Raw genomic sequence first — 57,430 nt, 5'->3', positions numbered from 1 at the left:
TGGCCAAGCACAAGCGGTTCATCGCCGATGCCGCGCACGAACTGCGCACCCCCGTGGCGATTCTGACCACGCGCCTGTCCGCGCTGCCGGCCAGCCCCTTGCGGACGCGGCTGATGGAAGATGCCGTCCGCCTCGGCGCGCTGACCGGGCAGCTGCTGGACATCCAGCGGCTCGACTCCGACACCATCGTGTTTTCGCGTCTGAATCTGGCCACGATCGCAGAACGCGTGGTACTCGATCTGGCGCCGCTGGCATTCGCCGCAGGCTACCAAGTGGCGTTCGAGACCGATGCTGCGGTGGTGCCTGTCGATGGCGATGAAGTGTCCATCGAGCGCGCACTCACCAACCTGATCCAGAATGCGATCAGCTATGGCGGGCGTCAGGGAACGATCACGATCCGGGTCTCGGCAGCAGGCACCGTGGATGTCGCCGACGAAGGACGTGGGGTCAAGGATTCCGAGCGCGAACGCATCTTCGAGGCGTTTCATCGCGACAGCAAGGACGGCCGTGGCGCCGGCCTGGGACTGGACCTGGTGCAAACCATCATGCGGCACCATGGCGGCAGCGTCCTGCTGGTCCCGGACACCGCAGCGGGTGCCTGCTTCCGGCTGGTGTTTCCTGCGGCGGTGTAGTGCCGGCATCACTACGCTGTCTTGCCTGGACATGACCGCAGCGGGGCTTGTTCATCCACGTCACCGCACCGCACCGCACATCAGCTGCGCGCAAGCGCCTTGATCGGATCCAGGCGTGCCGCACGCCGTGCCGGCAGAAAACCGAATACCACGCCGATCGCTGTGGACACGGTGAACGCGCCGATGATCGACCACTGCGAGAACACCATTCCGAAACTCGGGCTCACCCAACCGACGAGGACGCCCGCACCCAGTGCCAGCGCCACGCCCAAGGTGCCGCCGACCAGACAGACCAGGGTCGCTTCGATCAGGAACTGGCGCAGGATGTCGGACTGACGCGCACCCACCGCCATCCGCACGCCAATCTCCTGAATCCTCTCGGTCACCGACACCAGCATGATGTTCATCACCCCGATGCCGCCGACCAGCAACGAAATCAGCGCGATGGAGGAAATCAGCAGCGTGATGGTGCGTGTGGTCTGTTCGACGGTCTTGCGCACGCTGTCGGAATTGGACAGAAAAAAATCCCGGCGCCCATGCCGTTGCAGCAGCAGCGTGTCGATGCCACGCTCAGCCACCGCGCTTGGCACCTGCGTCGAGACACGCACCGTCAGGCTGCGCACGCGTGCATCGCCGGAGACGCGCGCCATCACCGTGGTGTAGGGCAGCCACACGTTGAGCGAGGTGTCGCCGGCAAACCCCGAGGTCGGCCTGGCAGTGACGCCAACGACCCGCAGCGGCACCGATCCCACCAGAATCACCTTGCCCAGCGCCGATGCGCTGCCTGGAAACAGCGCACGTTGGGTCGCCTGGTCGATGACCGCCTCCGGCGCCCTGGCCTGGATCGCATGCGCGTCGAACCCGCGCCCCTGCGCGAATGCGTAGCCACGCACCCGGAAAAACTGATCGCCGACGCCGGTGATGCTGGCGGCGACATCGTGGCGCCCATAGCGCAGGCCGGCGCTGGTGGAGATCGAGGGCGTGGCGCTGTCCACGTACTCCAGCTCGGCGATGGCGACCGCATCGTCGGCACTCAACGTACGCACCGTATCGGCCGCACGATCGCCGATGCTCGCCCCCGGCATCACTTCGATCGTATTTGTGCCCAGCGCATCGATGTCGGACAGGATCGACCGCCGCGACCCTTCGCCGAGCGCAACCACCGATACCACCGACGAGATGCCGATGATGATGCCCAGCATGGTCAACAAGGTCCGCAGGCGATGGTTGAACATCGAGCGCAGCGCCATCTGGCCGGCTTCGGCAAAGCGCCCCAGCAGGTCTGCCAGGCGCCCCGCTCTATCGGCGACCACGGCGTCCTTGATCGCGGTGCGAGGGGTCGCCGGACGCAGCTGGCGGTCGGCCACGATCTGGCCGTCGCGGATCTCGATGATGCGTTGCGCATGCGCCGCCACCTCGGGGTCATGCGTGACCAGGATGATGGTGTGACCTGCCGCGTGCAGCTCCTGCAGTACCGTCATGACCTCCTTGCCGCTGGCTTGATCCAATGCGCCGGTCGGCTCGTCGGCCAGAATGACCTCGCCGCCATTCATCAGCGCGCGGGCGATCGACACGCGTTGTTGCTGCCCGCCAGACAGCTGCCCAGGCCGGTGGTGCAGCCGTGTGCCCAGACCCAAACGCTCCAGCAAGGCCTGCGCGCGCGCGCGGCGCGCACTGGCCGCGGTCCCGTTATAGATCGCAGGGATTTCGACATTGCCGATCGCATCCAGCTCCCCCAGCAGCTGATAGCGCTGGAAAATGAAGCCGAAGTGGGCACGCCGCAGACGCGCCAGGCTGTCCGGATCCAGTTGACCAATGTCCTGCCCGGCGACCTGGTAGCTCCCGCGCGTCGGGCGATCCAGGCAACCCAGGATGTTCATCAAGGTGGATTTGCCCGAGCCCGATGGCCCCATGATGGCGACCATTTCCCCGGCGTGGATGCGCAGCGTGACATCACGCAGGATCGCAACGCTGCCGTCGGCAGACGGAAACTCTTTGCAAAGCGCGCTCACTTGCAACAGTGCGGGCATGACGCAGGCTCCAATGATGGATGTGGGCAGGCGGTGCATGAGCGCCTGCCCGTGACAACGCGACGACGCATCAAGGCGTCTGCGCAGGCATATCGAGATCGCTGGTGATCACCCTCTCGCCCAGCTCAAGGCCTGCGATCACCTGTGCGTTGATGCGGTTATTGAGCCCCACACGGATGCGGCGCATCTGCCGCCCGCCATCGGCGGTCAGCACGTGGACCACATAGCTTCCGTCGGCGGTGCGCTCGCCCAGCGCACCACTCGGGATGAGGCGTGCAGCGCGTGCGCGTGCCAACACGATCGTGGTCTGCGCGGTCATGTCGATGCGCAAGGTGCGATGCGGATTGGGCACATCGAAGATGCCATTGAAGTACACCGCATTGGACGCGGCACTGCTCGCCTGACCCGCCACGACGCCGGAGGCATCGCTGGCGATGGTGGTCGGACCCGGCTCCAACGCAGACAGCACCGCGCGATAGCGGGTGTCGGGCTCGCCCAGCAAGGTGAAATAGACGCCCATCCCGGCCGATACCCGGGTGACATCGGCTTCGGAGATCTGCGCCTTGACGGTCATGGTGTCCAGACGGGCGAGCTTGATGATGGTCGGTGCGCTCTGGTTGGCATTCACCGTTTGTCCCTGCTCGGTGACGATGGCCACCACTTCGCCATCCATTGGCGCCACCACGCGTGTGTAGCTCAGATTGAGCTCGGCGGTGCTTGCCGCGATCGTGGCTTGCTCCCGCTCCGCGCGTAAGGCCTGGATGTCTGCCCGCACCGTCGCCAGTGTGGCCTCTGCCGCCTCGGCATCGACCCTAGCCACCGCATCATCTGCCATCAAGGCGCGCTGGCGACGGTCCGCCAGGGTGGCCTGACGCAGGCTGGCCAACCGTGCCGTCAACCTGGCGTCGGCGCTGCGCACTTGCGCCTGTGCGGTGCGCAGCGCGTTCTGCTGCGGCAACGCGTCGATCTCGGCGATCGGCTGCCCTTTCTTGACCGAGTCTCCAAGTTTGACGTGCAGGGCCACTACCTGGCCGGTGACCTGCGCGCCAACGCTCACCAACTGCGAGGCGTTGATCCTGCCGGTCGCCAGCACGGTCTCTTCGATATCCCCCAGCACCACCGCCGAGCTAGCCACCTGCGGTGCAACCGGTGCAGGAAAAACCTGCGCCTTCACCAGCCAGCCGACGAACAGCGACAGCACCACAATCGACCACCAACGGTAGCGCCCTAGGCGCTGCAACCACAGCATCGAGCGGCTCATGGCGCGTTGCCTCCCCGCGTGGGTGCCTGCATCCATTCGCCACCCAGCACGCGATAGGCGGTCACCAGGTTGCTGTCGCGTAACAGGGTGGTGTCCAGCAAGGCCTGCTGCGCCGCATACAACGCACGCTCGGCATTCAGCAGGTCCACCAATCCGGTCTGCCCGCGCTCGTATCTGGCGGCGGCAATGCGCGCCTGCTTGCTTGCGGCGTCGATCAGTTGTGTCTGCGCCTGCAGTCGCACAGCGATGCTCCCGCCGATGGCCAACGCATCGGCTACATCGCGGAACGCGATCTGCAGCGTCTTCTGATACTGCGCCTGGGCGATTTGGGTATCGAGCTCGGTCACCTTCAGGTTGGCGCGGTTGGCGCCGTGATCGAACAGTGGCACCGCTGCGGAGGCGGCGATGTTCCAGCCACCTCCGCCAAGCAGCGTAGATAACGCCGTGCTGGTGTTGCCGTAGCTGCCGGTCAAGGCAATGCGGGGGAAGAATCGTGCGCGCGCAACCCCGATATCGGCATTGGCGCCGATCAGCGCATGCTCTGCGGCCATGACATCGGGGCGACGCAGCAGCAGTGACGACGGAACCCCTGCCGGCAACGGTCCGTTGAGCGACAGTGCTGCATGACCACGCGCGTCGGCATCGGGCAACAGCGTCTCGGGTACCTCGGCACCGACCAGCAGGGTCAGCGCATTGCGATCTTGCTGCAGCTGCGCTTCCAGGCCAGCCTGCTCGGTGCCGATCTGCGCCAACGCGGTGTCCGCCTGCGCCAACTCCAGCCCGCTGATGGCACCCTGGTTGTAACGGGCCAGTGTCAACTCGTACACCCGTTGCAGATTCCCCGCGGTCTTGTTCACCAACGCAAAGCGTTGCTGATCTGCATCCAGTCTCAGCCATGCAGTAGCCACTTCGGCGATCAAGCTGAGCGAGGCACTGCGTCGATTCTCATCGCTCTGAAGAACATCCTGCAAGGCCGCTTCTTTGAGATTTTTCACGCGTCCAAAGAAGTCCAGCTCATAGCTGGCAAACCCGAGCGATACCGAAAGTTGACCTTGCTGACGACTGGCATCGACGCCGTTACCGTCCAGTGTCACTGTCGGCAGCGTCTCGGCGTCACGTAACCGGTAGCTCGCCCTGGCGCGTTGCACATTGAGCATCGCAAGCGCCAGGTCCTGATTGCGCTCCAGTGCAAGCGCGACGGTATCGCGCAGGCGTGGGCTGGCGAACACCTCGCTCAGCGCCGTGGGTGCGAAACCATGTTCGGAGGTCGTTTGCTGTTGCGGGATCCGTGGCGGCGGCCGCACGTACTGCGGCGCCAGGTTGGCGCAGCCACCCAGCGCCAGCAACGCCATCGCATAGGCGATGTTGGCTGAAAGTCTCATCGTGTTCTCAAACGTCGTTATGCAGCGGTAACGTGCATCGCATGTGGCGCGTATCGAGGCGGCAGTGCGACAGCACAGGCAGGAGTCGGTTGCAGCGCATGCTGGCAGCGCTCTCTGTCGATAGCCTGTCTGCTGCCGTGTTTAGTCCACCGTTACCCAGTGCATTCAGCCAACGGCAGCCATCGTCGGTCGCGCGAGGTGTTCGTTACCGCGCAAGGTTGCGACGATGCATCGCTGCCGAGCTGTAGTCGATGCTGATGCGTGGCTGAACTTTCAATCACGGTTCGGCATCAACGACAGACTGCGGACAGATTGATGCCCTAGCCTTGTGATGCCGACTGCGTGTCATCCATCGATCGGATGACTGTTGCGTTTCGCAGATTGGCCTAACTCTTTCAACGCTGTGAGGATAGATGGCACGTTCGTATATGGCTTCGTTTCTTCGCGAATGGATCACGGCCCCCTGTTCCGTTGCGGCAATCCTTCCTTCCGGACGTGCACTGTCCTCCGTCATCACCTCCGAACTCTCGGAGCGTACCGGGCGGGTCCTGGAACTTGGTCCGGGTACCGGTGCGTTTACCCGGGCGATGATCGACAAGGGCGTGCGCGAAAAGAACCTCATCCTGCTCGAATACAACCAGACGTTTGCATCGCTGCTCACGCAGCGCTTCCCGCACGCGTCAGTGCTGCAGATGGATGTCACCGATCTTGAATCGGTACCTCGCTTCGATGGAGCCTGCGTCGATGCAGTGGTCTGCGGCCTTGGCTTCTTGAACATGCCAGCACATCAGGTGGCCGCCATCGTGCGTGGCGCCTTCCTGCATCTCAAACCGGGCGGCCGCATGTATCTGTTTACCTACGGCTTCAAATGCTCGGTGCCAGCGCACATTCTCGATGCGCTCGATCTGGAAGCCGTCAAGGTCGGGCGCACGTATTGGAACGTCCCGCCAGCGACGACCTATCGTCTGCAGCGCCGTGCGTACACAGGCTAGGCCACCATGCAGACCAACGACGTATTAACGCTGGTGTTGAGCTTCGGCCTGCCAGGCGTGCTGGCGATGTCCTACCTCGAAAAATTCATCCCGGTGATCCCCTCCTATCTGATGCTGATGGTTGTCGGCATGACTGCCGAAAGCATGCCGGCGCTGCTGGCGGTGTGGGCTATCAGCGTGGCCGGATCGGTACTGGCGACGGTCAGTTGGTACGAGATCGGCCGTGCGCTCGGTAACGATCGCGTGCGCGCCCTGGTACGCAACTACGGCCGTTTCGTGTTTCTGCGCATCGCTACTTACGACCGCCTTGCGCTGTCGTACCGCCGCAACGATTTCCGGGTCACGCTGGCCGGTCAGGCGATCCCGGTGGCACGGATCTATCTGGCCTTGCCGGCAGGCGTGATCCGGGTGCGCTTCTGGACCTTCCTGCTCGCTGCAGCGCTTGGAATTGCAGGCTACAACCTGTGCTTTCTGCTGGTCGGCTTCTGCCTGCGCGGAACCGGACATGATCCGCTGATCACCGGCATGGTCATCGCCGCAGCGCTGGTCGCATTGGAATGCGTGGTGTTCTTTTCGATACGCAAGAAATCGCGCGCCAAGTCGGTGAACGTCTAGTCGGCTGGCGTGTTCCGCCGCGGTGATGACATCGGCCCGCTTCGCTGGTTGCGCGCGGTGTCCTTGCATGCTCCGACATTGATGGCCATGCGTACTTAGGGTGCGATTTAGCGCTGCACAGCGCTCACGAGCACTGACGTGGATGAGCAAAGCGCATTGCAATGTATCGGCAGCACGCCGGACGAAGCGTATGACACGCATGCCGTGCAGTGATGCATGTCGTCCACCCGCATCGCTGCATGTCCAGCATGTGCTATCCGGGAAATCGAGGCGTATGCGCGATACCACGCCACGCGTTACCTGCCGCGTCTGTGCGGGAGCCGATCGAGTCGTCCGGTACACGCTCACAGATGGGATTCGTGAACGCATGCCTACCAATGGCAAGCGATCAAAAAACTCTTAAAACGTGATCCGCAGCGAATCCATAGGATCACTTCCAGCAACCTCGCTGCAGCACCGCCACCTCGCCATCGCATCCATCTGGCCGCTCGTCAGAGGCCGATGCGGTGTCGAGCGACTGCAGCCTCATCTCTTCGGAGCGCAGCATGATTTCCCAACGCCCCTCCACCGTTTCACGGCGGCCGTCGCCTACCAGCAATCGGCAGGCATGGCAGGACCTGCCAGATCTGCAGCATCACCACGCCAGGCGTCAGCGGCTGACGCAGCTGCGCTGGATGGCCGGCATTGCCGGCGGCGCAGTCGCCGTGTTGTGGGCCGGCCCGGTGCTGTGGTCATGCATGTGCCGCCTGCTGACCTAGGGCGATCACGCAGCTGGTCGCGGTTGTGTCGTGCCCTTCTCCCTTGCATCACTTACCCCCCAAGGACCCTGCAATGACGATTCCCCGTTACCTGGTGGCTGCCGGCACGCTGCTGTTGCTATCGGCCTGCGCGAGCCGCCCCGCCGCGCCGCAGACATCGATGCGGACCTCGATCGGCCCGGCGTCGACGGCAACATTGGTGATGCCGCCCGCTGCGCAGCCGCTGCCTGGCCCGTCCGATCAACAGCTGGTGGCGAGCGATCGCCCCATCGATAGCGATGCTGGCGACGCAGCGCCGGCATCACCGGATGCAGCACTTGCAGCTCCCGCCGTGTCTGCAGCGGCCGCTCCCATCACCGCCGCCGAGCAGGATGCACAAGCGCTCTACAGTGCCGCACCGGTGCGCGACCCGTGGGAGGGCTACAACCGCAAGATCCACGCATTCAACAACGGCGCCGACAAGGTGCTGTTCCGTCCCGTCGCAGTCGCCTACGACAAGGTCACACCCAAGCCGGTCAAGACCGGGATCCGCAACATGTTTTCCAATTTCGGTCAGCCGGGCACTGCGGTCAGTCAGGTGTTGCAGGGCCGCCCGGTCAAGGCGACGCAGTCGCTGGGTCGGTTCGTGGTCAACAGCACGCTTGGCTTGGCGGGGCTGTTCGATCCGGCCACCCGCTTCGGCATGCCCCGGTATAACGAGGATGTCGGGCAGGTCTTCGCCACCTGGGGCTGGCGCAATTCGCGCTACCTGGTCATGCCGATCCTGGGGCCCGGCAGCGTACGCGACACGTTCGGCCGCTTCGGCGACCAACAGCTGACGCCGATCAACTATCTGGACAATGCGCGCGTAGCCAATTCACTGATGGGCCTGCAATTAGCCGACGGCCGCGCACGGATGCTGCCGATGGACGCGCTGCGACGCGATACCGTGGACGATTACAGCTTCGTGCGCGATGCCTGGGCGCAGCGCCGTCAACAGCAGATTGCAGACGACTGATCGCCGCCAACACGATGCGCGCGCGGTAACTCAGCGTACGCATCTACGCGCTGGATCAGCAGCTTGCCAGTCACAGCGAGCAGGCTGTGGCTCCCAACTACCTCACCAGCGCTCTCGCAAAGCTCCGCAGCATCACGCAGCACGCTTACGGCGGCTGGGCTTGGGATTGGGCTTCGGCGTGGCCGCATTGCCTGTCTTATTGGCCTTGCGTTGCTTGCTGCGCGAGTCGGTCAAAAAGCGCAGCGTGGCCGCTTCCCACTGGCGCTCGCCGCGCACGCCGCTGGCCATCGCCTGCAGTTGCCCGGCGCGCCAGCCTTCGAACACGCAGGGGTCGATGTAGGCCTTGCGACAGACCGATGGCGTGTTGCCCAGCGCATCGGCTACCTCGCGGATGACATCGTTCTGCACCTGCATGAGCGCGCGTTCGCTGCTGCGCTCGGGCAGCGGCAAACGCGCCAGGCGCTGCAAGGCGGCCAGCGTGCCACCCCAGGTGCGGAAATCCTTCGCGGTGAAATCCTCGCCCATCGCTTCGCGCAGATAGTCGTTGACCTCGCCCGAATCCACCGGCTGCAGGGTGCCGTCGTCGTCGCGGTATTGAAACAGCGATTGCCCCGGCAGCTGCTGACATTGCCGGATCAGTTTGACCAGGTGCTTGTCGTCCACTTCGATGTCGTGGTCCTGGCCGCTCTTGCCGCGGAATTTGAGCCGTGCGCGCCCGCCTTTCAAAAATTCCATGTGGCGGTTGCGTAGCGTGGTCAGCCCGTACGAGCGATTGCTGCGCGCGTATTCGGCATTGCCCACGCGCACCAAGGTGTCGGCCAGCAGCGCGACCACAATGGCCAGCACTTTCTCACGCGGAAAGCCGGGCAGCGCCAGATCGCGTCGCAAACGCCGCCGCAGTTTGGGCAGTGCCGTGCCGAAGGCGATCACGCGCTCGAACTTGCCTGCGCCACGCACCTGCGCCCAATCGGCGTGATAGCGGTACTGCTTGCGCCGCCGCGCGTCGCGCCCGGTGGCCTGCAGGTGACCGTTGGGTTTGGCGCAGATCCAGACTTCGGTATAGGCCGGCGGAATGGCCAACGCGCGGATGCGCTGCAAGGTATCGGCATCGGCGATGCGCTGCCCGTCGGCACTGCGGTAGCTGAAGCTCTTGCCCGACTTGCGCCGGCTGATGCCTGGCTGCTGATCGTTGACATAGGTCAGCCCCGCCGCCCGCGCGGTGGCCTTGGCCTGTGCCACCGCGGCCACGGTGGCGACGGCGGCCGTGGCGACGACCGCACCGGTGGCGGCGGTGGCGAGCGTGCCGGCGGCACTGGCCGTGGTGGCGACATTGCGAAGAACACGTTTGGCTTTCATTGCGCACGGATCGAAGGACTGGCACCGATTGTTGGGCCGCGCAGCGCTAGGCCGCGTCAACGCAACGACAACGCCGTGTGGGCAAGCGATGCCCGCGGCGCAACTTTGTGCTTATGCTTGGGCATCCCCCCTTTGCTGGAGTCATCGATGCGCGCTGTCCTGCCTATTGCCCGTCTGGCTTGCACCTTGGTCGTGCTGACTGCATTGACTGCCTGCAACAAACCGCAACCCGATGAGCAGGAAGCCGTCGCGGCCAACGCACAACAGGCGGCAGAACAAGCCTCCGCGCCGGTGCCGGATGCAGCGCCGGAAGCGCCGCCGATCGGCAGTTGCGACGCCACCCAGGTGCAGTCGCTGGTTGGCCAGCCCATCACCGATGCAGTGGGCGAGCAGGCTCGCAGCGACGCCGGCGCCAAGTCGGTGCGGGTGCTCAAGCCCGGCCAGATGGTGACGATGGAATTCAACGGCGAACGGCTCAATGTCGAAGTGGACGCCAAGAACATCATCACTGCGGTGCGTTGCGGCTAAGAGCAGCTAACAAGCCTACTGTGCTCACCGCCAGGCGGGCGCGGCCGGTGCTCGGTGCGGCATGTACCACGCGTACACTCCGGTTCTAAGCGCGCCGTCCACACCCACCTGACGACTGCTCGCTACGTTTTGTTAGTCACTCCAGGGCTGCGCTGGCGCCTGTCGCCCGACAGGCGCTAAGCCAGCTGGCACAAGGGATTGCGACAGGCCTCGTTGCAGCTGTAACGGTGTATTGCGGCACCGCATCAACTGTGGTCTAGTCGATCATCCGGTGACCTCTTCGAAACGCTCCACGGATCGAGCGGTGCAACGTCGTCGCCGCTCTCCCAAGATCGCAAAGAGGCAGACATGGCCCCCCGCACTCGCCAAGGGCTCAACGACTACGGTCTCTACAACAGCGCGCGCGACGAACGCGACGCCTGTGGTTTTGGCATGGTCGCCCAGCTGGACGACCAACCTTCCCGTTCGCTGGTAGACACCGCGATTGCGGCGCTCTCGCGCATGACCCACCGCGGCGGTGTGGCGGCCGACGGGCTCACCGGCGATGGCTGCGGCCTGCTGATCCGCAAACCCGATGCATTCCTGCGTGGACTGGCCCGCGATGCCGGCATCCCGCTGGGCACGCGCTATGCGGCCGGTGTGGTGTTCCTGCCGCTGGACGAGGCCGAGGCAGCGCGCTGTCGCACCGAACTGGAAGCGCAACTGCACACTGCCGGCGTGCAGTTCCGCGGATGGCGCGTGGTGCCCACCGACGACAGCGTGTGCGGCCAGCTGGCGCGCGACACGCTGCCACGCATCGAGCAGGTGTTTGTCGATGCCGGTGCCGAACAGACCGAAGACGGCTTCACCCTTGCGCTGTTCCTGGCGCGCCGCCGCGCCGAGCAGGCGCTGCGCGAGGTGGAGAACTTCTACGTCACCACGCTCTCGCCCAATGGCATCAGCTACAAGGGCATGGTGCTGCCGGACAAGCTGAGCACGTTCTACCCGGACCTGCAGCGCAGCGATCTGTCGTCCAGCGCGATCGTGTTTCACCAGCGCTTTTCCACCAACACGCTGCCGCGCTGGCCGCTGGCGCATCCGTTCCGCCTGCTCGCGCACAACGGCGAAATCAACACCATCGAGGGCAACCGCCGCTGGGCGCAAGCGCGCAGCAAGGTGTGGCAGACCCCGCGCTTCGATATCGCCGAGTTCGATCCGGTGATCTCCATGCACGGTTCGGACTCGCAGAGCCTGGACAACATGCTGGAGCTGCTGATCGCCGGTGGCATGGACCTGCTGCAGGCGCTGCGCATCCTGGTGCCGCCAGCGACCCAGTCGCTGGAGTTCAAGGACGCCGATCTGGCTGCGTTCTACGAGTTCTACGGCCTCAACACCGAGCCGTGGGACGGCCCGGCCGGCATCGTGGCCTGCGACAGCCGCTATGCCGCCTGCATGCTTGACCGCAACGGGCTGCGCCCCGCGCGCTGGATGCTGACCTCCGACCGCCACTTCCTGGTGGCCTCCGAGGCCGGCGTGTGGGAGCTGCCGGCTGAGCGCATCACCCGCAAGGGCAAGCTGGGCCCGGGCGAGATGATGGCGATCGATCTCAAGCGCGGCGACCTGCTCGATTCCGATGCCATCGACCGCATCAACCGTGCGCGTGCGCCGTACAAGCAGTGGCTGCAGCAGGGCGTGACCTATCTGCAGACCGAGCTGATCGACCCCTCGCTGGTGGAAGAACCCTTCAGCGAGCAGACCCTGCGCAGCTACCACAAGCTGTTCCAGCTCAGCACCGAGGAAGTGGAGCAGATCCTGCGCCCGCTGGCCGAGACCGAGCAGGAAGCCACCGGCTCGATGGGCGACGACACCCCGATGGCGGTGCTCAGCCGCCAGACCCGGCCGCTGTACGACTACTTCCGCCAGGCGTTCGCGCAGGTCACCAACCCGCCGATCGACCCGCTGCGCGAAGGCATCGCGATGTCGCTCACCACCCAGCTCGGCAAGGAGACCAACATCTTCCATGCCGGTGCGGAGACGGTGAACCACGTCATCCTCAATTCGCCGGTGCTCAGCCAGCGCAAGCTGCGCCAGCTGCTGAAGATGGAGCAGTACGTTGCCCGCAATCGGCTGATCGACCTGTCCTACAGCGTCGAAGAAGGCCTGAAGGCCGGCCTGGAACGCATCTGCCAGGAAGTGGAAGCCGCCGCCCGCGACGGCGCGGTGATGCTGCTGCTGTCCGACCGCTACCCGGTGCCGGACCGGCCGATGGCGCATGCGCTGCTGGCCACCGGCGCGGTGCATCACCACCTGTGCAAGGTGGGCCTGCGCTGCGACGTCAACCTGATCATCGAAACCGGCACCGCGCGCGATGCGCACCACATGGCCTGCCTGCTCGGCTTCGGCGCCACCGCGGTGTACCCGTATCTGGCCTACCAGACCCTGTTCGATCTGGGCCGGCGCGGCATCCTGCAGCTGAGCAAGGGTGGCGAGCAGTCGCAGATCGGCCGCCGCTACCGCAAGGGCATCTACAAGGGCCTGTCCAAGATCATCTCCAAGATGGGCATCTGCACCATCGCCAGCTACCGTGGCGCGCAGTTGTTCGAGATCGTCGGGCTGGACCCGGACGTGGTGGAGCTGTGCTTTGCCGACACCCCCGCACGCATCGGTGGCGTCAATCTGGCGCGGCTGGACACCGAGGCGCGCGAGCTCACCGCACGCGCCTGGAACGACCAGCTCAAGCCGGAAGTGGGCGGCCTGCTCAAGTACGTGCACGGCGGCGAGTACCACATGTACAACCCGGACGTGGTCATGACGCTGCAGCGCGCCACCCGCACCGGCGATGCCGACGACTGGCAAAAATACGTGGACGCAGTGCATTCGCGCCCGGCCTCCACGCTGCGCGATCTGGTCCAGCTCAAGCGTGCCGACACCCCCACCCCGCTGGACGAGGTGGCCCCGGCCGAAGATGTGTTGCGTCGCTTCGACACCGCCGCGATCAGCCTGGGCGCGTTGTCGCCCGAGGCGCACGAAGCGCTGGCCATTGCGATGAACCACCTGGGCGGGCGCAGCAATTCCGGCGAAGGCGGCGAAGACCCGGCCCGCTATGGCACCGAGAAGCGCTCCAAGATCAAGCAGGTGGCCTCCGGCCGCTTTGGCGTGACCCCGGAATACCTGGTCAACGCCGAAGTGCTGCAGATCAAGGTCGCCCAGGGCGCCAAGCCAGGCGAAGGCGGCCAGCTGCCCGGCCACAAGGTCAACGAGCTGATCGCCCGCCTGCGCTATGCCAAGCCTGGCATCGGCCTGATCAGCCCGCCGCCGCATCACGACATCTATTCGATCGAAGACCTGGCCCAGCTGATCTACGACCTCAAGCAGGTCAACCCGACCGCGCTGGTGTCGGTGAAGCTGGTCGCGCATGCCGGCGTCGGCACGATTGCCGCCGGCGTGGTCAAGGCTGGCGCCGATCTGATCACTGTGTCCGGCCATGACGGCGGCACCGGCGCCAGCCCGGTCAGCTCGATCCGCTATGCCGGCGTGCCGTGGGAACTGGGCGTGGCCGAGTCGCACCAGGCGCTGGTGGCCAACGACCTGCGCGAGCGCACCATCCTGCAGACCGATGGCGGCCTGAAGACCGGCCTGGACGTGGTCAAGGCCGCGCTGCTGGGCGCCGACAGCTTCGGCTTCGGCACCGCGCCGATGATCGTGCTGGGCTGCAAATACCTGCGCATCTGTCACCTCAACAACTGCGCCACCGGCGTAGCCACCCAGGACGAACGCCTGCGTGCGAACTACTTCACCGGTCTGCCGGAGCGCGTGGAGCACTTCTTCCGCCTGCTGGCCGAAGAAGTGCGGCAGTGGTTGTCGTACCTGGGCGTGCGTTCGCTGGACGAGATCGTCGGCCGCACCGATCTGCTGGAACAGCTTGAGGTCTCCCCGCGCGCAGGCGTCAAGGTCGATCTGTCGCGCCTGCTCACCCATGCGCGCTACGACGGCAGCCATTGCGCTGCCCAGCGCCTGTACGAATCGCCGGACAGCCTGGCCACGCAGATGGACGGCCTGCTTGCCGATGCCATCGCCAACAAGACCGGCGGCGACCATCGCTTCTTGATCCACAACACCGACCGTTCGATCGGTGCGCGCCTGTCCGGCACCATCGCGCGGGCACACGGCAATCACGGCATGAGCGATGCGCCGTTGAACCTGCGCTTCCGCGGCACCGCCGGGCAGAGCTTCGGCGCGTTCAACGCCGGCGGCCTGCAGCTGGAGCTGGAAGGCGAGGCCAACGACTACGTCGGCAAGGGCATGGCCGGCGGCCGGCTGGTGGTGCGTCCGCCGCGTGGCGCGCGCTTCGAGGCGCGCAGCACCCCGATCGTCGGCAACACCTGCCTGTACGGCGCCACCGGCGGCGAGTTGTTCGCCGCAGGCCGCGCCGGCGAGCGCTTTGCGGTGCGTAACTCCGGCGCACTGGCGGTGGTGGAAGGCGCCGGCGACCATTGCTGCGAATACATGACCGACGGCGTGGTGCTGGTGCTGGGCAAGGTAGGCCTGAACTTCGGCGCCGGCTTCACCGGCGGCCTGGCCTACGTGCTGGATATCGAACGCGACTTCGTGGACCGCTACAACCACGAGCTGATCGACATCCACCGCGTCTCCGCCGAGGGCTTCGAGAACCACCGCCAGCATCTGCACACCCTGATCAGCCGCCACCGCGAGCTGACCGGCAGCATCTGGGCGCAGCAGATCCTGGACGAGTTCCGCGACTACATCGGCAAGTTCTGGCTGGTCAAACCCAAGGCCGCCAGCATCGAGTCGCTGACCGAGTCGCTACGGCGCGCCGCCTGAGTTTTTGCTCGCCTCATCCCGCACGCGGGAGAGGGGCTGGGGGTGAGGGCACAGGCCCGCAACCCTCATCCGCCCCTTCGGGGCACCTTCTCCCGCACACGGGAGAAGGACGCMCGCAATCGCAATGCTGACAGCRCATCGTCAGAGTCATCGCAGTACTCCCCCTCTCCCGCCTGCGGGAGAGGGGSCGGGGGTGAGGGCACAGGCCCGCAACCCTCACCACGCCCCTTCGGGGCACCTTCTCGCGCACACGGGAGAAGGACGCCCGCAATCGCGGGGGTGAGGGCACAGGCCCGCAACCCTCATCCGCCCCTTCGGGGCACCTTCTCSCGCACACGGGAGAAGGACGCCYGCAATCGCAATGCTGACAGCRCATCGTCAGAGTCATCGCAGTACTCCCCTCTCCCGCCYGCGGGAGAGGGGGCGGGGGTGAGGGCACAGGCCCCGCCGACCCTTATCCGCCCCTTAGGGCACCTTCTCCCTTAGACGGTAGAAGGGAATCAGCCACGGATTTTCTTATGAGCCGCAAGCAAGCCTTCCAATTCCTCGACCTGCCGCGGACCATGCCCACCCGCATCCCGGTGGAACTGCGCACGTCCGGCGACTGGGGCGAGTTGTACGGCAAGTTCGACAAGGCCGACGCGCAGTACCAGTCCGGCCGCTGCCTGGACTGCGGCAACCCGTACTGCAGCTGGAAGTGCCCGGTGCACAACGCCATCCCGCAATGGCTGCAGCTGGTGCAGGAAAACCGCATCGAAGAAGCCGCCGCGCTGTGCCATTCCACCAACCCGCTGCCGGAAGTGTGCGGGCGCGTGTGTCCGCAAGACCGTCTGTGCGAAGGCAGCTGCACGCTGGAAGAATTCGGCGCGGTCACCATCGGCGCGGTGGAAAAGTACATCGTCGACACCGCCTTCAAGATGGGCTGGCGTCCGGACCTGGGCAACGTGCAGCCCACTGGCTGGCGTGTGGCGGTGATCGGCGCCGGCCCGGCCGGGCTGTCGTGTGCGGACAGGTTGGCGCGCGCCGGTATCGAAGCGGTGGTCTACGACCGCTACGAGCAGATCGGCGGGCTGCTGCAGTTCGGCATTCCCAGCTTCAAGCTGGACAAGTCGGTGATCGGCAAGCGTCGCGAGATCCTCGAGGGCATGGGCGTGCAATTCCGCCTGGGCGTGGAGATCGGCAAGGACGTCAGCATCGAGCAGTTGCTGGGCGAATACGATGCCGTGTTCCTGGGCACCGGCGCCTACCGCTACACCGATGGCGGCCTGCCCGGGCAGGACCTGAAGAATGTGCTGCCGGCGCTGCCGTTCCTGGTGCAGAACAGCCGCATCGTCAGCGGCAACGACCCGCACGGCCGCCCGATCGCCGGCTGGGAAGACCAGATGGCCCTGCCCGACCTCAACGGCAAGCGCGTGGTGGTGCTGGGCGGCGGCGACACCGGCATGGACTGCGTGCGTAGCGCCATCCGCCTGGGCGCGGCCAAGGTCACCTGCGCCTACCGCCGCGACGAAGCCAGCATGCCCGGCTCGGCGCGCGAAGTGGCCAACGCGCGCGAAGAAGGCGTGCGCTTCCTGTTCAACCGCCAGCCGCTGTCGATCGAATCCGGCGCCGACGACGAAGCCATCGGCGTCACCGTCGTGGAAACCAGACTCGGCGAACCCGATGCCAACGGGCGCCGCAACGCGGTGCCGGTGGAAGACAGCGAATCGCTGCTGGAAGCGGACGTGGTGATCATCGCCTTCGGCTTCTCCCCGACCCTGCCCGACTGGCTGGCTTCGCAAGGCGTGGAAGCCGGCAGCAACGGCCGCATCGTCGCCCCGGCCGATACCAACAACGGAGAGCGCCTGCCCTACCAGACCACCAACCCGCGCCTGTTCGCCGGTGGCGACTGCGTGCGCGGCGCCGACCTCGTGGTGACGGCCGTCGCCGAAGGCCGCGATGCGGCGGCAAGCATCGTGCAGCTGCTGGGCGTCAAAGCGCAGGTCAAGGAGCCGGCTGCGGCGTGATCATTGAGGTATTGCAGTGAGCCTTTCGACACTCTCGGCAGAAGAGATTGCAGGCAATCAGTTGCTTGCAGCAATTCGGCTATGGCAAACGAAAGATTATTTATCCTCGCTCACGCTTGCCGGCGCTGCAGAAGAAATTCTGGGTAAGCGCCTTCGCAAGCTCAATCAAGATCCTTCATTCGATCAGTTGCGTAGCCTCGTCGTGGCCGTCGCCCGCTCGGAAGGTGAAACCAATCCGGATCTAGAGAAGATCACTGGTAACATGCTCAACAACACCCGCAATACGCTCAAACATTATTGTGGAGATGACTCGCTCACGTTTGATCTCCGTTCTGATTGCCTTGAAATGCTTAAGCGTGCAATTGCGAACTATGAAGCTCTAACGGGTACATTTCTAGCTGAGGCAATGCTTGTGTGGGAGAGCGAGCGTGAGAACTAAGAACTTATTCAAGTATTAGCTCGCAAGAAAACCCAAATAGCGACTTGTAGTGGATTTGGCATCGCTCAGAAAATATCTACGCTTTCAGTAAACTCGGCTATATGTCCGCGCAATGGCCGCAATCCAACAGGCTCCAGTACGATCGCCTGTTGCTCAACAATTTAGATATGGTGGTCGTTCGTTTATTTATTGGCGAAGCACTGATAACGCTTGCGCCGAAGAACGACGCAAACGCTAGCATTAGAACCTAACGCAACAACCAATCAGGCCGCCTTATCCAGCGTAGCCATGTCGATCACGAAGCGGTACTTCACGTCGCTCTTGAGCATGCGCTCGTAGGCCTCGTTGATCTGGTCGGCGCGGATGGTTTCGATGTCCGAGACGATGTTGTGCTTGGCGCAGAAGTCCAGCATTTCCTGGGTCTGGCGGATGCCGCCGATCAGCGAGCCGGCCAGGGTGCGGCGCTTCATCACCAGGTTGAACACGGCCGGCGACGGGTGCGATTCCTCGGGCACGCCCACCAGCACCATGGCGCCGTCGCGCTTGAGCGCATTGATGAACGGGTCCAGGTTATGCGGGGCGGCCACGGTGTTGAGGATGAAATCCAGGGTGTTGTACTGCGCAGCCATCTGCGCTTCGTCCTTGGAGATCACCACTTCGCTGGCGCCCAGGCGCATCGCATCGGCGCGCTTGTTCTCTGAGGTGGTGAACAGCACCACGGTGGCGCCCATCGCCTTGGCGATCTTCACACCCATGTGGCCCAGGCCACCCAGACCGACCACACCCACCTTCTGCCCCGGGCCCACCTTCCAGTGCGCCAGCGGCGAATAGGTGGTGATGCCGGCGCACAGCAGCGGCGCCACGGCGGCCAGGTTGTCGGTATGCGAGATGCGCAGCACGTACTTCTGGTCGACCACGATATGGTCGGAGTAACCGCCGTAGGTGTTCTCGCCGCCGCCGAACATCGGGCCGTTGTAGGTGCCGGTGAAGCCGGCTTCGCAGTACTGCTCCTCGCCTTCCTGGCAGGAGGCGCAGCTGCGGCAGCTGTCGACCATGCAACCAACACCGGCCAGGTCGCCGACCTTGAAGCCGGTGACGGCGCTACCGACGGCGGTCACGCGGCCGACGATCTCGTGGCCCGGTACCACCGGATACCGCGTGTTGTGCCACTCATTGCGTGCGGTGTGCAGGTCCGAGTGACACACGCCGCAATAGGCGATGTCGATCTGCACATCGTCAGGGCCAGGCGCGCGGCGTTCGAACGCGAACGGGGCAAGCGGCTGGTCGGCGGCTTGGGCGGCAAAGGCGTGGGCTTGGCTCATGGGAGGCTCCGGGCGTGATGTCATTCGCGTATGCGAACAACAGAAGAAAATGGAAGCGGTAGCTTAAGACAGGGGCCCGTCGCGCTCCTGCGACAGTGCGTCTTGTGTGTCGTGTTGCGGACGCTACCGGAGCAGCATCATGCGCTGCGCAGGTGTTCGATCCCGATCAAATCCATGTTGCACGGCGTGAATGGGGCGCTAACGCCTGAGCTTCTAGGCTCATCAGGTATCCGATCGCCCTGCACCATCCCAGCTGGCCGTGCCCTCCCCCCGCGGCCACCCACGTCGATGCCGAAGGAGGCTTCCATGTTCCCCACTCCCAAAAAATTCCCCAGTCTGCGTAGCGCTGCGCTCGCACTGACCTTGCTCGCAGCAATGCCGCTGGCGCACGCCAAAGAGCCCAATGGTCCGAAGAAGGAGTCCACTGGCCTGAAATATGTCGGCGTCAATCTGTCCGGCGCCGAGTTCAACTCACGCAAGAAGCCCGGCACCTTGTTCAAGGACTACACCTACCCGGCCGCCTCGGATTTCAGCTATTTCGCCGACAAGGGCATGAATACGATCCGCCTGCCGTTTCTTTGGGAGCGTCTGCAACCCGAGCTCAACGGCGAGCTGGATGCGGCGCAGTTGGGGCTGATCAAGAAATCGCTCGAAGCGGCCAAGGCGAACAAGCAGTTCCTGATCCTGGATCTGCACAACTACGCCAAATACAACGGCAAGCGCATCGGCACCGACGAGGTGCCACCTGCCGCACTGGCCGATCTGTGGCGCCGGCTGGCGCTGGAGTTCAAGGACGACAAGGCGGTGATCTTCGGGCTGATGAATGAGCCCAACGGCATCTCCGCAACCGACTGGGCCACGGCTGCGCAAGGCGCGATCAACGCGATCCGCAAGACCGGCGCTCGCAACCTGATCCTGGTGCCGGGCACCGCGTATACCGGCGCGCACAGCTGGCGCAGCAGCAGCTACGGCGTCTCCAACGCCAAGGCGCTGGCCATCCTCAAGGACCCCGGCAACAACCTGGCCTTCGAAGCGCACCAGTATCTGGACAACGACTACAGCGGCACCAAGCCGCAATGCACCAGCGACAGCGTGGGCGAAGAAAAGCTGCGCGGCTTTACCGACTGGCTGCGCGAGAACAAGCAGAAGGGCTTTCTGGGCGAATTCGGCACCGCCAACAATCCGGTCTGCGACAAGGCGCTGGAAGGCATGCTGACCTACATGGAAAAGAACAGCGACGTGTGGCTGGGCTGGACCTGGTGGGCCGCGGGCGCCTGGTGGAAACCGGATTACTTTTTCACCGTGCAACCGGGCAAGGACGGCAGCGACAAGCCGCAGATCAGGATTCTGAGCAAGTACGCACGCCGCGCAGGCAAGCACTGACGGCAGCGGTCTAAGCCAGCAAGACGCGGGCGACGCTGGTAGGTCGCCCGTTTTTTTTTTGCGTCGCGTTGCAGTGCCCACGGTTAGCGCTGGATATCGGACGAGACTCCGGACTGCGGCTGATTGATGACAGCCATGCAGTGGGCGAACGTTGGCGCGATATGGACCTCGCCACGCCGCTGCTGCAGGTCCGGTTTCGGTGGATGCAGCTGTCGTCGTCGCCGAGAGCGTTGTCTCGAAGATGGATCCATCGCCATCGACCACGATCATGGCAGTGGGTCGCGCGCTGCGCGCGCAAAGCACAATCGCCCTACTCCGTGCTACGCAATTGCAGTGCTCGGCGCATGCAGGCACGTCTGCGTCCGCGCGTTGCGTCATGCGTGTCCGTGCACGCCAGCATTGGCGCAGTCGCTGTCATCGCATCAACGCCGATACATTGATGCGACCAATACCATTGCGAAGTTGCAGCAGAGCCGCTGATTCAAGGCGTTCTCGCAACACGCGCAGTGCATCGACAAAAACAGCTCGCAACTGCGAAGCACTGCACAGCTTGATGCAGTGATACCTCGCATCCGTAGTTGCGCGCGGCAGATGCGCATAGGCTGAGGTCGATGCGTTGTGCATGCGAACAACTGCGATGCAACGCATCTCCCCCCGTAGATGCTTCAGGAGTTCCCCATGTCCCCCTCCCCCACCTGGCCGCGCCAGCTGCTGTGCTGTGCGCTGGCCGTGCTGTTGCTGGCGGCGCTTCCGCGTGCGCAGGCACAAAGCGGTGCGCTGCGTCTTGCAGGTATCAATCTGTCCGGCGCAGAAATCGCCTCGGCAAAACGCCCCGGCGTCGTCAATGTCGATTATCGCTATCCCACTCCCGGCGAATACCAGCACTTCGCCAACACCGGCATGAACGTGGTACGCCTGCCCGTCTTGTGGGAGCGGCTGCAGCCCAAGCCGCAAGGCCCACTGGACCCCGCACAACTTGCGCTGATCCGGCAGGCCGTGGCCAACGCCAAGGCAGCGAACATGGTGTTGATCGTGGATATCCACAACTACGCCAAATACTACGGGCAGAAGATCGGCACCCCGCGCGTGCCGATCAGCACCTTCACCGATGTGTGGAAGCGGTTGGCGACGGCCTTCAAGAACGATAACGCGGTGATCTTCGGGCTGATGAACGAGCCCTACGACATTGCGCCGCAGAATTGGGCCGCGGCCGCACAGGCAGCGATCGACGGCATCCGCGCTACCGGCGCCAACAACCTCATCCTGGTACCCGGCGCACTGTGGTCCGGAGCACACAGTTGGTATTCCACCATCGCCGGACAATCCAACGCGGTTGCACTGGCCTCTCTCCGCGACCCGCTCAATCGGTACGCCATTGAGGTGCACCAATATCTGGATACCGATTCCAGCGGCACCAGTGCCGGGTGTGTGAGCCCTACCATCGGTGCCGAACGCCTGCGCAGCTTTACCGGTTGGTTGCGTACCCAGCGCAAGCGTGGGTTCTTGGGCGAATTTGGCGCCTCAACCAACCCCACCTGCATGCGCGCGCTGGATGGCATGCTGCGGTATCTGGAGGCAAACCGCGATGTCTGGCTGGGTTCCAGCGCCTGGGCCGCCGGCGCCTGGTGGCGTGGCGATTACCCCTTTACGTTGCAGCCCGATCGCAACGGACGCGACAAACCGCAGCTGTCCATCTTGAGTGCGCACGCACGTCGCATCGCGCGCTGATTCAACCCTGCGTGCTTTGCCAGCGGTGCCGTTTTCGCGACGGCATCGCTCGTGGATATCGGAAATGACCGCGCCACCGAGATGGCGCCATGCAACTGGCACATTGCCAAATTCCGCCAGCATCTCGGCACATACCAGTGCGTATCGCGAGAATCACGGCTCTTTAGTGATAACCGATATGCACGCATAAACGTGCTCTTCCATATTAAGTGCGCAGTGGTTCGCACTTCCTGGCGTATTCATTGATTTACCACTCTTTGGCACACGTGATGCATCGCAACACGCAGATGCAGCGCACCTTGCGCCGATCGCACGCCATTGGGGCGGCGACGCATCTTACCCGCCCAGGAGTTGCTTCATGTCACGTCCATCTTTTCCACTACGCCACCTTGCTGCGTGCGCCCTGTGTTTCATGTTGCTTGTCGGGACGTCGTGCGCGTACGCGCAGACACGCGCACTGACGCATGCCGGCGTCAATTTATCCGGTGCCGAATTTGCGTCATCCAAAAAACCCGGCGTGCTCAATAAAGACTATATGTACGCCTCGGCCAACGATTACAGTTATTTCGCTGGCGTCGGAATGAATACGATCCGCTTGCCCATCTTGTGGGAGCGTCTGCAACCCAGCGCGCGCGGCGAGCTGGATTCGGTGCAGCTGGCCCTGGTGCAACAGGCGGTGGCGCGTGCCAAGGCCTCGGGCATGTATCTGGTCATCGATATCCACAATTACGCCAAATACTACGGTTACAGGATCGGCGGCCCGGAAGTGCCGGTGGCCACCTTTACCGATCTATGGCGCCGTCTTGCGCTGGCATTCAATGGCGACAACACGGTGATCTTCGGGCTGATGAACGAGCCCAACAATATCTCGTCCAGCGAATGGGCCGGCACTGCGCAAGCGGCCATCGATGCGATACGCAGGACCGGTGCCAACAATTTGATCCTGGTGCCCGGCGCCTTGTGGACGGGTGCGCACAGCTGGTATTCGCCCACCAGCGATGGCTACTCCAACGCCACTGCGCTGGCGGCCATCAATGACCCGCTCAACCGTTACGCATTCGAAGTGCATCAATATCTGGACGCCGATTCCAGCGGCACCAGCAGCGTGTGCGTCAGCTCCACCATCGGCGCCGAGCGTTTGCGCAATTTCACCGAATGGCTGCGCACCAATCGCAAACGTGGCTTTCTGGCCGAATTCGGTACTGCCAACAACCCTGTCTGCAATGAGGCGCTGCAAGGCATGCTCGGCTACATGGAAAGCAATGCGGACGTGTGGCTGGGTTGGACGTGGTGGGCGGCAGGTTCGTGGTGGAATCTCTCCTACGCCTACAACGTGCATCCGAACAAGGACGGGACCGATAAACCGCAGATGACGATCCTCTCGCCGCAGGCCGCAAGCGCAACCCGTGCACCCGGCACCGCCGCTGCACGTCTAGCCGCACCTGCACCTGCAGCGCGCACCACGCGCTGAACACACGACACGACAAGCCGCCGCAAGGCGGCTTTTTTATTGGATGACTTGAGCATCGTGGTCGACATCTGTCATGCAATGCCTGCGCACTGGAATCAAAATGTAAATCCAACGTGTAGAAGCGATGAAGAGCGGCCACGACTTTCAGTTAACTGAACTTCTCTAACTGGATTTTCCATGTTTTCACCCAGCCACGATCCCGAGGCGGCGAGCATGGCGGCACTTCACAGCAGGAGCCTCTCATGGCACATCGCATGATGACCACCGCATTGATCGGCGTGCTGACGCTTGTTTCGCAGGGCGCGTTTGCGCAGGACGCCGCCAAGCCGGCCAAGGCGCTCACCTCCAACGAGGTGACCAGCATGTTGACCGCCAAGGGCTACACCAAGGTGCACGACGTCAAATTCGAGCACGGCGTGTGGACTGCCGATGCCCGCAGCGGCGATGGTAAGGATGTGGATGTCCACATCGATCCGGTCACGGGGCGCGTTTATGGCGACCAGACCGCATCGCGGCTGAGCGAAGCCGACGTCCGCGCGGCGCTGTCCACTGGCGGCTATGCAGACGTGCACGATCTCAAGTTCAAGGATGGCCTGTGGAAGGCCGACGCAAAGCACAACGGGCAGAAGGTCGAGTTGCACGTGGATCCCGACGATGGGCATGTGGTCAGCGTCGACAACGATTGAGTGTGCTTGAACGCGTGTACCTCGGGCGGGCAGGGCAGTGCGCTGGTTGAAGTGCACAGTGAGCAGCCGTTGCAGCCGGCATCTAGTCTGATGCGACATTTAGCGGCGTCGCGGCATCTGCTGGCCAACGCTCTATCGCCACCCACGAAGCACGACTAAAAACAAAGGGCCTCCAATAGGAGACCCTTTGTCTTGCACGCAACTCGCTTCAGCTGCCAGCGGCGGCACGACAGCGCAGGCAGCATTCCTCACCGCACGAACAGCGAGCTCCTTGCACGCCTCACCGCGCAGGCGCCGCGTTCTTTGCATCCGCCTCCTTGGCGTTGCTTGGCTTGGCATTCTTCGGATCGGTGTTGCCTGCGGTCGGCTGCGCTGCCGCGGCGCCAGCGCCCGGCTTGCCGGCCAGCATGCGGTCGCGCGCGGCCTTGAACGGATTGCCGGGGTACCAGTTGGGCCAGCGGTCGCCCGCGGCCACGTCCTTGCCGACGCCATACACCGCTTGCAGGTCTTCGATAGTGCCGTCGAGCTTCCAGGTCGCCGCGTCGTACTCATCGCCGGGCGCGTGATAGCGATTGCGGCCGTAATCCTGGGCGGCCGCACGTCCGGCCGCGGTGCCGCCGTCGCGCAGGTCTTCGCCGCCATCGGCATACAGCGCCGGCACGCCGGCCTTGGCGAAGTTGAAGTGGTCCGAGCGGAAGTACGAGCCGCTTTCCGGCGTGGCCTCGGCGTGCAGCGTGCGACCCTGCATCGCAGCGATCGGTTTGAGGATGTCTTCCAGTTCCGAGCTACCCATGCCCACCACGGTGACATCACGTGCGCGCCCGGCCACCGACATCGCGTCCAGGTTGATCACCGCAGCGATCTTGTCCAGCGGGAAGCTCGGGTTGGCCACGTAGTACTTGGACCCGAGCAAGCCGGATTCCTCCAGTGTCACCGCCACGAACACCACCGAGCGCGCCGGCTTGGGGTCCTGATGCGCAAAGGCGTCGGCGATTTCCAGAATGCCGGCCACGCCGGTGGCGTTGTCCACTGCACCGTTGTAGATGTTGTCGCCGGTTTCGCCCGGATGCTTGCCCAGGTGATCCCAGTGCGCCATGTACAGCACCGCCTCGTCTGCGTGGCTGCTGCCGGGCAGCACACCGACCACGTTGCGCGAGGTCTTTTCGGCGATGCTGCTCTTCAGATCTACCGACCAATTGGCCTTCAACGGCACCGGCTTGAAGCCGCGCTTGCTGGCGTCCTTGTAGGCCTGTGCCAGGTCCAGCCCGGCATTGGCGAACAGTTGCTTGGCGGTGTCGGCGCTGATCCAGCCCTGCACCGGCAGGCGCGGGTCCGGGTCGTCCTTGGCAGGCAGATCGTATTGCGGGCCGGACCAGGAGTTTTTGACCACGTCCCAGCCGTAACTGGCGCCGGGCGTGTCGTGCACGATCAACGCCGCCGCTGCGCCCTTGCGCGCGGCCTCTTCGAATTTATAAGTCCAGCGCCCGTAATAGGTCATGCGCTTGCCGTCGAACAACTTGGCATCGCCGGTATGGAAGCCAGGGTCGTTGACGAACATCACCACCGTCTTGCCTTTCCAGTCCTGGCCGGCGTAATCGTTCCATTGCTGCTCGGGCGCATCCACGCCGTAGCCGACGAAGACCAGCTCGCTGTTGTCCAGCTTGACCTCGGGCTGGCCGGTGCGCGTGCCCACCACGATGTCGGTGCCGAAGGCGAGGGTGCGGGTCTGCTCGCCGCTGCGCAGGCTGGGGGCGGTGGCCGCGTCGGCGGTGGTTTCCACCATCGGCACCTCCTGGAACCAGCTGTCCCCATTACCCGGCTGCAAGCCGATGCGCTGCATCTGGTCGCGGATATAGGTCACGGTCTTTTCTTCGCCGGGCGTGCCCGGGCCGCGTCCTTCGAAGTCGTCCGAGGCCAGCGTCTTGACCAGCTCGGCAAAGTCGCCGGTGCTCAGCTCCGGCGAGAACGCGTGCCGGCTGACCGGTGCGCTGGGCGTGGCATCGGCCGGCGTTTGCGCCGCCGGTGCGGACGGCGCGTCGGTCGATTCGCGTTTGCAACCGGCCAGGGCCAGGGTCGCGGCCAGACACAACAGGATCTTGCGGGGCATCGGAACTCCTCGTGCAACGGAGTCCCGATCTTAGAACGTGCGCGTGGTGAGCGCGTCAGTCCTTGGGCGCCACGTCCGACTCGAAGCTGCGTGCGGTGGCACCGGTGACCGCGCCGATCTTGGCGGTGCGATGCACGTACAGATCCACATCGCGCTCGAAGTTGAGCGGCCCATCGACCACCGCTTTGGGGCCGATCACCACGCGCGGTTTGCGCGAGGGCTTGAAGGAAAAGCTGAAGTTCGGCTTGGTCACCTCGATGCCGCCATGCACATGCGAGCCCACGCCAACGGTGATGTCGCCGTTGACCGTCTCGATGTCCTTGCCGAGCTCGGTTTCGACCAGGCCGATACTGCCGTTGACCGTTTCCACGCCACCGCTGACCTGGCTGCCGCGCTCGACCAACACGCTGCCATTGACCGTTTCCAGGCCCCCGGAGACGGTGACCTTGCGGCCCAGGGAAATGGCGCCGTTGACCGTGGACACGCTGCCGGTGCGGGCCCCATCGCCGATCGTGATACCGCCGTTGACGGTTTCCACATCCTGGGTCTGCGCACCGGCGCCGATCTCGATGGAGCCGTTGACCGTTTCCAGGCCGCCGTAGGTCTTGCCGGCTTCGGCGCTGATGCGGCCGTTGACCTTGCTGATGCCTTCTTCGGCCCAGGCGGTTGAGCAGGCCAGGGACAATGCCAGGAGAAGATACTGGAGCTTCATGCTGAACCTCGCGCGGTGGCGTCTGTCGTGGGCGTGGCGGCGATCACACCATGCTTGGCTACAATCGCGCACCTGCCTGAAGTCACTGGACCTTTCGTTGCCCCCTTCGCCTGCACCGCTGCCGCGTCTGCCGCTCGTCTCCGCCACCGGCGTCGGGCGCAGCTGGCTGGCCACGACCGCGTTGGTCTGCATGCTGCTCGGCAGCACCGGCGCGGGCGCGCAGAACCAGCGCGAGACCGAGCGCAAACTGCAGCAGCTGCGCGATGAGCTCAAGACCATCAGCGCCGACCGGCGCGAGCTGGAAGGCAAGCGCGGCACCGCGGCGCAGCAACTGCGCCAGGCCGACGAAAAGGTCGCCAAGACCTCGCGCGCCCTGAGCGAAACCGAAGCGGCGATGCGCGCACAGGAACAGCATCTGTCCACGCTGCAGCAGGACCGCGCGCAATTGCAGCGCGGCCTGCAGAACCAGCGCGTGCAGCTGGCCGCATTGTTGCGCGCCGCCGATCAGGTAGGCCGCAACGCGCCGTTGAAGGTGTTGCTGTCGCAGGACACGGTGGGCGATGCCAACCGCATGCTCGCCGATCACCGCTACGTGCAGAACGCACGCGCGCAGCGGATCCACGCGCTGACCACGCAGCTGGATGCGCTGACCAAGGTGGAACAGGACATCGCCACCCGGCGCCAGGCGCTGGATGCGGCGCGCGCGCAACAAAAGGCACAGGCCGCCACCTTGCAGAAGGACCGTTCGCAGCAGGCGGCCACCGTGGCGCAGCTGGACGATCGCTACAAACAACGTGCCGAGCGCGAAAAGGCGCTGGGCCAGGATGCCAAGTCGCTGGAGCAACTGCTCGCCAATCTGCGTGCGGCCGCGGCCAAGGCCGAAGCCGAACGCCGCGCGGCTGCAAAGCGCGCGGCCGCCGAAGCCGCCGCACAGGCCAAGCGCGGCAAGACCGATCGCCCGGAGCGTCCCGGCAAGACCCCGCCCAAGGTCATCGCCAGCGCACCGGCGCCCAAGGTCGGTGGGCTCAGCTGGCCGGTGGCGGGCAATCTGCTGGCACGCTTCAACGCCACACTGCCCGACGGTCACACCAGCAAAGGCGTGCTGATCGGCGCGCCCAAGGGCAGCACGGTCACCGCGGTGGCCGACGGCACGGTGGTGTTTTCCGACTGGATGACCGGCTACGGCATGATCCTGATCGTGGACCACGGCAACGGCTACATGAGCCTGTACGCGCACAACGACACCTTGCTGCGCGATGCCGGTGCGGCGATCAAGCGCGGCGAAGCGGTGGCCAAGGTCGGCAGTTCGGGCGGGCAGGGCGTGCCGGCGCTGTACTTCGAATTGCGGCGCAATGGGCAGCCGGTCGACCCATCGAGCTGGTTGCAACGGCGCTAGTCGCTGCGTGCGGTGAGCGGGTGCCGAGGCGGCGCATCGCGGAGCTCGCAGCCGTGCTGCCGGTCGCTGCCGCGGTCGGTGATCAGCGTCTGTGCGTCCTCGCAGCGCGCCGCGGTCACCGCAGCGGCCAGGCGCTGCTCACCAACACGTGGCGACGACATCGCAGCGATGCAGCGCGTTTCGCCGCTGCGGCTTTGCCGGCCACCCCGGCAATGCTTTCATCGCGGCACTGTCCGGCTGCACATCGAAGCAGCGCATGGCGCCGCAGTTGGCGGTTGGCGGCCGGGTGCGAGCAGACACCCGTGCGCTGCACGCTCGCCGCACTCGAGTTGCAGATGCCCGGCCGCACCAATGCGTCAAACATCCGTGCTTCGGTCGCCAGCCAGCTGGCCGCCACCGAACTGCCCACGCAACACGCGCGTAATTCAACGCGGATTTACCGCTGCTTCGCGCATAATCCGGTCAGCTCCGTCGTGCGGAGCGTCTTATCTCTTTGTCGGAGTGCTTCATGCGCGTAGCCGTCCTGTCCGTTGCCCTGTCGCTGGCCTTGTTCGCGTCGCCTGGTTGGGCGCAGACCGCCCGTCCCGCCGCCGCCCAGGCCGCTGCGGACGATCCGGAAGCCAATGAAGCCGCCGTCTCCAAGGTACCGCTGGACGAAATCCGTCGCTTCGTGGCGGTGTACAACGCGGTCAAGCAGGCCTATGTCGACCCGGTCGAAGACAAGAAGCTGATGCACGCCGCGGTGCGCGGCCTGCTCTCTGACCTGGACCCGCACAGCACCTATTTCGACAAGGAAGATGCCGAAGCCTTCGACGAACAGGCCACCGGCGCCTATGACGGCATTGGCGTGGAGCTGCTGCAGCAACAGGACAACACGCTCAAGGTGATCGCGCCGATCGACGACACCCCGGCGGCGCGCGCCGGCATCCGCGCAGGCGATGTGATCGTGGCCATCGACGGCAAGCCGATCGACGCCAGCAAGGCGATGGAACCGCTGCGCGGCGAATCCGGCAGCAAGGTCACCCTGACCATCGTGCGCGACAAGGCGCCCAAGCCGTTCGATGTGACCCTGCAGCGCCAGACCATTCGCGTGGCCAGCGTGCGCAGCAAGCTGCTGGAGCCGGGCTACGGCTACATCCGCATCAGCACCTTCCAGGCCGATACCGGCGCCGATTTCCAGAAGAACCTCAAGCAGCTGCAGGCCGGCGGGAAACTGCGCGGGCTGGTGCTGGATCTGCGCAGCAACCCGGGCGGTCTGCTGACCTCGGCGGTGCAGGTGGCCGACGATCTGCTCGACAAGGGCAACATCGTCAGCACCCGCGGGCGTATCTCGATCAGCGACGCCAAGTTCGATGCCACTCCGGGCGATCTGCTCGGCGGTGCACCGGTGGTGGTACTGGTAGACGCCGGCTCGGCCAGCGCCTCCGAAGTACTGGCCGGTGCGCTGCGCGACAACCAGCGCGCGCGCATCATCGGTAGCCGCACCTTCGGCAAGGGCTCGGTGCAGACCGTGCTGCCGCTGGATAACGGCGACTCGGTCAAGCTCACCACCGCGCGCTATTACACCCCCAGCGGCAAGTCGATCCAGGCCAGCGGCATCGTGCCGGAAGTGATGCTCACTCCCGAACCGCAGCCCGGCGATGCCGACGTGCCGGCCAGCCTGGCCGATTTCAGCGAAGCCACCTTGCCGGGCCATCTGCGCGGCGATGCCGAGGGCGAAGAGGGCTATAGCGCCGGCGATGTATTGCCTGGCGATGGCCCGATCACCGCAGCGCTGGCCGAGCTCAAGCAGCCCGGCTCGGCCGCCAAGGCGCAAGCCGCGCTCAAGGCAAAAGCCCAGTCCGCACAGAAGGCGAGGGCGGCCACCAAGGCAGCCTCCGAGCCGAAGCCGGCAGCAGCGCATCCGGCGGGCACCGACAAGGCCAAGCCAACTGACCCAGCCAAGCCGGCAGCGCCTACGGAAAAAACCAAGCCAGCCACCCCGGCTGACCCGGCCAAGCCCGCAGCACCTGCCGACAAGCAGACACCTGCCGAACCGGCCGCGCCTACGGATAAGCCGGCACCAGTCGAACCGACCAAGTAAGCGCAGCGAACAGGGTGCGAGCGCGGGTCGGCTGGATGATGCCCGCGCCGCGTGTCCGATCAAGCTTGTCCATGCATTGCATGACGCGCGATGCGTGCTGCGTGCTGCGTGCTGCGATCAGCGAATTTGAAGCCGCATCCCTCAGTGACTCCAGTGCAGTGACTCCAGTGCAAAGCACGCGCTGTGCGCGCTCGCGTCGCTGTGTCTACGGCGAACGTCATTGTCTGAGTCAGTGACAGCACCGATCGCTCGCACGGCGCCAGACGCTGTTCGATACGGTGATCGCTATAGCGCAGGCAACCTCGCTGCGCACCACGCCCAGATCTTCGCGGGTAAACGAAGGACGCGTGCGTGCGTCATTCAATCACCCGCTCGCTCAGACATGCGTTGATCGGGCGATCATCGCTCTGTGAGGATCGCCCAGTTGCATGGGTTGCCTGCGACATGCAGCGCCGTGTCGGGCGCCGGTTCAGAGCAGCTAACAAAGGGACTGTGCAGCCGCCAGGCGGCAGGTGCTCGGTGCTCGGTACGGCATGTACCCACTCGTACACTCCGGTTCCTCCACGCCGTCCACACCCACCTGACCACTGCTCGCTACGTGTTGTTAGCCGCGCTTCGTCCTACGCAATCCAGCGCCTTTGCAAACCTGTCCATGCGTTCGCGTGCGCATCGCTGCGCCATTCGCGTGCATAGGTCTTCGCGCATGCGTGGTTCGATTCATCACGCGAAACACGCGCTAGCGCGTCATTGCCAGCACTTCCGGATTGACCAAATTGCGCGGGGTGCCAGCAGCAAAGGCCAGCACATTGTCGAAGGCCGCTTCGAAGTACAGCGCGTAGCTGTCGCGTTCCACATACCCCAGGTGCGGTGTGGCCAGCAGGCGCGGGTGCTGCAGGAGCGGGTCGCGCGGGTCCTGCACCGGCTCGCGCTCGAACACATCCACCGCCGCCTGCCCGGGCCGACCGGCATCCAGTGCGGCCAGCAGTGCGCCGGGTGCGAGTAATTCGGCGCGGCTGGTGTTGACCAGCAAGGCATCGGTGCGCATGTGGCCCAGATCCTGCGCGGTCACCTGATGGCGCGTCTGCGCGGTGAGCCGGCGATGCAACGACAGCACATCGCTGCGCTCGAACAACTCCTGACGACTGGCCGCAATCGCGTACCCATCGCGCGCCGCCTGCGCGCACGATGCTTCGCCGCCCCAGACCAGCACCTGCATGCCGAACGCGCGCCCGAACCCGGCCACGCGTTGACCGATGCGCCCATAACTCCAGATGCCCAGCGTGCGCCCATGCAGCGATCGGCCCAGACCGGGGTCGCCGACCGCCTGCCAGCGGCCCTGGTGCAACGCGCGCTGATACTCGGTCAGGCGGCGGCTGGCCGACAGGATCAGCGCCCAGGTCAGCTCGGCCGGCGCGACCGGCGAGCCGACGCCCTCAGCCACCGCCACCCCGAACTCGGTACACGCGGCCACATCCACATGCGTGCCCACGCGCCCGGTCTGGCTGATCAGCTTGAGCCGCGGCAACCGCCGCAACAGCGTCGCATCCACGCGGGTGCGCTCGCGGATCAGCACCAGCGCATCGGCTTCGACCAGGCGCTCGGCCCATTCGTTGGGATCGGTGGCCAATGCACCGAGCACCTGCACATCATGGCCCTGCAGCCGCTGCAGACAGGGCAGCTGACGCACTGAGCCCTGGTAATCGTCGGGCACCAGAATGCGCATCAACGTGGCTTGGTCGGCACCGGAAAGGCCACCACCTTGTCGCCGGTGGTGGCATCGCGGATCACCGACTGGCCTTTCTTTTCCACTTCTTCGATACGCACGATGCTCTGCATCGGCAGGTGCAAGGTCTTGGTATTGCCGAACTCTTCGCGCAGACGTTCTTCGGTGGGATCGACCACCAGGCCGTCGTGCACGTCGAACACCAGCTCGCCGATCTGGTTGAAGCCCCACAGATGGCTGCCGGTCACTTCGTGCGCGTAGAGCTCGTACACCTTGCCGTGATTAAGAAAGGTGACTTTGTACAAGGGCTTGGACATGTGCCGATTATAGGCGCGCCATTGCGATGGACGCAGCGTACGCGCGTTGGCCCGCCACACGCCTGCTTCCCCGATGCGTCGCTTGCCGCGCTAAAACCCGTGGCGCTTGCGCAACCGTCGCGCGATGGCCGCGCGCACATACAGCCCGTAGACGATGCCGAACAGGAAGCCGGCGATGTGCGCCGACCACGCCACCATGCCGAACGCCGGGCCGATGTAGGCGAACACCACCTGCAGCAGTGCCCAGGCACCGATCAGCAGCGGTGCCGGCACGCGGATGAATTCCAGAAACAAGCCCAGCGGCAGCACCACGCCCAGCTTGGCGCCGGGGAACAACGCCAGGTAGGTGCCGATCAACGCCGACACCGCGCCGGAGGCGCCGATGATCACCCGGTCCGGTGTGCCGATCGCAAAGATCGCCGCCAGGTTGGAGGCCGCGCCGCCCACCAGAAACAGCAGCAGCAAGCGCCACGGCCCCAGGATGCGCTCGGCCGGCAGCCCGAAGATCAGCAGGAACACCAGGTTGCCGAGCAGATGCGACCAATCGGCGTGCAGGAACAACGCCGTGAACAGCCGCAGCACGCTGCCATCGCGCAAGGTCGCCCACCAGTCGCCCAGATTGGAGACGCCACTGGACAGCGCGCCCCAGTCCAGCCACAGCGTATTGCGCGCTTCGCCCGGCCGGCTGATCGACCACAGATAGGCCAGCCACACCGTGGCGAACAACAGCGGCACCGCCCAGCGCGGGGTGGGTTTCTTGCGGGAGGGGAGGGAAACGAACATCGGAGACGCACAATAGCCGGTCCACGGGCCTGAACCCAGCCCCAACCCAACCGCGTGTTCAGGACGCAAGTCGTTATTGTTCGGTTAATCGTGGTGGGTATACTGCGTACGGCGTCGTATGTCGGGGGGGGGTCTCCGGCGCGCTCCAGGCACTGGATTGGTGCTGGGCGCGGGCGCTGAACCGACCATTGCAGTCTTTATCCGGAGAGCTACAACTCATGTCTACCGCTTCCACTCTGAGCCGCGCCACCCTGCTGGCTGTTGGTATCGCTGGCGTTCTGGCCGTTGGCCAGGCGCACGGCGCCGCATTCCAGCTGAAGGAAAACAGCGCCAAGGGCCTCGGCCGCGCATTCGCAGGTTCGGGCAGCGCCCCGGACGACGCCTCGATCATCGTCAACAACCCGGCCGGCATGCGCCAGCTGGACGGTCGCCTGTTCCAGGCCGACGTCAGCGCCATCCACTTTTCGGCCAAGTTCAAGCCCGAGAGCGGCAACTACGCCAACGGCGCCCCGGTGTCCGGCGGCAACGGCGGCGACGCTGGCACGATCGCGCCGGTCCCGGCGATGTATTTCCACGTGCCGTTCGGCGAGAACAACAACATGCACCTGGGCACCTCGCTCACCGTGCCGTTCGGCTTCAAGACCGAATACGACCGTGACTGGGTGGGCCGCTACCACGGCACCAAGACCGAGCTGCAGGCGATCGACTTCAATGTCGCGTTCTCCTACGACGTGAACCCGTACGTGTCCTTCGGCGCCTCGGTGTTCGCCGAGCGTCTGGATATCGATCTGGGCAACGCGGTGGACTTCGGCAGCATCCTTGCCGCGCGCCGTGCGCCGGGCTTTGCGCCGGGCAGCGCCGACGGCTACTCGCGCATCAAGGGCAACAGCACCGAAGTGGGCTTCACCCTCGGTGGCTTGTTCAGCATCGACGAGAACACCCACATCGGCTTCAGCTACCGCTCGGAAGTGGAGCACAAGATCACCGACGGTGATGCCGACTTCACCACGCCGGGTAATGCCGCTGCCGTGTTGGGCGTGGCCGCACCGGGCACCTTCATCGACACCAAGGGCCGTGCCACCGTCACGCTGCCCGCCAGCGCCACCGCCAGCTTCACGCACAACGTGAACGAGCAGTGGTCGATCATGGCCGACGTCACCCGCACCGCCTGGAGCAAGTTCGACCAGGTGACCGTGGACTTCGCGTCCAATCAGCCCAACAGCGTGCTGGACTTCTCCTACCGCGACACCACCTTCGCCTCGATCGGTGCCGACTACCGCATGAGCGAAACGCTGACCCTGCGTGGCGGCCTGGCCTACGACCAGACCCCGACCACCGCCGAGCACCGTGACGTGCGCGTGCCCGATGCCAGCCGCAAGTGGGTCTCGCTGGGTCTGAGCTGGCGTCCGTCGCAGCAGGCCGAATACAACTTCGGTTACACCCACCTGTTTGTCAGTGACCCCACCAGCGACACCCGCAGCGCCACCGGCGACCGCCTGGCGGGTAGCTACGATGTGCAGGGCAACATCCTGGCTGCCTCGATCAACTACAAGTTCTGATCGTCGCAAACCGCGTTGTGTGATGAAAAACCCCGCTTCGGCGGGGTTTTTCTTTGGGCGGCTGTGCGTTGGAATGGTGCGTGGACACACTGGGCGGCTGGGCCGATAAGCTGCATCGACAGACGCGTTGCGCGGTGATCTTGCTGCTGGCCGTTTGGGGCTGCGTCATCTCCGCAATCACAGTGCGACGCCGCCGACCTAACAAAGCGACGGCGATCAGTGATGGGCGACATTCCGCCGACGCAGCACGGTGATCGAAGGCGCGCGGACTTCCGAGCGCCAATGCAGGAGGCTCGAAGTATTGGAAATCCTCTGATCAGGCTGCTTACCGCAGCGCGTTTACATTGCTATGGTCGTGCGCATGAGCCAACCCGATTTTATCCAGATCACCGACAACGCCGTGGCGGCCGCCGATTGCGCGGCGATCGTGCAGCGCATGCGCGACAGTCAGCAGCTGCATCCGGGCCGCATCGGTGGCGGCGTGTTTCCCGAACTCAAACACAGTCGTGATCTGCGCATCAGCGGTGTGGCCGAGTGGGCCGAAGTGGAAAGCCGCCTGCAACAGGCGGTGTTCGACGGCGTGCTGACCTATCTGCGCCAGTATCCGCAGGCGCTGATCTCGCCGTTGATGCTGCAGGTCACCACCGCCGACGGCACACCGCATCGGCTGGTGGCCGAGGACATCGCGCAGATGAGCGACCAGGCGCTGGGCGATCTGGCGCGCACCTGCCTGCGTCCGGGCGCGATCAATCTGCAGTGGTACACCGCCGACCAGGGCGGCTACCCGTATTGGCATTGCGAGCTGTATCCACGCGATGCCAGTGCCGACACGCTGCATCGGCACCTGCTGTGGACGCTGTACCTCAACGAAGACTTCGAGCAGGGCGAAACCGAATTCCTGTTCCAGCAACGCAAGGCCCGCCCGCGCACCGGCAGCCTGTTGATCGCCCCCACTGCCTTCACCCACACCCACCGCGGCAACCGCCCGGTCGGCGGCGACAAATTCATCGCCACCAGCTGGATCCTGTTCCAATCGGCGCAGGCGCTTTACGGCGGGGAATAGGGAATCGGGAGTGGGGAATCGGGAATCGCAACGGCAACGGCGGCGCGTCGTTGATGTTGCTTGGCGGCTTTCATTCCTATGGCTGATTGCTACTGCCAGAACAGCCGTCTTGGATTGATCCGCGTGTCTGCGCGAGTGACAACAGCACGTTCATCGCGATCAACCAGATCGCCCCAGACATCGCAAACGTTTCATATCAGCCAAGCGGAACTGATCGCTCGAAGCGCCGTTGCCGTTGCGAATCCCCAATCCCCACTCCCCAATCCCCGCCCCTAGAACAACTGCCCCTGCGGCGAGTCGGGCACCGGCTTGGCTGGCGGAGCGGGGCGGCGGAAGGCGCTGCAGTCCAGTGCCGGCATCGCGCGCATTTCGAATCCTGCGCGGCGATGCGCGAGCGCAAAGCGGCGCGCCAGCAGGTCGGCATACACGCCTTGCCCACGGAAGCGGGTGCCGAAGGTGCTGTCGTAGTCCTTGCCGCCGCGTAGCTGCTGGATGGTGCTCATCACATGCGCGGCGCGCTGCGGGTGATGGGTCTGCAGCCAGTCGCGGAACAAGGGCGCCACTTCGTGCGGCAACCGCAGCAGCACATAGCCGGCACTGCTCGCACCCGCATCGGCAGCGGCCTGCAGAATCGCTTCCAGCTCATGGTCGTTGATCCACGGGATCACCGGCGCGGCCATCACGCCCACCGGCACGCCGGCCTCGTGCAAGGTGCGCATCGCGCGCAGACGCGCATGCGGTGCGGAGGCGCGCGGCTCCAACTTGGCCGACACCTGCGGGTCCAACGTGGTCACCGAAAAATACACGTTGACCAAATTCTCGCGCGCCAACGGTGCAAGCAGATCCAGATCGCGCGTCACCAACGCATTTTTGGTGATCAGCGTGAACGGGTGCCGCGTTTCCCACAGTACTTCGATCAATTGCCGCGTCAGTGCGCGCTTGCGCTCGATCGGCTGATACGCATCGGTATTGATGCCCAGCGCGATCGGGCTGGGCACATAGCTTGGCCGCGCCAACTCAAGCCGCAGCAGGTCCGGTGCGTTGGTCTTGGCGAACAGCTTGGTCTCGAAATCCAGCCCGGGCGACAGATTGAGATACGCGTGCGAGGGCCGCGCAAAGCAGTAACTGCAGCCGTGCTCGCAGCCGCGATATGGGTTGACCGATTGCGAGAAGCCGATGTCCGGCGACTGGTTGCGGCTGATGATGCTGCGCGCGGTTTCCTCGGTGACCTGCGTGCGCAGGACGCCCGCAGCGAACTCCTCGCTGTCGTCCACGTGCCAGCCATCGTCAACCGCCTGCTCGGTGGTGACCTCGAACCGTCCGGGCAGATAACCGGTCGCACCCCGGCCCTTGATTGCGCTTGCCATCAGCGCATCGTACGACCGGCAGGTCTCATACGCCGCGACCAGGCGTTCGACACAATGAAGCTTTCAGGCCGGTGTCGATGCGCCACCGCATTGGCGCCACGGTCATCGCAGCAAGGCGGACGCGCCGTAGAATCCGCGCATGCTCGCACTTGCTCAGGGCGCGTGGGATTGGCTGGCCAACATTCCCCATCTCGAAGCGCTCCTCCTCGCCGCCTACGTGCTCTACCTGCTGTGGATCGCCAGCTGGATCGTGCTGCAGAAGCGCGAGCCGGTGGCCACGCTGAGTTGGGTGCTGTCGTTGGCCGCGTTGCCGTACCTGGGGCTGCTGATCTATTACTGGCTTGGCCCGCAAAAAGTGAAACGCCAGCGGCTGCGGCGTGGGCGCTCGCGTTCGGGGATGGAAAGCTACAGCAGCGTCTGCCCGCCGGATGCCGATTGCACCGAGCTGGCCAAGATCGCCCAGTCCACCACCGGGCTGGCGCCGAGCAGCGCCACCGAAGTGCATTGGCTAGTGGATGGCGCGGCGACGTATGCGGCCATCATCGAAGCGATCCGCAGCGCTCGCGACCACATCCATCTGGAGTACTACATCTTCCAGCCCGACCACAGCGGCACCGCGATCTGCGATGCGCTGATGGAACGCGCCCGCGCCGGGGTGAAGGTGCGCCTGTTGATGGACGCGATCGGCTCCTCGGCGATGACCCGGCGCGCGCTGCGCACGCTGCGCGATGCGGGGGTGGAAACCGCCTGGTTCCATCCATCGCAGTTCCTCAAGCCCTTCAAGCGGCCGTGGCTGAACCTGCGTACCCACCGCAAGCTGCTGGTGGTCGACGGCCACATCGGCTTCACCGGCGGCATCAACGTCACAGACGAAGAGAACGAGCAGGTGCGCAGCGATGCCTATCGCGACCTGCATGTGCGCCTGCAGGGCCATGTGGTGCGCAGCCTGCAGCTGGTCTTCCTGGAAGACTGGCTGTATGCCACCCGGCAGGAGCGCGCCGCCTTCCACGGCCAGCAGCTCTGGCCTGAAGACGTGCCCACGCGGGCGCAGGGCTCGGTGGATGCACAGGTGCTGGTGTCCGGCCCGGATTCCTCGTGGGAAGCCATCCACCGCCTGATGGTCGCCGCCATCCACGAGGCCAAGCACCGGGTCTGGCTGGTCACGCCGTATTTCGTTCCCGGCGAGGCCGCGCGCATGGCGCTGACCTCGGCCGCGCTGGGCGGCCTGGACGTGCGCCTGCTGGTGCCGCGCGTCAGCGACTCGCGCCTGGTCACCTATGCCGCGCGCTCGTATTTCGACGAACTGCTCGAAGCCGGCGTGCGCATCTACGAGTACGGCCCGCGCATGCTGCACACCAAGGCGCTGCTGGCCGACGACGAGGTCTGCATTGTCGGCAGCGCCAATTTCGACAGCCGTAGCTTCCGGCTGAATTTCGAGTTGTCGATGCTGTTTCGCGATCAGGCGGTGTCCGCCGAGCTGGCCGGGATGATCGACACCGACATGCAACAGGCGCAGGAAGTGCGCTTTGTGCATCGCCGTCCGCTCTGGCGCTCGCGCCTGCCCGAAGCCTTCGCACGGCTGCTGTCGCCGTTGCTCTAAGCCGCGCCCGTCCCACGTGGAACCAGAGCGGGCGCGGCGCTACACTGCCGCCACTCATTGGGGAGCTCGTCATGCACTGGCTGTTTCTGCTTATGGCACTGGGTGCGCTGGTGCTGGCTTTCAGCACGCCGCACGTGTGGTTGCTGGTGGTGTCGCTATTGGTGGCGTTGCTGCTGCTGCTGTTGTGGACCCGCGGCTGGTTTGCCGCGCGCATGGACGATACCCAGCGCGACACCAGCAGCATGATCGACCCGGCTGAACTGCGCCGGCTGCGTGAGCTGGCCGAGGCCCGCAAGGCCGCAGCGCTGGCAGCATCCCGCGACGGCGAGCCGCAAGCGTAGAGAACGATGTCGTGACCACCCAGCTCAGCGTCAACGTCAACAAGATCGCGGTTGTGCGCAACTCCCGCGGTGGGCACGACCCGGACGTGGTACAGGCGGCCCGCACCTGCATCGCCGCCGGCGCGCATGGCATTACCGTGCATCCGCGTCCGGATCAGCGGCATATCCGTGCCGACGATGTGCTGGCGCTGAGCGCACTGACGCGCGAGCACGGTGTCGAGTTCAATATCGAAGGCAACCCGTTTGCACCGCCGCGCGCCGGCTATCCCGGGCTGCTGGAGCTGTGCGGTGCCACACGCCCGGAGCAGGTCACCTTGGTACCCGACAGCGATGGGCAGCTGACCTCCGACCACGGTTTCGATTTTGCGCAGGACACCGCTCAGCTGTGCGAACTGATCACTGCGTTCAAGGCGCTTGGCAGCCGCGTCAGCCTGTTTGTGGATGCCGGCAATCCGCGTCTTGACCAGGCTGCCGCACTGGGTGCAGACCGTATCGAGTTGTACACCGGTCCGTACGCGCACGCACATGCCAGCGGGCAGCCGCAGACCGAACTGGCCCTGTTTGCCGACGCCGCGCGACGTGCCACCGCCGCAGGCTTGGGAATCAATGCGGGGCATGATCTGTCGCAAGCCAACCTTGGCGATTTTCTCGCCACCGTGCCCGGCGTGCTGGAAGTGTCGATCGGCCACGCGCTGATCAGCGAGGCCTTGTATGCAGGCCTGGATGCGACCGTGCGGGCGTATGTGCAGCTGCTGGGCGGCGTCGGCAGGCAGGCGTAGGCAACGGCGCGCTGTTTTCGTAGCGGTATTTTCCTATTCGGTGTTTGGTTTGCCAACCTTGCGCGGCGCACTGGTTGGTGGCGGTAGGCGGTAGGCGGTAGGCGGTAGGCGATGCGCATTGCAGCGACGCTTGCGTGCACCTTCCAAAACTGCCAACAGAATGTGGTGAGCCGTCGTCAGATGGGTTTACGCGGCGTACTCAGAACCGAAACGCACACGTGATACTTGCAGCGCCAAGCGCCAGCCGTGCCAGCTGGTTGGCTGCGCAATCGGTTTGTCTGCCGCGCTAGTCTGTTAACCGCTCTAGGTCTGCCAAATCTTCTCGCCAGGCCGTCTTGCCGGTTGGCGGCAGACAGGTCAGTGCAGGGTGAAACGCCGGCTGGCGCCACGACGGGCGATGGATACCCCGCTACTGCGGCTGAGCATCAACCCACACAGCGTGTAACCGCCGGCCCATCACGCTGCCAACGATGCGCTACGGCAAGCCAGTGAGATAGACGAACGGTGCTGCGCTGCCTCGGCATTCATTGCGATGCGGCTCACGCAGCGCATCGAGAGACGCCGCGTGAGCCTTTGATGACCTGCACCGCACCGCACCGCGCAGGCACCTGCGGTCTATTGCACGAAAGCGATGCGCTCTACCTGCGCATTCTTGGCTGCTGCAAGCACCTTGGCCAGAACCGCATATTCGGCCTCCTGGTTGGCAGCGATACGTAGCTCCGGCTGATTGCCGGCCGTCTCGCGCATCTGTTCGATCAAACGCGACTGCAGATCCTGCAAGCTCACCGGGCTGGCATTCCAGAACACCTGGCCGTCGGCATCAAGCCGCAAGGCAATCGGGGCAGGCGGCTCCAGCGGCACGCGCGGCTGGCGGGTGGACTGCGGCAGATCCAGCGTCATCGTGCGCGTCACCATCGGCGCGGTGACGATAAAGATGATCAACAACACCAACATGACATCCACCAGCGGCGTGACATTGATCTCCGCCAGTGGTCCCCGAGTCCCTGCTGTACTGAAAGCCATGACTGCCTCCGGTGCTGTGATCGTGGGGGCTGCATGGCCGAGCATACACCTGGAAAGACGCCATGGAATAGGCATCGAGACAGGTCTCAGCACTAACGGCCTTGAACGTGGGAGCGGGGTGTTTCTGCGAAGAACCACGTGTCCAAGCAGACGCACAGCCAATGGCATAAACGTGTGCGTTCGTGGTCCGGCCGCATGCAATGTGTTGTTGTTAGCTAGCTTCTAGCTGATCGCCTAAACGTGTTGATCCGTGATGCGTACACATCCGAGGTTGCTCTCTAGCTGGCTTTTAGTTGGCTCTACGTAACTCCAGACGTCTGTACACGCATGCACTGTCTTGCCCGCATGATGGGTAACCACCACCACTTCAACGAGCGGTGCGGATTAAGTAAAGGGAATCTCGAAGCGAAAAAGCCGCCTTCAGTTGCATTAGATGTGTACCCATCCGACGTTGCTCTCTAACTGGCTTTTAGTTGTCTCTGCGCAACGCCAGATGTCTGTACACACATGTACCGTCTTGCCCGCATGATGGGTAACCGCCACTTCAACGAGCGGTGCGGATGAAGCAAAGGGTATCTCGAAGCGAGAAAGTCGTTTCGGTTTGCACGTATATGCACCGAATAATCCACTGCATCAAACCGCTGCTGCAGACTCTCGGTATCTTGCACTGCAAGGCAAAGTGTCCATCTGCTGTTCGCACGCGATCGCGTCGGTGAGATCGCAGGTTCGCAGGCACCAACCCACAGGAGCAGGCATAAAAAAACGCCACCGTTTCCGGTGGCGTTGCAGTCGCGTCATGACTGTTGTGTTGCGGTATTGCAGATGCGTTTACTGCTGCATGAAACCGATTTTCTTCATCTGCGAGTTCTTCGCAGCGGCCAGCACCTTCGCCATCACCTCGTACTCCGCATCCTGATTTGCATCGATGCGCAGTTCCGGCTGATTGGTCGGATCGGCCTGGACCACTTCTTCCATCTTCTGCTGCAACTGATCAACCGGCGTCGGGCTGTTGTTCCAGAACACCTGGTTGCTGGCGTCGATACGCAACTCGATCGGCGGCGGCGGCTCAGTCGTCTGCGGTGGCGGGTTCAGCACCCGCTGCGGCAGATCCACGGCGATCGGATACGTCATGATCGGCGCGGTCACAATGAAGATGATCAGCAGCACCAGCATCACGTCCACGAGGGGCGTGACGTTGATGTCGGCCATCGGCCCACGGCCTCCACCAGTACTAAATGCCATGGCTTACTGCCCCTTCACTTTGGTTGCAACAAAACCGACGTCCAACATGCCCTGACCCTGCGCGATCTTGGTGATCTCGTTGATCGTACGCATTTTGGTCGTGCGGTCGCCGCGCAGATTGAGCGGCGGCTGCGGGGTCTGCTGTGCTGCGGTGGACAGGCGCGACTCCAGGGCTTCCTTGGAGATCGGCTCGTCGTTCCAGTACAGCGACCCATCTTCCTTGACAGCCAGAGTGATCGGCGCGGCGCGTTTCTCCGCATCTTCCTTCTGGATCAAGTTGGCCTCTGGCAGCTCCACCTTGACCTTGTGGGACATCAGCGGTGCCGTAATGATGAAGATGATCAGCAGCACCAGCATGACGTCCACCAGGGGCGTCACATTGATGTCGGCCATCGGGCCACCGCTGTTTCCACTACTGAAGGCCATAACGGGCTCCGTCTAAATCGTTGCGAAGGCGTTCTTTACTACCGGATTAGCGAACGCGCGAACCGGTGGCGAAGAAGTCGTGCAGGTCATGGGCAAAGGTGTCGAACTTGGCGATCACCGAGCTGTTGACCTTGGAGAAGAAGTTGAACGCGAACACGGCCGGGATGGCGACGAACAGACCGATCGCGGTCATGATCAGCGCTTCACCCACCGGGCCGGCAACGGCGTCGATGGAGGCCGAACCGGTTGCACCGATCTTGATCAGCGCGCCGTAGATGCCCCACACGGTACCGAGCAGACCGACGAACGGCGCGGTCGCACCGACGGTGGCCAGCAGGGTCATGCCCGACTGCAGCTTGGTGCTTTCGCGGGTCACGGCCTGACGCAGGGCGCGGTCGACGAACTCCGAACGACTCAGGCTCTCGCCCAGACCACCGGTGCTGCCTTCGGCACGCTGGTGGTGAGCAGCAGCCTGGGCTGCGTCCAGCGCGATCTTCGAGAACGGCTCGGAAGCCGGCTGTTCTTCCATGGCGCGAATCGCGTCCTGCGCATTCGGGGCATCCCAGAACGCGGTGGTGACGCGGTCAGCCGCGCTCTTCAGGCGGGTGGCGCGGAAGATGTTGATGACAGTCCAGTACCAGGAGGCGGCGGACATGGCGATCAGGGTGATCAACACGACCCAAGACACGGCAAAGTCGCCCGGGCTCGAGGTCATTTCGGTGATCAGGTGCTCGAAGCCCATCTGCGAAAGTGCGGCCGACGGATTGGAGCCCCCTGCAGCGGCGGCGATAAAGAATTCCTGCAGCATGACGCTTACCTTTGTTGTGTGTGGTGATGAAGGGTGGAGCGAAAGGAAGACAGGATCCTGGGCCGGCCGTGGCCGGCCCGTGGGATCAGTTCAGAGCAAAGTTGACCGGGACGCGGACACGTCCGGCGGCTTTCTGCCCGTTGACAGTGGAGGCGTTGAACTTCCACTTGCGTGCTGCGTCCATCGCGGCACGGTCAAGGTCGCGGTTGCGGCTGGACTTTTCGACCGACACATTGGTCACGTTGCCGCTCGCATCCACATCCACGATCAGGATGACCTCACCTTGGACGCCGGCACGGAACGCTGCTGGCGGGTACTTCGGCGGGTTCATGTTCTTGGACGAGATATCGACACTGGCGCCGATGTCACTCGGCGGTTGCGGCGGAGACGGTGGGCTCGGCGGCGTGACGATATCGCTAGGACGCGGTTCGGGAACATCGACGACCGGTGCTTCCGGCGGCGGCGGAACCGGTGACGGCTTCGGCGGCGACAGATTCTTGACCGGCGGTGGCGGCTTGTCTTCCGGCGGCGGCGGCGGCGGCGGCGGCGGGGGAGGAGGCGGTGCATCCACCAGGGTAACCATGGTGGTGCGCTCCTTCTCTGCCGGAGCCTTCGGCGCCACTGCAGGAATCAGCAACATCATCAGTGCAGTGAGGTGCAGGGCAATTACAAAAGCAATACCGATAATGCGGGCCCAGCTCAGACCCTGGTTCCCGGCATCATAGTCATGCCTGTGGATAACGAGTTGTTCCGTCATGCGCCAATGGCTCTTTCAGTGGGGGCCCGGATCACTGTGATGATCCCCAGGTTTTCGGACGGCTTTGACACCGCAGGAACTCCCAAGCTTATACCAATCCCGAGTCCTGTAACCACTAAAAACACAGGGATTTCGGGGGTTTATTTTCTTTTTTTACTTCAGGTTGATGATCTTCTTGGCGTCTTCGGGTTTTTTAACGCCCTTGGCGATCGCCTGCTGTGCGGCCTGCTTGGCCTCCGGGATGCGACCTTCCGAATGCAGCACCTTGGCCAGATTCAGATAGGTCTCGCCGTCCTTGGAAAGCGGTGCGGCTTTCTGCCAGTTCTCGATCGCCTTCGGCACGTCTTCGCCGTAGTAATAGGACTGAGCCAGCGCAAGGTATGTCTGATAATCGGGCTTGAGGATGCCTTTTTGCATACCTTCATTGATCACCGCGATGACATCCTTTTCCTTGTTCTCGGTGTTGGCGTAGATGGAATACAACTGCTTGTATTCCTTTTCTTCGGTCAACTGCCCGGCCGCGCGCAGCTTGTCCATGACGCCGGCGGCCTTGTCCATCTGATCGGCCTGCATGTACATGCTGGCCAGATTGAGCTGGGCCTTCTTGTCGTTGGGCGTCTTGGCGGCCAGCGCCTCGGCGGCAGCCACGGCTTCACCGGTCTGACCGGCTTCGGCGTAGGACGCCATCAGCAGCTGGTTCCAGGTGTCCTTCGGCTCGGGCGAGGCGGCGATGGCCTGCTTCAGCACCGGAATCGCTTCCTTGTAGCGCTCGGCCTGGTACAGCGCCTGCCCTTTGAGGATCAGATCTTCCGGACGCTGCGACTTGCTCTCGTCCAGATACTTGTCCAGCGTGGCCAGACCTTCGGCCTGCTGGTCGTCCTGCATCTGCAACTGCGCCAGCATCAGCATCGACTGGAACTGGCCGTTGTTGTCCAGCGCATTCAGGCCAATGGCCTGCTGCAGGTACTTCTTGGCGCCAGCGGTGTCGTCCAGGTTGTAGGCGGCCTGCGCAGCGAGCTGGGCGGCGAGCGCCTTGTCGGCTTCGTTGGCAGCGCTGTTGGCCAGGATTTCATCGGCCTGGCTGCGCACGCCCGGGTAGTCCTCGCCCTTGTTGAAGGTTTCGATCAGCTTCTGCAGCTTGCTGCTCAACTTGGACGACGGCTTGATCGTCGGGGCCTGACGGGTCGACTGCGGGTACAGCTCTTCGGCCTTGCCGTTGCCCTTGGACTTACGCGCGGCGCGCTCGGAAGAGCGGTCCGACTGCGCGACCGCATCGGTGACGACAGCCCCGCCCAGGGACGCTGCGATGAACAGGGACAACAGGGCTTGCTTGCGGTTGAGCAGTTTCATGTTTCACCTCGGACGAGCCGCCGTTGGGCGGTGCGAAAAGCGGAATGGAAGCTGTACGAAAAATCTGAGCCGGCAAACTTAGCAGAAAGTCTCAGTTCCCGAAAACGGTTTCCATGTTGTGGTGCGTCAATCGGGACAGGAGACAGTTGCTTAGGGCGGCTAACGGTAAGACATCGGAAGTGAGCGTGCGGTGGGCACTGCGCGCCGATGTAAGAGGCGGATACAGCGCCAACCTTGGCGATTTTGAATGCCCGATAGCATCGATTGCAGCGTCACCGCGGCAGGACCTAGCCGCATCGCGGAGCGCGTCCGGCCTGCCGTGCCTGCTGATACACCGGTTCGAGCTGGTTGACGTCGGCCTGCAGCTCGCGGATGCGGTTGGTCGGGTCAGGGTGGGTAGACAGCCATTGCGGCTGACGGTTGCCGCTGGCAGCCATCATGTTCTGCCACAGCGTGACCGCCTGAGCCGGGTCAAAGCCGGCCTGCGCCATCAAGCGCTGACCGACCACGTCGGCTTCGCTCTCCTGGGTCCGCGACCCGGGCAGCAGGAACACGGTCTGCGCGGTCATGCCGCCGACCTGATTCACCGCGCTGGCCGCGCCGTCGCCGTAGGCCGCACCAGCGAGTGCGCCAATGATGCCCAGGCCGGTCTGTGTGCCGAGCTGACGGGTGATGCGCTCCTCGTGGTGGCGCGAGATCACATGCCCGATTTCGTGTCCCAGCACGGCGGCCAGTTGGTCCTGGGTCTTGGCAACGGTGAAGATGCCGGTGTTGACCCCGACCTTGCCGCCGGGCAGGGCAAAGGCATTGGCCTCGTCGTCAACGAACAGCGCCGTCTCCCACTTGGTGTCGCGCCACTGCGGCGGCAACTGCGCCACCAGTGCATTGACCACGCACTGGACATAAGCATTCTGCTTGCCGTCGGTGCTGACTTTTTCCTTGGCCTTTGTCTGCGCGAACGACTGCGCGCCCAGCTGGTCGAGCTGTTCTTGCGACACGCCTCCCACCACCTGTCGGCGGCCGGTTGGCGACGTAGTAGTGGCACATGCCGTCAACGCGAGGACGGCAACAACGATCAACAACCTGGCTTTCATTCGATCCCCCTGAATCATGCGGACCATTTTGGCAGGCTCGTCTTAACTTTTCGTCAAACGGCCTGGATCGGCCAGCAAAACGTGGCCAACGGCCATCAGATAAACGCCAATGGCGCGCTCGGCATCGCGATGTACTGGGGGGGGAAGGACGGATCGCAGGCACTGACCGCAACGGTCTGACACCGGACGAGGCGCAGCGCTGGCTTACCCGATTCCGAAAAAGTACAGGGCAGCCAGAGCAGTGGCGTTGTTGACGCCGTGCGCGGCGATGGGCGCCCACAGCGTGCCGGTGCGCCAATACAGCCAGGCAAATGCCGCTCCCATGCTGCCGTAGATCAGCCAGAGCTGGGCGATGGCGGCCGGGCCATTGCCACTGATGCCGGGGACTTCATGCACCAGCGCAAACAGTGCGCCGCTCAAGACGATTCCCAGCCAGGGGCGGCCGGCAGCCAGCAGGCGGCCAAACAGGACGCGACGGAACAGGAGCTCTTCGTAGGCCGGAGCGATGACCACCGCAAACAGCGCCAGGGCCAGCGGCCACTGCTGGATGGCTTCTTCCATCAGCGGCAGGTTGGTGGGCACTGGTTTGATGCCCAGTGCCGAGGCGGCCACGCTGACCAGATTGCTGAGCACAAAGACCGCGGCGGCGATCAGGGCGGTCCAGCCCCAGGTGGAGGTCCGTCGCGCAGCCGCCCGCGAGGCCGCCTGTTCGACAGACGTGGCGCGGCGACGCCAGTAGTACAGCAGCACCGCTGGGGTGGCAGTGCTGACCAGGGCGGTGAGCAATTGCACCATCACCCCGGGTTGGCCGATGGCGGCCATGACGTCGGCGGAGGAGGGCGTCAGGCCCTGCGCCTTGGCGGCCTGCGCATAGCCGATGCCGCGTATCGCACCCCAGATCGCAAAGCCGGCCACGCTCAGGCTGAGCAACAAGCCGACGGCGATCAACACATCGATCGCGAAACCGAGCAGCACGGGCGGCAGCGGAGAGCGGCCGGCCGCGGGGGGCGGTGCCGGTAGGGTGGAAGGGTCTGTGCTCATCGTCGTCCTGCGGACACCGGGTCGCCGGCACAACGCTGCTGCGTTGCGCCGGTGCGACGCGGGCGGCTCAGATATCCAGGTTGGACACCTTCAGCGCGTTGTCCTCGATGAAGTCGCGACGCGGTTCCACCACATCGCCCATCAAGGTGCTGAAGATCTGGTCGGCGGCCACGGCGTCCTCGATGCGGACCTGCAACAGCCGGCGCGTGTCCGGGTTGACCGTGGTTTCCCACAGCTGCTCGGCATTCATTTCGCCCAGGCCCTTGAAGCGCTGCACCTGACGGCCGCGCTTGGCCTCTTCCAGCAGCCAGGCATGTGCCTGCGCGAAACTGGTGATCGGATGGGTCTTGTTGCCACGCACGATCTGCGCGCCTTCCCGGATCAGGTCGTTCAATGCCAGCGACACTTCACGCAGCGGACGCAGCTCACCGCTTTCGAACGCGCCCATCGGCAGAACCTGGGTGAATTCCTCGCCCATGTGCCGGCGGATGGCGACCAGGGTTGCGGCGGTGTTTTCCGTGGCCGGATCGAAGCGCAGCTGGTAACGCGCGGTGCCCAGGGTGCCGCGGTTGAGCACCGCCTGTAGCGCATCCAGGGTGGGATGCACATCGCCTTCGGCCTGCAGTTGCGCCACATCCAGCGGCGGCAGGTCGATAAGCGCGGTCAGCAGGGCCGGGTCGTAACGATGCGCGTTGCGGGCGATCGCCTCGTTGGCGCCGGTGTACAGCAGCAGCAGCTTCTCCAGCGCTTCGCCAGTGATGGCTTTTTCACCGGTGGCGGGAATTAGCGCCGCGCCTTCGACCGCATTGCTGGCCAGGTAAGCATTGAGCGCCGCGTCGTCCTTCAGATACAGCTCGCTCTTGCCCTGCTTGAGCTTGTACAGCGGCGGCAGGCCGATGTAGATGTAGCCGCGCTCGATCAGCTCTGGCATCTGCCGGTAGAAGAACGTGAGCAGCAGGGTGCGGATGTGCGAGCCGTCCACGTCGGCGTCGGTCATCAGGATGATGCGGTGGTAGCGCAGCTTGTCCGGGTTGTACTCGTCGCGGCCGATGCCGGTGCCGAGCGCGGTGATCAGCGTGCCGACCTGGTCGGAGGCCAGCATGCGGTCGAAGCGCGCGCGCTCGACGTTAAGGATCTTGCCGCGCAGCGGCAGCACCGCCTGGTTCTTGCGGTTACGACCTTGCTTGGCCGAGCCACCTGCCGAGTCACCCTCGACGATAAACAGTTCCGACAGCGCCGGATCCTTTTCCTGGCAGTCGGCCAGCTTGCCGGGCAGGCCGGCGATGTCCAGCGCGCCCTTGCGGCGGGTCAGATCGCGCGCCTTGCGGGCGGCTTCGCGCGCACGCGCGGCATCGACGATCTTGCCGGTGATGGCCTTGGCTTCGTTCGGATTCTCCTGCAGGAACTCCTGCAGGCGCGCACCGAAGGCGTTTTCCACCGCCGGGCGCACGTCCGAGCTGACCAGCTTTTCCTTGGTCTGCGAGGAGAAGCTGGGGTCGGGCACCTTCACCGACAGCACCGCGATCATGCCTTCGCGCATGTCGTCGCCGGTCAGCGCGACCTTGGCCTGCTTGGCGATACCGTTCTGCTCGATGTAGTTGCTGAGCACGCGTGTCAGCGCGGCGCGGAAGCCGGCCAAGTGGGTGCCGCCATCCTTCTGCGGGATGTTGTTGGTGAAGCAGTACATGGTTTCCTGGTAGGCGTCGGTCCATTGCAGGGCCACGTCCACCACGATGCCGTTGTGCTCGCCGGTTACCGAGATCACGTTGGGGTGCAGCGGCGACTTCAGCTGCGCCAGATGCTCCACGAAGCTGCGGATGCCGCCTTCGTAATGGAAATCGTCACGACGGCCTTCGCCGCGCTCGTCGATCAGCGCGATCTTGACGCCGGAATTGAGGAACGACAGTTCGCGCAGGCGGCGCGCCAGGATGTCGTAATGAAACTCGACGTCGCTGAAGATCGCTACGGCCGGCTTGAAGCGCAACGTGGTGCCGCGCTTGGTTGAGGCTTCCAGCTGCTTGAGCGGGTACTGCGGCTCGCCCAGCGCGTATTCCTGCTGGTAGTGGAACCCGTCGCGCCAGATGTCCAGCCACAGGTGCTCGGACAGTGCGTTGACCACCGACACGCCCACGCCGTGTAGGCCGCCGGAGACTTTGTAGCTGTTGTCGTCGAACTTGCCGCCGGCATGCAGCACGGTGAGGATCACCTCGGCCGCCGAGACGCCTTCTTCCTTGTGGATGTCGACCGGCACACCACGGCCGTTGTCCGACACCGCCACCGAGCCATCGACCAGGATTTTCACCACGATGTCGTCGGCGTGGCCAGCCAAGGCTTCGTCGACGGAGTTGTCGACCACTTCGAACACCATGTGATGCAGGCCGGTGCCGTCATGGACATCGCCGATGTACATGCCGGGGCGCTTGCGGACGGCTTCCAGGCCACGCAGCACGGTGATCTTGCTGGAGTCGTAGGTGCCGTTGGGAGTAGGCGAGGTGTTCTGTTCGTCGGTCATGCGTGTGCCGTTAGCTCCACAACACGGAACGGAAACGGCAGGAGCCGCATCGCACCGTGGGAAAAGGGGGATAGCCCGTCAATTATACCAGTCGGCCCGCTCTGGCCGTCGGGCTTAGTCAGCCGCGACTTGAGGCGCGATCGTTCCGTGTTCCACGTGGAACCGGTGCAGAAGTTCGCCGGCATCGGCCAGGCCCGGCGGCGTCTCCGTCGCCGTGATCAGCACTTGTGCCGGTGCAGCGGCCAGACGCTGCAATACGCTGGCCTGGTGGTGCCGATCAAGCTCCGAGCCGAGGTCATCCAGCGCAATCACGGGCCACTCTCCGCGTTCGTGGGCGAAATCCTCTGCTTGGGCAAGCAGGCACGCCAGCGCGGTCAGCTTCGCCTGGCCACGCGATAGCGCGTCCTTGCCGGGAAGAGCGTCGAAACGGGGTGCCCAGTCGGCGCGATGCGGGCCTTGCGAGGTGTAGCCATTCTGGCGGTCGCGTTCGCGCGCCAGCAGCAATGCATCCGCAAGCGAGACCTCATGACGCTTCCAGCCTGGCGAAAACTCCAGGGCGGACAGGCCCAGCGACGGCGCAATCGCAGTGGCGACCGGAATCAGGCGCTCCTGCAGGCGCTCGAGGTAGCGCAACCGTCTGGAGGTCAAGGTTTCTCCCGATTCGGCAAGCTCGTGGTCCCAGGCATCCAGCATGCGCGGCTGCGCCCCCTGTTTGAGCAGGGCATTGCGTTGTTTGAGCGCTCGCGCATAGCGCCGCCAGAGCGCGAGGAAGTCAGGTTCCACGTGGAACAAACCCCAATCCAGGAACCGGCGACGCGGCTCACCGCCACCGCTGATCAAGACGTGGCTTCCCGGCTCAAACGTGACCACGGCCAACGCGGCACAGAGCGAACCAAGCTGTGCGACATCTTCGCCATCCAGCCGCCCCGTCCATTCCTGCCCGCTGTGGCGAAGCCCGGCACGTCGTGTGCGTTCTGCAGCCTCACCCATGCGTTCGCGCCATTCGACGAACACTTCCAGATCGCTGGCACCTTGCTGGATCAGTCCATCGCGCACTCGCCCACGAAAGCTGCGCCCATAGGCCATGAGATGCAATGCCTCGAGCACGCTGGTCTTGCCTGCGCCGTTGTCACCGGTCAGCAGGTTTAGGGAACTGGCGGGGTAGAGGTCGACTGTCTCGAAGCGACGAAGCCGATGTATGGACAACCGCACTACGTGCATCGATCAGTCTGCTCCGGGCTGTGATCCGGGTCCCCGGCCGGTCCGCAGCATACGTGATTGGTCCACCAACCGCGCGGTGGCAGCGAGAACGCGCGACAGGACTTCCTGGGGATAAGTTGGGGACAAAATTAGCGGTTAGACGGCTGGTTGGTCTTATCCACAGGTTGCAGAGGGGAAGACGGGGGTTAAAACACAGGGTTTCGCGCCTATAAAAACCATTTAAAACAACAGCTTGACCTACTTTCAGGCGAAATCTGGCCCTACCATCACCACCAAGCTCTTAAGTTATTTCTATTTTTTAAAGCAAAGCTTGATGTGCATAAGTCCAAAACTGCCGTTTCGAAACAGCACGGTGAGCGTTGCTGAGTGAACCTCGGTACGCGCCAGTGTTCCCCCGCTGAACGGGTTTATTTTCTAGGTCCGAATTCACGAAAGACACGTCAGGCCAGAAATTGTCCGGTCTCGCGGAGAAATGAGATTAATGACGGCTGGCGCTGCTAGTCATGTTGCCGACCTCACGCAGCCGAGAACGCCAAGTTACTTTTTGCAATGCATCTGCACTGCATCGCTGGCAACCGGCTCCCCATCGGATCAATGACCCATGGTGGTAGCAGCAGGGCAGTAGACATCCGCAGCGCGTCCTTGCACGAACTGCGACGCAAGGATCTGCCAAACGCGGATGCGACGCTCGCTGATGGCGGTCAGTGCTCTTGAGCCGCCCATCGGCATGTCCCCACACGCGCCGTGGCAGCTGTGAGCCGATTCAAGCACCAAGGCCAGCTGTGGATCCACGAGACGGCGACGAGGATGCGGGGATCTTCGCCACTGACGCGTTGGCAAGAGCCCCGAATCCATCCCCGCCGCCTGGGCCTCTGCTAAGCACCTAACCACCAGCTTCTGACCGGAACACTGACACACGCTGTCCCACACCCCGGCAAAGCCTCACTGCGTCTTGCCTGCCCGCTTGCGAGCACGAGACACAAAAAAGCCCGACTCTCGCCGGGCTTTCGTGTTCCACGTGGAACGCAACGTCAGAGACGCAACGGCATGACCACGTGGCGGGACTTCTCGCTGCTTGCCTCGCGCACCAATGCAGACGAATTTGCGTCGCGCAGCTGGATCACCACATGCTCGTCGCGCAGTGCCGACAACGCATCCAGCAGGTAATTCACGTTAAAGCCGATCGCCAAGTCGTCCACCTTGGTGTCTGCCTCGATCTCTTCCTGCGCCTCTTCCTGCTCGGGGTTGTGCGCGCTGATTTTCAGCTGCCCCGGAGACACCTCGACGCGAACGCCACGGTACTTCTCGTTGGACAGGATGGCAGCGCGCTGCAACGACGCACGCAGCGCCTCGCGGTCGACCTTGACCTCACGGTCGGCGCCAATCGGAATCACTGCTTCGTAATCCGGAAAACGGCCGTCGATGAGCTTGGAGGTGAAGGTCACATCGCCACGCTTGACGCGGATATGACTCCGACCGACTTCCAGCTCGACCTCACGGTCGGCCGCTTCCAGCAGGCGCAGCAGCTCGGTCACGCCCTTCCGCGGCACGATGATCTGGCGCTTGGCGCCGCCGGACTTCTCAAGCTCGGTTTCGCACAACGCCAGCCGATGTCCGTCGGTGGCCACGCAGCGCAGCAGGCCATCGCGCAGGTCGAACAGCAAGCCGTTGAGGTAATACCGCACGTCCTGCTGGGCCATTGCGAACGCCGTGCGCTCGATCAGCTCCTTCAACGCCGCTTCCGGCACGGCAACGCGTTCGGTCGCTTCGACCTCGTCCACAGACGGAAAGTCGTTGGCTGGCAGCGTCGCCAGCGTAAAGCGGCTGCGCCCCGCCTGCACGGTGACCTTGTCGCCGGTCTGCGAGATGGTGACGCGGCTGCCGTCGGGCAGGGCTCGCAGGATGTCGAACAACTTGCGCGCCGGGATCGTGGTTTCACCATCCTGCGCGTCTTCCACCATCGTGCGCGAGATCATTTCCACTTCCAGGTCCGTGCCCGTCAAGGACACCTGGCCGTCCTTCACCTGCACCAGCAGGTTTGCCAGGACTGGCAGGGTTTGACGGCGTTCGACCACATTGACCACCTGGGCCAACGGTTTGAGGAAGGCTTCGCGCTGCAGTGTAAAACGCATGTGGTTCCGTGCCCCTATGCTTTAAAAAATAATGGATAAATCAAAAGCTTGGTGGTGATGGTAGGGCCGTTTTCAGCGGATAACCACCATAACTCTCTGTTTCCAAAAGAATTTCAGCACCTGAAAGCCGTTGGACTAGTGCCCCTGGTCTGCTAGGAAAACCTGTGGATAGTTTTCCGCCCGGATTGCAGGGCAACGTTATCCACAGATTCTCCCGCATTTGACCCCAACTCATCCACGCTTTTTTCCCGGCATGCCGAGAAGGGCGTCAACGACTCACTCGCTGAGCTTGCGAATCAGCTTTTCCCAGTCCTCGCGCAGCTTGCCGTCGGCCTCCATCAGCGTGCGGATCTGCCGGCAGGCATGCAGCACGGTGGTGTGGTCACGCCCGGCAAACGCGTCGCCGATCTCGGGCAGGCTGTGCTCGGTCAGTTCCTTGGCCAGTGCCATCGCGACCTGGCGCGGGCGTGCCAGCGAACGGGTGCGCCGCTTGGAGAGCAGGTCCTTCATCTGCAGCCCGTAGTAGTCCGCCACGGTCTTCTGGATGTTGGGGATGCCGATCGCCTGCTGCTGGGCCCGCAACAGGTCGCGCAGCGTCTCCTGGGCGAACTCCACGGTGATCGCACGGCCGGTGAAGTTGGCGCGTGCCACCAGCGTGTTGAGCGCGCCTTCCAGATCGCGCACGTTCGAGCGCATCTTCTTGGCGATCAAAAAAGCCACGTCGTCGGGAATGTCGGCACCGCGCTCGCGCGCCTTTGCCAGCACGATCGCCGCGCGGGTTTCGAAATCCGGCGGATCGATCGCCACCGACAGGCCCCAGGCCAGACGCGACTTCAGCCGTGGCTCCAGGCCCTCGACTTCGCGCGGGTAGCGATCGCAGGTCAGGATGATCTGTTGGCGGCCGTCGAACAGCGCGTTGAAGGTATGGAAGAACTCTTCCTGCGTGCGGTCTTTACCGGCAAAAAACTGGATGTCATCGATCAACAGCGCATCGATCTGCTGAAACTGGCGCTTGAACTGGTCCATCGCCTTGTCCTGCAGCGCTCGAATCATCGCGCTGAAGAACTGCTCCGAGCGCAGATACATCACCTTGGCGGCCGGATTGGCCTGCCGCAGCGCATTGCCGGCCGCAAACATCAGGTGGGTCTTGCCCAGCCCGGTGCTTCCGTACAGCAGCAGCGGGTTGTGCGCACGATCGCCTGGCTTCTGCGCCGCCTGGATGGCAGCCGCCAGACCCAGCTGGTTGCTACGGCCTTCGACGAAATTGGCGAAGGTGTAGTGCGAATCCAGGTTGCCGGCAAACGGCACAATCGGCGCGGCGACCGGCGCACTGGGCGCGGCCATTGGCGCCGGCAACGGATCGGGCGCACGTGGGCGCGAGCCCACTGCCAGCGCCACCTCGCCATTGCCGGCGAAATACGCCAGCAATTCGCGGATTCGCGGTAGGTAGCGTTCACGGACCTGGTCGACGATGAAGGCGTTCGGCGCGTACAGCACAATGCTGTCGCCGCGGTCTTCGGCCTGCAGGGGTTTCAACCAGGTGTGGACATCTTCGGGCGGGAATTCAGCTTCAAGACGTTCCAGACAGCGGGGCCAAGCATCCATCAAAGTTTGATCATCTGTTGCTGGCTGCGGCGCGCAGCAAGGCGCCGTGCACGCAGCCCGGAAGTGAAAAGAGGATGGGCCAGACTAGCACCGCAGGCAGGCTTTTCCCAGAGTTATTCACAGGTCCATCCACAGGGCGTGCGCAGGCTCACGGTTGGTAAAGCAACGGGGGAGTTGACCCGGCCCGGGGCGGTCCTATAGAATTTCCGGTTCTATTCGTCTCCATCCATGCAGAGGGCCCCATGGCCACCAAGCGTACTTTCCAACCCAGCAACCTCAAGCGAGCACGCGACCATGGCTTCCGCGCACGTATGGCAACCGCCGACGGCCGCAAGATCCTGGCTCGCCGCCGCGCCAAGGGCCGCAAGCGCCTGAGCGCTTGATTGCCGCGCCGCTCTCCGCGGCCGAGGCAAGTCCTACCGTGAACGCATCGAACCCGTGCAGGCGATTTCCTCGCTCTGCGCGGGTTCGTACGCGTGCGCAATATACGGTCGTCTTCGATACCGCGCGTCGCACCTCGGATCCGCTGCTCAGCCTGCATTGGCGCACCGGCGATACGCCGCCGCGCTTGGGCATGGCGGTGTCGCGCAAGGTGGACACGCGTGCGGTCGGACGCAATCGCATCAAGCGCGTCCTGCGCGATGCCATGCGGCATCTGCTGCCCGAGCTGGCCGGTGGCGATTACGTCATTGTGGCCCGCTCCGCAGCCGCCAAAGCGACCAATCCACAGATTCGCGACGCCTTCGTGCGTCTGCTGCGCCGTGCCGGCGCATTGCCCCCACCTGCTGCGCCCGGCACAATGCCGCCCGCCAGGACGATGCACCCATCCTCCCTTTCCCCGACAGAGCCGGAACTGTAGTTCCGACTGAGCGAGTTGCTGCCCGATGAACCAGACCCGTGTTTTCCTGATCTTTGCCTGGCTGATGGTCGCGGCGCTGCTGTGGATGGAGTGGGGCAAGGACAAGGCGGCCGCCAATGCACCTGCCGCAGTCGCCACGCAATCGGTACCGGCTGCGCGCGACCCGGATGCCAGCGCGCCGGCGGCCAATGTGCCCGCCGCCCAGGCCATCCCGCAGGCAGGCGTCCCGGGCGCCGCACCGGCGGCCACCAGCACCACCACGGCCACCACGGCAGCTGCCGGCGCTGCGCCGGTCGTCACGCTGACCTCGGACGTGCTGCGCCTGAAGCTGGATGGCCGCAGCGTGCTGGATGCCGAACTGCTGCAGTTTCCGCAGACCAAGGACGGCACCGCGCCGGTCGATCTGCTGACCGAAGATGCTGTGCACCCGTACAACGCCACCAGCGGTTGGGCCAGCGAACACTCGCCGGTGCCTGGCGTAGGCGGCTTCCGTGCCGAACAGCCGGGTACTGCGTTTGAGCTGGCCAAGGGTCAGAACACCCTGGTGGTGCCGTTCGTCTGGAGCGGTCCCAATGGCGTGTCGATCCGCCGCACCTTCACCCTGGAGCGCGGCCGCTACGCGATCTCGATCAAGGATGAAGTGATCAACAAGAGCGGTGCGGCGTGGAACGGTTATGTGTTCCGCAAGCTGAGCCGGGTGCCGACCATCCTCAGCCGCGGCATGACCAACCCGGATTCCTTCAGCTTCAACGGGGCGACCTGGTACAGCCCGCAGGAAGGCTACGAGCGTCGTGCATTCAAGGATTACATGGACGATGGCGGCCTGAATCGCCAGATCACCGGTGGCTGGGTCGCGCTGCTGCAGCACCACTTCTTCACCGCATGGATCCCGCAGAAGGATCAGGCCTCGCTGTATGTGCTGAATCAGGATGGCCCGCGCGACGTGGCCGAACTGCGTGGCCCGGCCTTCACCGTGGCGCCCGGCCAGACCGCCAGCACCGAGGCGCGCCTGTGGGTGGGCCCGAAACTGGTCAGCCTGATTGCCAAGGAAGACGTGAAGGGTCTGGACCGCGTGGTCGATTACAGCCGCTTCTCGATCATGGCCATCATCGGCCAAGGCCTG

General features: G+C 64.2%; 49 protein-coding genes and 2 other RNA genes (2 of these 51 only partly in view). 26 read left to right on the top strand and 25 right to left on the bottom strand.

Features of this window, described 5'->3' with window-relative positions:
- Nucleotides 1-632: the end of a HAMP domain-containing sensor histidine kinase gene (locus ASF90_RS16485; protein ID WP_055852658.1), read on the top strand. The gene continues 733 nt to the left of window position 1, outside the view; the window shows 632 of its 1,365 coding nt (coding positions 734-1,365); its start codon lies beyond the left edge, outside the window; the stop codon is at nt 630-632.
- An 80-nt stretch (nt 633-712) separates the two neighbouring features.
- Here the strand turns inward: ASF90_RS16485 and ASF90_RS16480 are convergent, their stop codons facing one another.
- The 3 genes from ASF90_RS16480 to ASF90_RS16470 all read right to left on the bottom strand — a co-directional run bounded on the left by ASF90_RS16480 (nt 713) and on the right by ASF90_RS16470 (nt 5,305).
- Nucleotides 713-2,662 (bottom strand): MacB family efflux pump subunit, encoded by a 1,950-nt coding sequence (locus ASF90_RS16480; RefSeq protein WP_055852657.1) that lies wholly within the window; start codon nt 2,660-2,662, stop codon nt 713-715.
- A gap of 70 nt (nt 2,663-2,732) precedes the next feature.
- Nucleotides 2,733-3,923 carry an efflux RND transporter periplasmic adaptor subunit gene (locus ASF90_RS16475; protein ID WP_082473582.1) on the bottom strand — a complete coding sequence of 397 codons (1,191 nt, stop codon included), beginning with the start codon at nt 3,921-3,923 and terminating at the stop codon, nt 2,733-2,735.
- Nucleotides 3,920-5,305 (bottom strand): efflux transporter outer membrane subunit, encoded by a 1,386-nt coding sequence (locus tag ASF90_RS16470; RefSeq protein ID WP_082473581.1) that lies wholly within the window; start codon nt 5,303-5,305, stop codon nt 3,920-3,922. The genes ASF90_RS16475 and ASF90_RS16470 overlap by 4 nt, the downstream gene beginning before the upstream one ends.
- Nucleotides 5,306-5,733: 428 nt before the next feature.
- Here ASF90_RS16470 and ASF90_RS16465 point away from each other — a divergent pair, with 428 nt between their 5' ends.
- The 4 genes from ASF90_RS16465 (at nt 5,734) to ASF90_RS16450 (ending at nt 8,667) form a co-directional block, all read left to right on the top strand.
- Nucleotides 5,734-6,297: a methyltransferase domain-containing protein gene (locus ASF90_RS16465; RefSeq protein WP_236699292.1), complete on the top strand. Its 564-nt coding sequence runs from the start codon at nt 5,734-5,736 to the stop codon at nt 6,295-6,297.
- A 6-nt stretch (nt 6,298-6,303) separates the two neighbouring features.
- Nucleotides 6,304-6,912, top strand: coding sequence for a VTT domain-containing protein (locus tag ASF90_RS16460; protein ID WP_055852648.1), 609 nt, complete (start codon nt 6,304-6,306; stop codon nt 6,910-6,912).
- A gap of 545 nt (nt 6,913-7,457) precedes the next feature.
- Nucleotides 7,458-7,670: a hypothetical protein gene (locus ASF90_RS16455; RefSeq protein WP_055852645.1), complete on the top strand. Its 213-nt coding sequence runs from the start codon at nt 7,458-7,460 to the stop codon at nt 7,668-7,670.
- Between the two features lie 73 nt (nt 7,671-7,743).
- Entirely contained in the window at nt 7,744-8,667 is a 924-nt protein-coding gene (locus tag ASF90_RS16450) for a VacJ family lipoprotein (protein ID WP_055852642.1), read from the top strand.
- Between the two features lie 132 nt (nt 8,668-8,799).
- Here the strand turns inward: ASF90_RS16450 and ASF90_RS16445 are convergent, their stop codons facing one another.
- Entirely contained in the window at nt 8,800-10,113 is a 1,314-nt protein-coding gene (locus ASF90_RS16445) for a DNA topoisomerase IB (RefSeq protein WP_236699300.1), read from the bottom strand.
- A 57-nt stretch (nt 10,114-10,170) separates the two neighbouring features.
- Between ASF90_RS16445 and ASF90_RS16440 the strand changes: the two genes are divergently transcribed.
- The 5 genes from ASF90_RS16440 to ASF90_RS23555 all read left to right on the top strand — a co-directional run bounded on the left by ASF90_RS16440 (nt 10,171) and on the right by ASF90_RS23555 (nt 17,817).
- A complete protein-coding gene (locus tag ASF90_RS16440; RefSeq protein WP_055852636.1) occupies nt 10,171-10,551 on the top strand; it encodes an I78 family peptidase inhibitor in 381 nt (126 codons plus the stop codon).
- A 61-nt stretch (nt 10,552-10,612) separates the two neighbouring features.
- Nucleotides 10,613-10,689: non-coding RNA, sX9 sRNA (locus tag ASF90_RS22685), on the top strand.
- A 210-nt stretch (nt 10,690-10,899) separates the two neighbouring features.
- Nucleotides 10,900-15,372 (top strand): glutamate synthase large subunit, encoded by a 4,473-nt coding sequence (gene gltB / locus ASF90_RS16435; RefSeq protein ID WP_055852633.1) that lies wholly within the window; start codon nt 10,900-10,902, stop codon nt 15,370-15,372.
- Between the two features lie 518 nt (nt 15,373-15,890).
- A complete protein-coding gene (locus ASF90_RS16430) occupies nt 15,891-17,378 on the top strand; it encodes an FAD-dependent oxidoreductase (protein WP_055852630.1) in 1,488 nt (495 codons plus the stop codon).
- Between the two features lie 16 nt (nt 17,379-17,394).
- Nucleotides 17,395-17,817: a hypothetical protein gene (locus ASF90_RS23555; protein ID WP_156364981.1), complete on the top strand. Its 423-nt coding sequence runs from the start codon at nt 17,395-17,397 to the stop codon at nt 17,815-17,817.
- Between the two features lie 263 nt (nt 17,818-18,080).
- Here the strand turns inward: ASF90_RS23555 and ASF90_RS16425 are convergent, their stop codons facing one another.
- Complete coding sequence (locus tag ASF90_RS16425) at nt 18,081-19,139, bottom strand: NAD(P)-dependent alcohol dehydrogenase (RefSeq protein ID WP_055852622.1); 1,059 nt, start codon at nt 19,137-19,139, stop codon at nt 18,081-18,083.
- Nucleotides 19,140-19,445: 306 nt separating this feature from the next.
- On the opposite strand from ASF90_RS16425, the gene ASF90_RS16420 reads away from it, so the two are divergent.
- Nucleotides 19,446-20,522 carry a glycoside hydrolase family 5 protein gene (locus ASF90_RS16420; protein WP_055852619.1) on the top strand — a complete coding sequence of 359 codons (1,077 nt, stop codon included), beginning with the start codon at nt 19,446-19,448 and terminating at the stop codon, nt 20,520-20,522.
- 414 nt (nt 20,523-20,936) lie between these two features.
- Here the strand turns inward: ASF90_RS16420 and ASF90_RS23550 are convergent, their stop codons facing one another.
- Complete coding sequence (locus ASF90_RS23550; RefSeq protein ID WP_153066499.1) at nt 20,937-21,146, bottom strand: hypothetical protein; 210 nt, start codon at nt 21,144-21,146, stop codon at nt 20,937-20,939.
- A 54-nt stretch (nt 21,147-21,200) separates the two neighbouring features.
- On the opposite strand from ASF90_RS23550, the gene ASF90_RS16415 reads away from it, so the two are divergent.
- The 3 genes from ASF90_RS16415 (at nt 21,201) to ASF90_RS16405 (ending at nt 24,407) form a co-directional block, all read left to right on the top strand.
- A complete protein-coding gene (locus tag ASF90_RS16415; protein ID WP_055852617.1) occupies nt 21,201-22,250 on the top strand; it encodes a glycoside hydrolase family 5 protein in 1,050 nt (349 codons plus the stop codon).
- 412 nt (nt 22,251-22,662) lie between these two features.
- Nucleotides 22,663-23,721 carry a glycoside hydrolase family 5 protein gene (locus ASF90_RS16410; protein WP_115559539.1) on the top strand — a complete coding sequence of 353 codons (1,059 nt, stop codon included), beginning with the start codon at nt 22,663-22,665 and terminating at the stop codon, nt 23,719-23,721.
- 242 nt (nt 23,722-23,963) lie between these two features.
- A complete protein-coding gene (locus tag ASF90_RS16405) occupies nt 23,964-24,407 on the top strand; it encodes a PepSY domain-containing protein (RefSeq protein ID WP_055852611.1) in 444 nt (147 codons plus the stop codon).
- A gap of 280 nt (nt 24,408-24,687) precedes the next feature.
- Here ASF90_RS16405 and ASF90_RS16400 read toward each other — a convergent pair whose 3' ends face one another.
- Entirely contained in the window at nt 24,688-26,514 is a 1,827-nt protein-coding gene (locus ASF90_RS16400; protein WP_055852608.1) for a M28 family metallopeptidase, read from the bottom strand.
- Nucleotides 26,515-26,569: 55 nt separating this feature from the next.
- The gene (locus ASF90_RS16395) at nt 26,570-27,226 is read right to left on the bottom strand and encodes a hypothetical protein (protein WP_055852605.1); all 657 of its coding nucleotides are present in this window, start codon (nt 27,224-27,226) and stop codon (nt 26,570-26,572) included.
- A gap of 97 nt (nt 27,227-27,323) precedes the next feature.
- Between ASF90_RS16395 and ASF90_RS16390 the strand changes: the two genes are divergently transcribed.
- Complete coding sequence (locus ASF90_RS16390) at nt 27,324-28,622, top strand: peptidoglycan DD-metalloendopeptidase family protein (RefSeq protein ID WP_055852602.1); 1,299 nt, start codon at nt 27,324-27,326, stop codon at nt 28,620-28,622.
- Here ASF90_RS16390 and ASF90_RS23545 read toward each other — a convergent pair.
- Nucleotides 28,619-28,783, bottom strand: coding sequence for a hypothetical protein (locus ASF90_RS23545; RefSeq protein WP_156364980.1), 165 nt, complete (start codon nt 28,781-28,783; stop codon nt 28,619-28,621). The genes ASF90_RS16390 and ASF90_RS23545 overlap by 4 nt on opposite strands.
- Nucleotides 28,784-29,130: 347 nt before the next feature.
- Here ASF90_RS23545 and ASF90_RS16380 point away from each other — a divergent pair, with 347 nt between their 5' ends.
- Both ASF90_RS16380 and ASF90_RS22680 read left to right on the top strand, forming a co-directional pair.
- Complete coding sequence (locus tag ASF90_RS16380) at nt 29,131-30,705, top strand: S41 family peptidase (RefSeq protein ID WP_055852598.1); 1,575 nt, start codon at nt 29,131-29,133, stop codon at nt 30,703-30,705.
- Nucleotides 30,706-31,238: 533 nt separating this feature from the next.
- A non-coding RNA gene (locus ASF90_RS22680) (sX9 sRNA) lies at nt 31,239-31,315 on the top strand.
- Between the two features lie 126 nt (nt 31,316-31,441).
- Here ASF90_RS22680 and ASF90_RS16375 read toward each other — a convergent pair.
- The 3 genes from ASF90_RS16375 to ASF90_RS16365 form a co-directional block, all read right to left on the bottom strand.
- The gene (locus ASF90_RS16375; protein ID WP_055852595.1) at nt 31,442-32,428 is read right to left on the bottom strand and encodes a D-2-hydroxyacid dehydrogenase family protein; all 987 of its coding nucleotides are present in this window, start codon (nt 32,426-32,428) and stop codon (nt 31,442-31,444) included.
- A complete protein-coding gene (locus ASF90_RS16370; RefSeq protein WP_055852962.1) occupies nt 32,428-32,745 on the bottom strand; it encodes a DUF1820 family protein in 318 nt (105 codons plus the stop codon). The genes ASF90_RS16375 and ASF90_RS16370 overlap by 1 nt, the downstream gene beginning before the upstream one ends.
- A 90-nt stretch (nt 32,746-32,835) precedes the next feature.
- Nucleotides 32,836-33,528 carry a rhomboid family intramembrane serine protease gene (locus ASF90_RS16365; protein ID WP_046962787.1) on the bottom strand — a complete coding sequence of 231 codons (693 nt, stop codon included), beginning with the start codon at nt 33,526-33,528 and terminating at the stop codon, nt 32,836-32,838.
- 218 nt (nt 33,529-33,746) lie between these two features.
- On the opposite strand from ASF90_RS16365, the gene ASF90_RS16360 reads away from it, so the two are divergent.
- Both ASF90_RS16360 and ASF90_RS16355 read left to right on the top strand, forming a co-directional pair.
- On the top strand, nt 33,747-35,087 hold the full coding sequence (locus tag ASF90_RS16360) for an outer membrane protein transport protein (protein WP_055852592.1): 1,341 nt from the start codon (nt 33,747-33,749) through the stop codon (nt 35,085-35,087).
- Nucleotides 35,088-35,448: 361 nt separating this feature from the next.
- Nucleotides 35,449-36,150 (top strand): 2OG-Fe(II) oxygenase, encoded by a 702-nt coding sequence (locus ASF90_RS16355; RefSeq protein ID WP_055852961.1) that lies wholly within the window; start codon nt 35,449-35,451, stop codon nt 36,148-36,150.
- Between the two features lie 272 nt (nt 36,151-36,422).
- On the opposite strand, the gene ASF90_RS16350 is transcribed toward ASF90_RS16355, so the two are convergent.
- Nucleotides 36,423-37,517 (bottom strand): PA0069 family radical SAM protein, encoded by a 1,095-nt coding sequence (locus ASF90_RS16350; protein WP_055852589.1) that lies wholly within the window; start codon nt 37,515-37,517, stop codon nt 36,423-36,425.
- Nucleotides 37,518-37,656: 139 nt separating this feature from the next.
- Between ASF90_RS16350 and cls the strand changes: the two genes are divergently transcribed.
- The 3 genes from cls (at nt 37,657) to ASF90_RS16335 (ending at nt 40,237) form a co-directional block, all read left to right on the top strand.
- Entirely contained in the window at nt 37,657-39,117 is a 1,461-nt protein-coding gene (gene cls, locus ASF90_RS16345) for a cardiolipin synthase (protein WP_055852587.1), read from the top strand.
- Nucleotides 39,118-39,188: 71 nt separating this feature from the next.
- Entirely contained in the window at nt 39,189-39,458 is a 270-nt protein-coding gene (locus tag ASF90_RS16340) for a hypothetical protein (protein WP_055852586.1), read from the top strand.
- An 11-nt stretch (nt 39,459-39,469) separates the two neighbouring features.
- Nucleotides 39,470-40,237 (top strand): pyridoxine 5'-phosphate synthase, encoded by a 768-nt coding sequence (locus ASF90_RS16335; protein ID WP_055852583.1) that lies wholly within the window; start codon nt 39,470-39,472, stop codon nt 40,235-40,237.
- Between the two features lie 615 nt (nt 40,238-40,852).
- Here ASF90_RS16335 and ASF90_RS16330 read toward each other — a convergent pair.
- The 7 genes from ASF90_RS16330 to ASF90_RS16300 form a co-directional block, all read right to left on the bottom strand.
- Nucleotides 40,853-41,260, bottom strand: coding sequence for a biopolymer transporter ExbD (locus ASF90_RS16330; protein ID WP_055852580.1), 408 nt, complete (start codon nt 41,258-41,260; stop codon nt 40,853-40,855).
- 828 nt (nt 41,261-42,088) lie between these two features.
- On the bottom strand, nt 42,089-42,502 hold the full coding sequence (locus ASF90_RS16325; protein ID WP_055852577.1) for a biopolymer transporter ExbD: 414 nt from the start codon (nt 42,500-42,502) through the stop codon (nt 42,089-42,091).
- Between the two features lie 3 nt (nt 42,503-42,505).
- Complete coding sequence (locus tag ASF90_RS16320) at nt 42,506-42,928, bottom strand: biopolymer transporter ExbD (protein WP_005912447.1); 423 nt, start codon at nt 42,926-42,928, stop codon at nt 42,506-42,508.
- Nucleotides 42,929-42,974: 46 nt separating this feature from the next.
- Nucleotides 42,975-43,736, bottom strand: coding sequence for a TonB-system energizer ExbB (gene exbB / locus ASF90_RS16315; protein WP_005912445.1), 762 nt, complete (start codon nt 43,734-43,736; stop codon nt 42,975-42,977).
- 85 nt (nt 43,737-43,821) lie between these two features.
- The gene (locus tag ASF90_RS16310; protein WP_029218135.1) at nt 43,822-44,379 is read right to left on the bottom strand and encodes an energy transducer TonB; all 558 of its coding nucleotides are present in this window, start codon (nt 44,377-44,379) and stop codon (nt 43,822-43,824) included.
- A gap of 267 nt (nt 44,380-44,646) precedes the next feature.
- A complete protein-coding gene (locus tag ASF90_RS16305; protein ID WP_055852575.1) occupies nt 44,647-45,843 on the bottom strand; it encodes a tetratricopeptide repeat protein in 1,197 nt (398 codons plus the stop codon).
- A gap of 287 nt (nt 45,844-46,130) precedes the next feature.
- On the bottom strand, nt 46,131-46,937 hold the full coding sequence (locus ASF90_RS16300) for a M48 family metallopeptidase (protein ID WP_055852573.1): 807 nt from the start codon (nt 46,935-46,937) through the stop codon (nt 46,131-46,133).
- Here ASF90_RS16300 and ASF90_RS23910 point away from each other — a divergent pair.
- Nucleotides 46,833-47,117 carry a hypothetical protein gene (locus ASF90_RS23910; protein ID WP_162498465.1) on the top strand — a complete coding sequence of 95 codons (285 nt, stop codon included), beginning with the start codon at nt 46,833-46,835 and terminating at the stop codon, nt 47,115-47,117. The two genes, ASF90_RS16300 and ASF90_RS23910, sit on opposite strands and share 105 nt — an antisense overlap.
- 24 nt (nt 47,118-47,141) lie before the next feature.
- Here ASF90_RS23910 and ASF90_RS16295 read toward each other — a convergent pair whose 3' ends face one another.
- The 5 genes from ASF90_RS16295 to dnaA form a co-directional block, all read right to left on the bottom strand.
- Nucleotides 47,142-47,978, bottom strand: coding sequence for a CPBP family intramembrane glutamic endopeptidase (locus ASF90_RS16295; RefSeq protein ID WP_055852571.1), 837 nt, complete (start codon nt 47,976-47,978; stop codon nt 47,142-47,144).
- A 67-nt stretch (nt 47,979-48,045) separates the two neighbouring features.
- A complete protein-coding gene (gyrB, locus tag ASF90_RS16290) occupies nt 48,046-50,490 on the bottom strand; it encodes a DNA topoisomerase (ATP-hydrolyzing) subunit B (protein WP_055852569.1) in 2,445 nt (814 codons plus the stop codon).
- Between the two features lie 114 nt (nt 50,491-50,604).
- The gene (recF, locus tag ASF90_RS16285; protein ID WP_055852566.1) at nt 50,605-51,711 is read right to left on the bottom strand and encodes a DNA replication/repair protein RecF; all 1,107 of its coding nucleotides are present in this window, start codon (nt 51,709-51,711) and stop codon (nt 50,605-50,607) included.
- Nucleotides 51,712-52,742: 1,031 nt separating this feature from the next.
- On the bottom strand, nt 52,743-53,843 hold the full coding sequence (gene dnaN / locus ASF90_RS16280; RefSeq protein WP_055852563.1) for a DNA polymerase III subunit beta: 1,101 nt from the start codon (nt 53,841-53,843) through the stop codon (nt 52,743-52,745).
- Between the two features lie 276 nt (nt 53,844-54,119).
- Nucleotides 54,120-55,448: a chromosomal replication initiator protein DnaA gene (gene dnaA, locus ASF90_RS16275; RefSeq protein WP_055852560.1), complete on the bottom strand. Its 1,329-nt coding sequence runs from the start codon at nt 55,446-55,448 to the stop codon at nt 54,120-54,122.
- A gap of 242 nt (nt 55,449-55,690) precedes the next feature.
- Between dnaA and rpmH the strand changes: the two genes are divergently transcribed.
- The 3 genes in view from rpmH to yidC are tightly spaced (at most 38 nt apart) and all read left to right on the top strand, a layout consistent with a single transcriptional unit that may run on beyond the window.
- Nucleotides 55,691-55,831 (top strand): 50S ribosomal protein L34, encoded by a 141-nt coding sequence (gene rpmH / locus ASF90_RS16270; protein WP_002805908.1) that lies wholly within the window; start codon nt 55,691-55,693, stop codon nt 55,829-55,831.
- A 38-nt stretch (nt 55,832-55,869) separates the two neighbouring features.
- Nucleotides 55,870-56,307, top strand: a complete 438-nt coding sequence (gene rnpA / locus ASF90_RS16265; RefSeq protein WP_055852557.1) for a ribonuclease P protein component — start codon at nt 55,870-55,872, stop codon at nt 56,305-56,307.
- A 25-nt stretch (nt 56,308-56,332) separates the two neighbouring features.
- Nucleotides 56,333-57,430, top strand: the 5' portion of a protein-coding gene (gene yidC / locus ASF90_RS16260; RefSeq protein WP_055852554.1) for a membrane protein insertase YidC. 627 nt of this gene lie beyond the right edge of the window; only the first 1,098 of its 1,725 coding nucleotides appear in the window; the start codon lies at nt 56,333-56,335; its stop codon lies beyond the right edge, outside the window.

Origin of the sequence: Xanthomonas sp. Leaf148, assembly GCF_001423585.1 — a bacterium.
Classification (GTDB): domain Bacteria; phylum Pseudomonadota; class Gammaproteobacteria; order Xanthomonadales; family Xanthomonadaceae; genus Xanthomonas.
This window is presented reverse-complemented; position numbering and strand designations above follow the sequence as displayed.

Excerpts from the sequence above, each read along its gene's own strand:
- ASF90_RS16480 (WP_055852657.1), bottom strand. The coding sequence starts at position 2,662 with ATGCCCGCACTGTTGCAAGTGAGCGCGCTTTGCAAAGAGTTTCCGTCT.
- ASF90_RS16475 (WP_082473582.1), bottom strand. The coding sequence starts at position 3,923 with ATGAGCCGCTCGATGCTGTGGTTGCAGCGCCTAGGGCGCTACCGTTGG.
- ASF90_RS16470 (WP_082473581.1), bottom strand. The coding sequence starts at position 5,305 with ATGAGACTTTCAGCCAACATCGCCTATGCGATGGCGTTGCTGGCGCTG.
- ASF90_RS16465 (WP_236699292.1), top strand. The coding sequence starts at position 5,734 with ATGGCTTCGTTTCTTCGCGAATGGATCACGGCCCCCTGTTCCGTTGCG.
- ASF90_RS16460 (WP_055852648.1), top strand. The coding sequence starts at position 6,304 with ATGCAGACCAACGACGTATTAACGCTGGTGTTGAGCTTCGGCCTGCCA.
- ASF90_RS16455 (WP_055852645.1), top strand. The coding sequence starts at position 7,458 with ATGATTTCCCAACGCCCCTCCACCGTTTCACGGCGGCCGTCGCCTACC.
- ASF90_RS16450 (WP_055852642.1), top strand. The coding sequence starts at position 7,744 with ATGACGATTCCCCGTTACCTGGTGGCTGCCGGCACGCTGCTGTTGCTA.
- ASF90_RS16440 (WP_055852636.1), top strand. The coding sequence starts at position 10,171 with ATGCGCGCTGTCCTGCCTATTGCCCGTCTGGCTTGCACCTTGGTCGTG.
- gltB (WP_055852633.1), top strand. The coding sequence starts at position 10,900 with ATGGCCCCCCGCACTCGCCAAGGGCTCAACGACTACGGTCTCTACAAC.
- ASF90_RS16430 (WP_055852630.1), top strand. The coding sequence starts at position 15,891 with ATGAGCCGCAAGCAAGCCTTCCAATTCCTCGACCTGCCGCGGACCATG.
- ASF90_RS16425 (WP_055852622.1), bottom strand. The coding sequence starts at position 19,139 with ATGAGCCAAGCCCACGCCTTTGCCGCCCAAGCCGCCGACCAGCCGCTT.
- ASF90_RS16420 (WP_055852619.1), top strand. The coding sequence starts at position 19,446 with ATGTTCCCCACTCCCAAAAAATTCCCCAGTCTGCGTAGCGCTGCGCTC.
- ASF90_RS23550 (WP_153066499.1), bottom strand. The coding sequence starts at position 21,146 with ATGCACAACGCATCGACCTCAGCCTATGCGCATCTGCCGCGCGCAACT.
- ASF90_RS16415 (WP_055852617.1), top strand. The coding sequence starts at position 21,201 with ATGTCCCCCTCCCCCACCTGGCCGCGCCAGCTGCTGTGCTGTGCGCTG.
- ASF90_RS16410 (WP_115559539.1), top strand. The coding sequence starts at position 22,663 with ATGTTGCTTGTCGGGACGTCGTGCGCGTACGCGCAGACACGCGCACTG.
- ASF90_RS16405 (WP_055852611.1), top strand. The coding sequence starts at position 23,964 with ATGGCACATCGCATGATGACCACCGCATTGATCGGCGTGCTGACGCTT.
- ASF90_RS16400 (WP_055852608.1), bottom strand. The coding sequence starts at position 26,514 with ATGCCCCGCAAGATCCTGTTGTGTCTGGCCGCGACCCTGGCCCTGGCC.
- ASF90_RS16395 (WP_055852605.1), bottom strand. The coding sequence starts at position 27,226 with ATGAAGCTCCAGTATCTTCTCCTGGCATTGTCCCTGGCCTGCTCAACC.
- ASF90_RS23545 (WP_156364980.1), bottom strand. The coding sequence starts at position 28,783 with ATGTCGTCGCCACGTGTTGGTGAGCAGCGCCTGGCCGCTGCGGTGACC.
- ASF90_RS16380 (WP_055852598.1), top strand. The coding sequence starts at position 29,131 with ATGCGCGTAGCCGTCCTGTCCGTTGCCCTGTCGCTGGCCTTGTTCGCG.
- ASF90_RS16375 (WP_055852595.1), bottom strand. The coding sequence starts at position 32,428 with ATGCGCATTCTGGTGCCCGACGATTACCAGGGCTCAGTGCGTCAGCTG.
- ASF90_RS16370 (WP_055852962.1), bottom strand. The coding sequence starts at position 32,745 with ATGTCCAAGCCCTTGTACAAAGTCACCTTTCTTAATCACGGCAAGGTG.
- ASF90_RS16365 (WP_046962787.1), bottom strand. The coding sequence starts at position 33,528 with ATGTTCGTTTCCCTCCCCTCCCGCAAGAAACCCACCCCGCGCTGGGCG.
- ASF90_RS16360 (WP_055852592.1), top strand. The coding sequence starts at position 33,747 with ATGTCTACCGCTTCCACTCTGAGCCGCGCCACCCTGCTGGCTGTTGGT.
- ASF90_RS16355 (WP_055852961.1), top strand. The coding sequence starts at position 35,449 with ATGAGCCAACCCGATTTTATCCAGATCACCGACAACGCCGTGGCGGCC.
- ASF90_RS16350 (WP_055852589.1), bottom strand. The coding sequence starts at position 37,517 with ATGGCAAGCGCAATCAAGGGCCGGGGTGCGACCGGTTATCTGCCCGGA.
- cls (WP_055852587.1), top strand. The coding sequence starts at position 37,657 with ATGCTCGCACTTGCTCAGGGCGCGTGGGATTGGCTGGCCAACATTCCC.
- ASF90_RS16340 (WP_055852586.1), top strand. The coding sequence starts at position 39,189 with ATGCACTGGCTGTTTCTGCTTATGGCACTGGGTGCGCTGGTGCTGGCT.
- ASF90_RS16330 (WP_055852580.1), bottom strand. The coding sequence starts at position 41,260 with ATGGCTTTCAGTACAGCAGGGACTCGGGGACCACTGGCGGAGATCAAT.
- ASF90_RS16325 (WP_055852577.1), bottom strand. The coding sequence starts at position 42,502 with ATGGCATTTAGTACTGGTGGAGGCCGTGGGCCGATGGCCGACATCAAC.
- ASF90_RS16320 (WP_005912447.1), bottom strand. The coding sequence starts at position 42,928 with ATGGCCTTCAGTAGTGGAAACAGCGGTGGCCCGATGGCCGACATCAAT.
- exbB (WP_005912445.1), bottom strand. The coding sequence starts at position 43,736 with ATGCTGCAGGAATTCTTTATCGCCGCCGCTGCAGGGGGCTCCAATCCG.
- ASF90_RS16310 (WP_029218135.1), bottom strand. The coding sequence starts at position 44,379 with ATGATGTTGCTGATTCCTGCAGTGGCGCCGAAGGCTCCGGCAGAGAAG.
- ASF90_RS16305 (WP_055852575.1), bottom strand. The coding sequence starts at position 45,843 with ATGAAACTGCTCAACCGCAAGCAAGCCCTGTTGTCCCTGTTCATCGCA.
- ASF90_RS16300 (WP_055852573.1), bottom strand. The coding sequence starts at position 46,937 with ATGAAAGCCAGGTTGTTGATCGTTGTTGCCGTCCTCGCGTTGACGGCA.
- ASF90_RS16295 (WP_055852571.1), bottom strand. The coding sequence starts at position 47,978 with ATGAGCACAGACCCTTCCACCCTACCGGCACCGCCCCCCGCGGCCGGC.
- gyrB (WP_055852569.1), bottom strand. The coding sequence starts at position 50,490 with ATGACCGACGAACAGAACACCTCGCCTACTCCCAACGGCACCTACGAC.
- recF (WP_055852566.1), bottom strand. The coding sequence starts at position 51,711 with ATGCACGTAGTGCGGTTGTCCATACATCGGCTTCGTCGCTTCGAGACA.
- dnaN (WP_055852563.1), bottom strand. The coding sequence starts at position 53,843 with ATGCGTTTTACACTGCAGCGCGAAGCCTTCCTCAAACCGTTGGCCCAG.
- dnaA (WP_055852560.1), bottom strand. The coding sequence starts at position 55,448 with ATGGATGCTTGGCCCCGCTGTCTGGAACGTCTTGAAGCTGAATTCCCG.
- rpmH (WP_002805908.1), top strand. The coding sequence starts at position 55,691 with ATGGCCACCAAGCGTACTTTCCAACCCAGCAACCTCAAGCGAGCACGC.